Consider the following 55,992-nt stretch of genomic DNA (forward strand, 5'->3'; position numbering starts at 1 on the left):
GAACCCGGAAGCTAAGACTGACAGCGCCGATGGTACTGCAGGGGGGACCCTGTGGGAGAGTAGGACACCGCCGGACACCCATTCACGAAAGGCCACCCCGAACCCCGGGGTGGCCTTTCGGCATTTAAGCTGGCTGCATGGCGAAGCGACTGCAGGGCGCCGTGAGCCCCTATCTCCGCGGTCATGCCGACAACCCGGTCGACTGGTACCCGTGGGGGCCCGAGGCCTTCGCGGCGGCGCGGGAGCGCGACGTGCCGGTCATCGTCTCGATCGGCTACGCCACGTGTCATTGGTGCCACGTGATGGCCAGGCAGAGCTTCTCCGATCCGGCGATCGCCGCGTTGATGAACCGCGACTTCGTCGCCATCAAGGTCGACCGCGAGGAGCATCCCGGCGTCGACGGGAGCTATCTCGCCGCGGCGTCCGCGTTCACGCGTGAACTCGGGTGGCCGCTGACGGTGTTCACGACGCCGGAAGGCCGGGCCTTCTACGCGGGAACCTACTTTCCGCCGGAGGCGGTCGGCGCCACGCCGGCGTTCGGTGAGGTGCTCGCGGCGGTGGCCGAGGCGTGGCGCAGCCGTCGCGGCGAGCTCGTCGCGATGGGAGACGAGGTGGCCAGGGCGCTCCAGGCGGCGGCGTCCGCGACGACCTCCGGCGCGCTGCCCTCCGCGGCCGAGCTCGAGGCGGCGGCCCACTCGCTCGAAGCCGAGGAGGATCGGGAGTACGGCGGCTTCGGGCCCGCGCCGAAGTTCCCGGTGCCGACGGTGCTCGGGTTCCTCGGCGAACTGCCCGGCGCACCGCGCGCCCTCGCGGCCCGCACGCTGCAGCGGATGGCGGCTTCACCGCTGTTCGACCCGGTCGACGGCGGCTTCTTCCGCTACGCCACGCGGCGTGACTGGAGCGAGCCGCACTACGAGCGGATGCTTCCGGACAACGCGCAACTGCTCGCTCTCGCGGTCGAGGCGAGCCGCTGGGACGGTGCGCTCGGCTGGGCGTCGCCGCTCGCGGTCGATCTCGCCCGGTTCCTCACGACGACGATGGCGCTGCCGGGCGGGGGCTTCGCGAGCGCGCAGGACTCCGAGAGCGTGCTCGACGGCCGCCGCGACGAGGGCGGCTACTACCGCCTCGACGCCGACGGCCGGGCGGGCGTCAGCCCGCCGGCGCTCGACGAGAAGCTGCTGAGCGGATGGAACGGCCTCGCGATCGGCGCACTGGCGGCGTTCGCCGACCGCGGCCTCGAGGAGTCGGCCGCCGCGGCGGCGCTCACGGCGGCGCGCGAGGCGGCGGCGGTCGTGATCGATCGGCACCTGGTCGGCGGGGTGCTCCGGCGTGCCTCGCTCGACGGGGTGGGGTCGGCGGCGCCGGCGACGCTCGAGGACGTCGGGATGCTCGCGGGCGGGCTGCTCCGGCTCGCGCTCGCCTCGGGCGAGGTCGTCTGGGCGGTGCGGGCGCGTGAGCTCGTCGATCGGGCGCTCGCCGACGCTGAGGCGAGTGGCGAGGCGGGTCGAGGCATCCCCTTCTCCCCGCCGACGCAGGACGAGACCCTCGACGGCCTCGGACTCGTGCTGCCGGACGACCCGGCCGAGGGTGCGGCGCCCTCGGGACTCACGAGCTGCGCCGACGCGGCCCTGCTGCTCGCGCAGCTCGGCGCCGGCGAGCGGTACCGCGAGGCCGCTGAGCGCGCCATGGCCTCGGTCTCGGCGATCGCGACGGACCGTCCCATCGCCTTCGGTGCAGCGCTCGGGGTGATGGCGCGCCTGCGCGCACCGGAGGTGCAGCTCGTCGTGGTGGCGCCGGACGCACCGGGGCAGCCGGACCGCGGCGAGTCCGCGGCGCTCCTCGAGGAGGCGCGGCGACAGCGGGCGGCGGTCAGGGCGGTGGTGTCGCCCGCGCAGGCGGAGGAGTTCGCGGCGGCGGGGTTCGCGCTCTTCGCCGCCCGTGAGGCGCTCGCGGGGCGGGCGACGGCGTACCGGTGTGAGCGCTTCGTCTGCGCGCTGCCGGTGCACGACGCCGGCGCGCTGGCCGCCCTCGCGAGCCCTACGATTGAGGGATGAATCGCCAGTCGGCCGTGTGGGCCGCCGTCGCCGACACGCTGCTCGTCGCGCTCTTCGTCGTCATCGGGCGGCGCAGCCACGCCGAAGGACTGGACCTCGGCGGCCTCTGGCAGACGGCCTGGCCGTTCCTGGCGGCGCTCCTGATCGGCTGGCTCGTCAGCCTCGCCTGGCGCCGCCCGCTCGCCGTCTGGCCGAGCGGGGTCGTGATCTGGGCGATGACGCTCGTCGGCGGCATGCTCCTGCGCACCGTGAGCGGGCAGGGCACGCAGCTCGCCTTCGTGCTCGTGGCCGCCGGCACGCTCGCGCTCTTCCTCCTCGGCTGGCGTGCGGCCGTCGCGCTCGTCGCCCGGTGGCGGTCGCCGCGGGCGGCCTCGTGACCGCCGGCCGAGCCGTCTGATGGCGCACGGTTCATGAACCCCATCGAGTGGCTGTTCGACGCGCAGCTCGTCATCGGCGACCAGGTGATCCTCTGGCGCGAGATCGTCGGCAACCTGTTCGGTCTCGTGAGCGCCCTCGGCGGCATGCGGCGCAAGGTCTGGGCCTGGCCCGTCGGCATCATCGGCAACGCGCTGCTGTTCACCGTCTTCCTCGGTGCGGTGTTCCACACGCCGAACCCGGTCAACCTGCTCGGCCAGGCCGGTCGGCAGGTGATGTTCATCGCGGTGTCGATCTACGGCTGGGTGCGCTGGTCGCAGCATCGGAAGTCGGCGGTCGCCGCGGTGGAGCCGCGCTGGGCCGGCTGGCGCGTGCGCGTGCTCCTCGTCGTCGGGCTGCTCGGCGGCACTCTCGTGCTCACGCCGATCTTCCGGGCGCTGGGTTCTTTCGAGCCGGTGTGGGCGGACGCCTGGATCTTCGTCGGCTCGCTGCTCGCGACGTGGGGGATGGCCCGCGGCTGGACGGAGTTCTGGCTGATCTGGGTCGCGGTCGACGCCGTCGGGGTGCCGCTGCTCGTGAGCGCCGGCTACTACGCCTCGGCGCTGCTGTACCTGTTCTACGGCGCATTCACGATCGTCGGCTTCTTCACCTGGGCGGCCGTGCAGCGTCGCGCGAAGCTCGCCGCGGGCTGAGTGCGCCGCGGAGGCGCTACCAGGCGCTCGGCACCCGGTCGAGCATCGACCACGCCGCCTGGCTCAGCTCGGGGTGCTCGAGCGCGATACCGCGGAGGAGCTCGTACTCGAAGCGCTCGACGTCGCCGGGGCGCGCGGTCGGGTGATAGGCACGGGCCCGCTGCACCGCCCATCCGCCGTCCTGCAGCCGGTCTTCGCGCAGCGTCGCCACCACCTGCTCGTCGACCGAGGGCAGCTCGGGCAGGAACACCCAGGGATCTTCGCCCAGCCGGCACCGCAGCTCGATGAGCGCGGCGAGCTCGTCGCGTGCGTCTTGCCGCAGGCGGTCGAGCGAGATCGGCTCGGTCAAGACGACCCTCCCCTCACAGTGTCGATGTCGGCCAGCAGTGTCGGCCAGCAGTCTCGGCCAGCAGTGTCGATGCCGGCCAGCAGGTCGATGTAAGCCAAGGGTACGCCGCCCGTGTGACGGCGCGGTTACACGGCGACGCGCGAGGTGACGGGAAGATGTCGGCGGTGTGACGATCGCCGCCCGCGCGCCAGGCGTGGGTCGGCCAGGCCTGGATGCGGCCAGGCCTGGCACGCGGCCGGGCCTGGATGCGGCCGGGCCTGCTTGAATGGATCCCGCGCGCCGCGCGCAGGAGCAGGAGGCCCAGGATGCCGGAAACGAACGAGCCCCAGCCGTCGACGCGCCTCGGCGGCGGTCGGGCCGCCGAGTTCGTCCGGCGGTTCGGTGCGGAGCTCGACGCCGACACCCGCGGGCTCGTGGCGGCGCTCCGCGCGGATCTCGATGCCGCCGAGTTCCGGGTGGCGCGGATCGAGGGGCTCTGGGAGCGCAGCGCCGTCGACGGTCGCACCCACCCCGGCCACGCCTTGCAGCGCGGCCACCGCACGCCGGCGCTGCTCGCACTCGACCACGTGCTGGCGGAGCTCGGCGCCCCGTCCGGCGGCGGCCCGTCCCGCGGCCCGACCGAGCCGCCGAACCCCACGCGCGCCCTCGTCGCGCTCGTGCGGCTCTTCGTGCTCGGCGCACCGGTGGAGCCCGCGGCGCTCGAGCTCGCGCTGCCCACGCTCGGGCTCGACGGCGCCCGGGCGCTCGGCCTGCTCGGCGATCCGTCGTCCGGGTCCGTGCGCGCGCTCGTCGACCTGCGGCCCTACAGCTTCGCGGACGCCGCGGGTGACGGCGAGTGGTGGGTGGCCTCCGACCTCGGCGAGCTCGCCCTCGTCGGTGACGCCGGCACCGGGCCCGCGCTCGCCGAGGACCACGTGCTCGGCATCGGCGGGGCGACGACCACATTGAGCGGGCTGCTGCTCCAGCGCCCGGCGCGCACCGCACTCGACCTCGGCACGGGCAGCGGCGTCCAGGCCCTGCACGCGGCGCGCTTCAGCGCGCGGGTGGTGGCGACCGACGTCTCGGTGCGAGCCCTGGCGTTCGCGCGCTTCGCCGCCGAGCTGAACGGGGTGGCGGGCATCGAGTTCCGCCTCGGCAGCCTGTACGAGCCGGTCGCGGGGGAGCGCTTCGACCGGATCGTGTCGAATCCGCCGTTCGTCATCACCCCGCGCCGCCCCGAGGTGCCGAGCTACGAGTACCGCGACGGCGGCCTCGTCGGCGACGCACTCGTCGAGGGCGTGATCCGCGGCGCGGCCGAGCACCTGGCGCCCGGCGGCGTCGCCCAGCTCCTCGCCAACTGGGAGTACCGGATCACCTCGGATCCCGAGGCGGGCGAGGGCATCGCCGACGGGCTCGAGCGCGTCGCCGCCTGGCTCGACGGCACCGGCCTCGAGTACTGGATCGTCGAACGCGAGCGGCAGGACCCGAGCGAGTACGCCGAGACCTGGATCCGCGACGGCGGCACCCGGCCGGGCACGGCGGAGTTCGAGCAGCTGCACGCGGCCTGGCTCGAGGACTTCGCCGAGCGCGGGGTCGAGTCGGTCGGCTTCGGATACGTGCTGCTGCGCCGCCCCGCCGGCGACGCAGCCCCCGGGCTCGCGCGCGCCGAGCGCCTGCACGGGCCCCTCGGTGCCGAGTCCGGCGGGCTCGGCGCACATCTCGAGCGCGCGCTCGCCGCGATGGACGTGCTCGCGCCGCTCGACGACGAGGCGCTGCGAGGCATCCGCCTGGAGGTCGCGCCCGACGTCACCGAAGAGCGCCACCACTGGCCGGGCGCCGAGCAGCCGACCGTCATCCTGCTGCGCCAGGGCGGCGGTTTCGGCCGCGTCGTCGACGCCGGCACCGCGCTCGCCGCGTTCGTCGGTGCCGCCGACGGCGAGCTGCCCGCGGGCGTCATGTCCGATGCGATCGCGCAGCTGCTCGACGCCGACGCCGCCGAGCTCTGGGCCGAGCTCGCGCCGACGCTCCGCGAGCTCGTCGCGGGCGGGCTGCTCCAGCCGGTCGGCCCTGCTCCCGCCTGATCCGGCACCCGAACGCCCCGGCACCCGACCGACCCGGCACCCGCCTGACCCGGCACCCGAACGGCCCGGCACCCGAACGCCCTCCGCCGCCATCCAGGCCTGCGGCGGTATCCTCGACCTCGCACACGAAAGCGAGCACATGCCCGAGAGCCCACTGTCCGCATCGCCGTACGAGCTGCTCGGCGTCCCGGCCGATGCCGACGACGCCGCGCTGCGCGTCGCCTATCGTCGCGCCCTCCGGGAGGCGCATCCGGACACCGGCGGCGATGCCGCCCGCTTCCACGCCGTGCAGCTGGCCTGGACCCTCGTCGGCACCCCCGAGGCGCGGGCCCGCTTCGACCGGGGCGCCGGGACGACCGCGCCCTCGCGCGAGACCTGGGCGCCCGCCGCCCCGCGTCCGCGCCGCGACTCCCGCCCCCAGGCGCGCTCGCACGGGCATCCGGGCGGCTACGATCGCGAGCGCTATCTCGCGCTCATCCGGGAGTGGGTGGGCCGCGGCCAGGAGCTCGACGATCCCTACGACCCGGCGCTCGTGCGCGCCGCACCCCGCGACATCCGGCACGTGCTCGCCGACGCGCTCGCCGAGGAGGCGACCGCTCGATCGCTCGCGACCCTCGGCATCGCCTACACGGTCTGGCACGACGTCGCGACGGACGCCGCGGGGCCGGGGCTGCCGCCGAAGCTCGATCATCTCGTGCTCGGGCCGACCGGGCTCTTCGCCATCCAGTCGGAGGACTGGGGCGGCGAGGTGCGCTTCCGCCGCAACGAGCTCATCGGTGAGGGCCTCGACGGCGAACGGCCGTTCCGAGCGCTGGCGGCCCGCGCGAAGGCGGTCACCCGGCCGGCGAAGGTGAAGCCGACGGCGCTCGTCGTCGTCGTGCCCGACGAGCACGCCGCCGAGCCGCTCGAGCTCGGCGGCTCGATCCGCGGCGCCGCGACCGCGCTCGTGCGCCGGTCGCGCCTCGTGAGCGCGATCCGCGAAGGGATCCCCGGCTCGCCGAGCCTCGGCGGGACCGACGTGATGGAGGTCCGGTCGCGGCTGCAAGCGGTGATCCGCTTCGCGTAGGGTCGAAGGCATGCCCGCGATCGATCCCACCGCCTACCTCGCCGACTTCGCCGCCTTCGTGCAGGCCTCGCCCTCCTCGTACCACGCGGCGGCCGAGGTGGCCCGGCGGCTCGAGGCGGCCGGCTTCGAGCGGCTCGAGGAGCACGACGCCTGGCCCTCCGGCCCCGGGCGGCGGGTCGTCGTCCGCGACGGCGCCGTCGTCGCCTGGGTCGAGCCGGACGGCGCCTCGCCGACCGCGCCGGTGCGCATCCTCGGGGCGCACACCGACTCGCCGTCGTTCAAGCTGAAGCCGAGCGCTTCGACGGCCGCCGCGGGCCTGCTCCAGGCCGGTGTCGAGATCTACGGCGGCCCGCTGCTGAACTCCTGGCTCGACCGGGAGCTCGAGCTCGCCGGCCGCCTCGTCACCCGCGACGGGGTCGAGTACCTCGCGCGCACCGGGCCGATGCTGCGCATCCCGCAGCTCGCGATCCACCTCGACCGCGAGCAGAACAAGGCGCTCACCCTCGACAAGCAGCGGCACGTGCAGCCGGTGTGGGGCGCGGGCGAGGAGGGCGACGTGCTCGCCGAGCTCGCCGCCGACGCCGGGGTGGCCGCCGAAGACGTCGTCGGCTACGACGTGCTGCTGGCCGACACCGCCGCGCCGCAGCGCTTCGGTCGCGACGGCGTGTTCTTCGCCTCCGGCCGCATGGACAACCTGAGCTCGGTGTACGCGGGGCTCGTGGCCCTGCTCGCCGCGCCCGACGACGCCGAGCACCTCAGCGTGCTCGCCGCCTTCGATCACGAGGAGCTCGGCTCGGAGTCCCGCTCGGGCGCGGCCGGTCCGTTCCTCGAGGACGTGCTCGCGCGCATCGGCGACGGCCTCGCCGCCACCGCCGAGGACCGGCGCCGCGCGGCGGCCGCCTCCTGGCTGCTCTCCTCCGACGCCGGGCACGGCGTGCACCCCAACCACCCCGAGCGGCACGATCCGGTCAACCGGCCGGTGCTCGGCGGCGGCCCGCTGCTGAAGCTCAACGCGAACCAGCGCTACGCGAGCGACGCGGTCGGTTCCGCGATGTGGTTCGCCGCCTGCGAGCGCGCCGGAGTGGCGACTCAGCCCTTCGTCTCGAACAACACGGTGCCGTGTGGTTCCACGATCGGCCCGATCTCGGCGACGCGGCTCGGCATCCGCACCGTCGACGTCGGGGTGCCGCTGCTCTCGATGCACTCCGCCCGCGAGCTCGCCCACGTCGACGACCTCGTCGCGCTCGGCGCGGCCGTCACCGCCTTCTTCGCCGGCTGAGCGTTCTCGCCGGCCGAGCCGGGGCGTCCCGGCGCATCTGGCGGGATTTCGCGGCACGTCGGCGGAATCTGACGGGGTCGCCGAGCTCGCATCCTGCGAGGCTCGAGGCATGACCGATGCCGCCACGAGCTCCGCCCTCACCGCCACGGGCCCCGCGCTCTTCGCGCACGTCGCCGAGCCGGGAGATGCCGCCCGGCACTTTGCCGCCCGGCTTGCCTTCGAGACCGACGTCTCCGACGTGGCGGTCGCGCTCCGCGAGGAGCCCGACGGCTTCGTGCTCGTCGACACGCGGAGCGAGGCATCCTGGCGGCAGGGTCGGGTGCCGGGCGCCGTGCACCTGCCGACGCGGCGGATCGCCGCGGAAGCGGCGGAGCTCGTGCCCGCGGGCACGCCCGTGGTCGTCTACTGCTGGGGTCCCGGCTGCAACGGCGCGCAGCGCGCCGCCCTCGAGTTCGCACGGCTCGGCCACCCGGTCAAGGAGATGATCGGCGGGTTCGAGTACTGGGTGCGCGAGGGCTTCTCATTCGAGACGGACGAGGGCCGCCGCGCGCGTGCGGCCGACCCGCTCACGAACGTCACCGTCGGGCGCGGACTCGACGGCGACCCGGCCACGCCGGGCGCGATCGCCTGCGCCTGCTGACGGCCCGACGGGTGGGCGCCCCCGGCCGGGACACCGAGGGGCGTCCGCCCGATCCCCGTGCGCTCAGCACTCGATGACGTTCACCGCGAGGCCGCCCTCGCTCGTCTCCTTGTACTTCGTCATCATGTCGAGGCCGGTCTGCCGCATCGTCTCGATGACGGTGTCGAGGGAGACGAGGTGCGTGCCGTCGCCGTGCAGCGCGAGCCGCGCCGCCGAGACGGCGGTCGAGGCGGCGATCGCGTTGCGCTCGATGCAGGGCACCTGTACGAGGCCGGCGACCGGGTCGCAGGTGAGGCCGAGGTGGTGCTCCATCGCGATCTCGGCGGCGTTCTCGATCTGCCGCGGCGTGCCGCCGAGCACGGCGCAGAGCGCCCCGGCGGCCATCGCGCACGCGGAGCCGACCTCGGCCTGACAGCCGCCCTCGGCGCCCGAGATCGACGCGTTCTTCTTCACGAGGCTCGCGATCGCCGAGGCGGTGAGCAGGAAGCGGCGGATGCCGGCTTGGTCGGCGCCGGGGACGAAGCGCAGGTAGTAGTGCCCGACGGCGGGCAGGATGCCGGCCGCGCCGTTCGTCGGCGCGGTCACGACGCGCCCGCCCGAGGCGTTCTCCTCGTTCACGGCGAGGGCGAAGGCGTGCAGCCACTCCGTGGAGGTGTCGCGGTGCGCGGCGGCCTCGAGCTCTTCACGGTCGTAGGCCTCGAGCTGACGGCGTACCTGCGAGGCGCGGCGCTTCACGCGGAGCCCGCCCGGCAGCTCGCCCTCGGTCGCGAGCCCGTGCGAGACGCACTCGGCCATCGCCGCCCAGATGGCGTCGAGTCCCTCGTCGATGCCGGCCTCGCCGTGCACGGCGATCTCGTTGTGCCGGGCGACGTCGCAGAGCGAGACGCCGTGCTCGTCGCAGAGTTCGAGCAGCTCGGCCGCGGTCGAGTAGGGGAGCGGATGCCGCAGCGCCTCGGCCTCGGTGGCGGGGTCGCCGTCGCGGCGGATGAAGCCGCCGCCGACCGAGTAGTAGGTCTCCTCCGCGATCGGCAGGGCGCCGTCGGCGTCCCACGCCTGCAGGGTGAGGGCGTTCGGGTGCCCGGGCAGCCGGGTGCGGGGCTCGAGGGTGATGTCGCCCGGCCGCAGCCGGATCGGGTGACGGCCGTTCAGCCGGAGCTCCGAGCCCTCGGGGTCGAGTCGCTGCCAGGCGCCGCGCACCTCGTCGGGGTCGCAGTCGTGCGGGTGCAGGCCGGCGAGGCCGGCGACCACGGCGTCGGGCGTGCCATGGCCGAGGCCGGTGGCCCCGAGCGATCCGTAGAGGGAGCAGCTGACCCGGGCGACCCGTTCGGTGAGCCCGGCCTCGTCGAGGCGGTCGACGAACGCCGTCGCGGCCCGCATCGGCCCGACGGTGTGGGAGCTCGAGGGCCCGATGCCGATCGAGAAGAGATCGAGGGCGGAGACGAACGCTGTCACCACACCAGGGTACGCGCGTTCTCGCGCATCGATGCCGCGAGAAATCGAAGAATCCTGCGTCGCGACGGCATCGCACGCCGCCGGCGCCGCACGACCGGCCCATGACAGCGCCGCGGCAGCGCCGTGCAAGCGGCCGGCGGGAGCCTTGGGACATGAACCTCACCGATTCCACCTGGGCGATCGAGGCCGACGGTCTCGTGAAGACCTTCGGCGCCAACCGCGCCGTCGACGGCGTCGACCTGCGCGTCGCGAGCGGCACGGTCTACGGCGTCCTCGGCCCGAACGGGGCGGGCAAGACCACCACCATCTCCATGCTCGCGACCCTCCTGCGCCCCGACGCCGGCACCGGGCGCATCTTCGGGCACGACGTCGTGAAGGAGCCGCAGATCGTGCGGCAGCTCATCGGCGTCACCGGCCAGTACGCCTCGGTCGACGAGACCCTCTCGGCGACGGAGAACCTCGTGCTGTTCTCGCGGCTGCTCGGACTCGGCCGCGCCGAGGCCAAGCGGAAGGCGGCGGAGCTCCTCGAGGAGTTCGGCCTGACCGAGGCCGCGAAGCGGCCCCTGAAGCAGTTCTCGGGTGGCATGCGGCGTCGGCTCGACCTCGCCGCGAGCCTCATCGCGCAGCCGCCCCTCATCTTCCTCGACGAGCCGACCACCGGCCTCGACCCGCGCACCCGCGCGCAGATGTGGGACACCATCCGGCGTCTCGTGTCGAGCGGCTCGACCGTGCTGCTCACCACCCAGTACCTCGACGAGGCCGACCAGCTCGCCGACCGCATCGCGGTGATCGACCGTGGGCGGGTCGCCGCCGAGGGCACGGCCGACGAGCTGAAGGCCTCGGTCGGCTCCTCGAGCCTGCAACTGCGGCTCGCCGAGCCGCGCGACCTCGGCGACGCGCAGGCGGCCATCGAACGCGTGCTCGGCGTGCGGGCCACGACGAGCCCCGAGGCCGGCCGGCTCACGGCGCCCATGCAGGACGCCGACCGCGTCACGGAGCTGCTCGTCACGCTCCGGGAGGCCGGCATCCACCTCACGGAGCTCAGCGTGCAGAAGCCGACGCTCGACGAGGTCTTCCTCACCCTCACCGGCCACGGCGTCGAGACGGACGACTCCGTCGACGACGACTCGACCGAACCGCAGCTCGAAGGGAGCCGCGCATGACCACCGCGACCATCGTCCCCGGCGCCGAGCGCGCCCTGAAGAACCACGTCAGCCTCGGTCAGACCGTGCGCAACTCGCTCAGCATGGCCTACCGCGGGCTGCTGAAGATCAAGCGCACGCCCGAGCAGCTCGTCGACGTGACGTTGCAGCCGATCCTGTTCACCCTGATGTTCACGTACATCTTCGGCGGGGCGATCGCGGGCGACGCGCTCAGCTACCTGCCGTTCTTCCTGCCCGGCATCCTCGTGCAGACCGTCATCACGACCTCGGTCGTCACGGGAGTGCAGCTCCGCGAGGACATGGACAAGGGCGTGTTCGACCGGTTCCGCTCGCTGCCGATCGCGCGGGTCGCCCCGCTCGCCGGCGCGCTGCTGGCCGACACGGTGCGCTACGGCATCGCGACGACGCTCACCTTCGTGACCGGCTACCTCATGGGCTTCCGCCCCGAGGCCGGGTTCGGCGGCGTCCTCGCGGCGAGCGTCGTCGTCATCGTGGCGGCGTGGGCGCTCAGCTGGATCTTCGCGTTCTTCGGCGTGATCGCCCGTTCGGCGGGTTCCGTGCAGGGCATCTCGTTCCTCGTGCTGTTCCCGCTGACGTTCCTGTCGAACGCGTACGTCCCGGCGGACACGATGCCCGACTGGCTGCAGTGGTTCGTCGGCATCAACCCCGTCTCGCACCTCGTGACCGCGGCCCGCGGCCTCACCATGGGCACCGACGTCACCGGCGACCTGCTCGCGACGCTGCTCGGTGCCGCGGTCGTGGTCGCGGTGTTCGCGCCGCTGACCGTGCGCGCGTACATGCGGAAGGCGTAGCCGCCCCGCTCAGACCCCGGGGCCCGCGGACGGCAACGGTTGCGCGAGAAGCGCTCGCGCCCGTGCCATCCGGGCCTCGGGATCGAGTGCGGCCGCCGCGGATCGGGCGCGCTCGAGCGCAGCCCGGCCGACGAGGCCCTCGGCGTCACCGAGGTGCGTCGCGAGCCGGAGGCCGGGCAGGTCCTGCCTGGCCCGGAGCCGCTCGGCGAGGGCGAGGAGCTCGAGCCCGCGCTCGCGGAGGCCCGGCTGACGGATGGCCCACGCCGACCAGCCGAGGGCGGCGGTGCCGAGCACCGGCTTGTCGGTGAAGCTGCCCCAGGCGCGTTGCATCCCGAGCGTGCGGTAGCGGAGCCTCGCGGCCCAGAACGAGGCATCCGCGGCGTCGCGCCCGTCGTGGACGGCCGCCGAGATCAGATCGGCGAGCACCATGAGGTACCACGGCGAGGAGCGCTCGGCGACGCGGAAGGACTCGGCCGCGGTGCGGGCGTGGTGCGCGGCATCCGTCATCCGCCCCTCGGCCCTGGCGAGCTCGGAGAGCCCGAGCTCGCCGACCGTCGCGAGCCCCAGTCCGTCGGCCGTCCGCCGCTCGCTCGACGCGAACTCCGCGATAAGCGGGCGGGCCTCGTCGAGGCGACCGGCCGAGAGGAGATTGCCCGCGCGCATCCACTCGAGCTGCACGAGCCCCGGCTCGGAATCGAGGAGGCGCAGCTCGGCCTCGGCGGCCCCGGCCCAGCGCAGGGCGTCCTCGGCCTGACCGGTCTGGCTGGCGAGCTGCGCGAGCATCATCGAGGACATCGACTCCGCCCAGATGTCGCCGACGCGGCGGGCGAGCCCGTGGGCGCGTCTGGCGTGCTCGGCGGCGGCTTCCGGGTCGCCCGCGTTCTCCTCGAACTGGGTGCGCAGCAGCGAGCCGACGAGGGCGGTCGCCCCGTCGTCGGACTCGCTCATGGCGACGAGCTGCTCGACCGCGCGCTCCAGGTCGGGGGCCTCGAGGAAGCCGGCGACACCGCGCAACCAGCGGGGGACGGGCCAGTCGTCGCGCGCGTGCGCCTTCAGCCGGGCGAGCGGGCGAGCGCCGGTGGAGGCGTCGTACGCCATCGCCGTGGATGCCGCGAAGACCGCCGTGAGCAGCGCAGGCACCGCGAGCTCCGGCCCGCGCGCGCCGTGCCGAGTGGCCGCGAGGGCCGCCTGGCCGAAGACCATGACCTCGGCGTGGGCGCTCCGCACGCTCCAGAAGTAGCCGAGGGCGGCGTACACCCTGAGCACCGTGGGCACGCGTTCCTCGGCGATGGCCCGGCGGAGCACCTCGACGAGGTTCTCCTCCTCGATCCGGAGGCGGCGGAGTGCCCGGAGCTGCGTCTCGCCGCCGCCGACGAAGGGCAGGTCCGAGACCTCCTCCGCCCAGCGCGCCATGGCGTCGCGCGCCTCCTCCGTCGCGCCGTCGCGTTCGAGGCGGAGCTGGCCGAACTCGCGCACCGTCTCGAGCATGCGGTACCGGGCGGTGCCGTCGTCGGTCTCGCGCACGGTGAGGAGCGACTGGGCGACGAGCCCGTCGAGCACGCGGAGCGCGTCGGCGCCGAGCACGGCCTCCGCCGCATCGACCCCGAAGCCGTCGGCGAACCAGGAGAGCCGCGCGAGCCCGCGTCGCTCGTCACCGTCGAGCAGCGCCCAGCTCCAGTCGATGACCGCCTCCAGCGTGCGCTGACGCTCGGGCGCACTGCGGTCGCCGCTGGAGAGCAGCGCGAAGCGGTTGTCGAGGCGGGCCTCGATCTCGGCCACGGAGATCGAACGGACCCGAGCGGCGGCGAGCTCGATCGCGAGCGGCAGCCCGTCGAGCCGCTCGCACAGACGATCGACGATCTCGTCCGGCAGCGCGGCGTCGGGGCGGACGGCGAGCGCACGATCCCGGAACAGGCGCCCGGCCGGGCCGATCTCAGCGCCCTCGCGGACCGCGAGCGGGGCGAGCGGCACGACGCGCTCGGCGCCGATCGCGAGCGGGCTGCGGCTCGTCGCGAGGATCGTCAGCCCGGGCAGCGCGCCGAGAAGCTCCGCCGCCCACCGGGCCGCGCCGTCGATGATCTGCTCGCAGTTGTCGAGGACGAGCAGCGCCGGCGTCTCGCCGAGCCGCGCCTCGATGCGCTGACGGAGCTCCGGACGGCTCGCCGCGTCGGCCAGCCGCGCCGAGCGCGCCTCGCGCAGGCCCAGCGCCGAGCCGAGGGCGAGCTCGATGTCCGCGTCGTCGCGGACGCCCGCGAGCTCGACCACGACGACCGACGGCGCAGGGAACTCGGCCGCGACCGCCTGGGCGAGCCTGGTCTTGCCGAGCCCGCCCGCGCCGAGGACGGTCACGAGCCGGTGATCGTGCAGGAGCCGGGCGACCTCGCGGACATCGTCGTCGCGGCCGAGCAGCGGGTTCGGGGCGGCGCGGAGGCCGAGGCGGACGCCGGCCGCGGGCGTGCGCGCGCTCGCCGCGGCCACGGTCGCCGCCGCTCCGATCGGGGGCGCCTCACGCAGGAGGCGCGCGTGCACGGCGACGAGCGCCGGCGACGGGTCGACGCCGAGCTCCTCGGCGAGCCGCCCGCGGAAGGCGGCGTACTCGGCCAACGCCTCCGCCCGGCGTCCGGCGGCGGCGAGCGCCTCCAGCCGGCCGGCGACGGCCGCCTCATCGAGCGGATGCCGCTGCGAGAGCGTCGCGTAGGCCTCGGCGGTCTCGTCGTGAGCGGTGCCGCCCGCGGCGAGGAGCTCGGCCCGGCGGCGCAGCAGGCGTTCCCGTGCCGTCGCGGCCCGTGCGGCGAGCGCGCCGGCGACGGGCGCCCCACCGAGGTCCTCTCCGGGTTCGCCGCGCCAGCGGGCGAGGGCGGCGTCGACGGTCTCGAGCCCGCCGCTGCCCGGCTCGGCGGCGTGCTCGGCGTCGAAGAGGTCGACGGCGTTCGGATCGAGCGCGAGGGCGTAGCCGCCGGGAGTGGAGCGGACGAGACCCGGGGCGAGCCGGCGGAGCCGGCTGACGAGCGTCTGCAGGGCGGCGCGCGGATGCTGCGGGGCGGCCTCACCCCAGAGCTCGTCGACGATCGTGTCGATGCCGACGGCGTCACCCGGACGTCGCGGGACCGCCACGAGGGCAGCGATGAGCGCCTTCGAGAGCGTGCCCGGCGGTTCGACGAGGCATCCGCTCGCGTCCGCGACCGCCACCGGGCCGAGCACGCCGACTCGCGGCTCGCTTCCGTTCGCTCGCTCGGCGTTCAGCACGCGGTCGAGCCTAGCGCCGCGCCCGTGGTTCCCCGAGCTCGTCGAGGGGTGGCTTGGTTCCCCGAGCTCGTCGAGGGGGCGCTTCGACGGGCTCAGCGAACCAGGGGGCGCTTCGACGGGCTCAGCGAACCAGTCTCAGCGCGCCGTCTTGCGCGCGCTGATCTGCCCGGTGTCGAAGCCGAGCAGGTGCAGTCCGCCGTGGAACCGGGCGTGCTCGACCTTGATGCAGCGGTCCATGACGACGGTCAGGCCCTGCTCCTCGCCGGAGTAGGCGGCCTCTTCGTTCCAGATGCCGAGCTGCACCCAGATCGTCTTCGCGCCGACGGCGAGCACCTCCTCGATCACCTGCGGGATGTCGCTGCCGCGGCGGAACGCGACGACCACGTCGGGCACCTCGGGCAGGGCGGCGAGGCTCGGGTAGGCCGGTTCACCGAGGATCTCGGTCTCGTTCGGGTTCACGAAGTACAGCCGGTAGTCGCTCGACTGCTGCAGGTAGGTGCCGACGAAGTAGCTCGAGCGCTGCGGCTTCGGCGAGGCGCCGACGATCGCGACGGACTTCGCCGCGTTCAGGATGCGCAGGCGGGCCTTCGCGTCGGGACCGGTCCAGGTGCGCTGCGAGCGCAGCAGCTTCGCGAGGGGCGAGTCGGCGGGCAGCTCGCAGCTCAAGCCGTTCACGAGCCGCACGGTCTCGAGCGCTTCGGTCTCGAGCGCTTCGGTCTCGAGCTCGTCGGCGGCGGGCGCCGTCGTCGTGTCGGTCATCGGGTGCCTCCTGTCGCGGCCGCGAGCGCCTGGTCGAGATCGTAGATGAGGTCGTCGACATCCTCGATGCCCACGGAGAGGCGGACGATGCCGGGCGCGACGCCCGCGTCGAGCAGCTGCTGCTCGGTGAGCTGCGCGTGCGTCGTCGAGGCCGGGTGGATGATGAGCGTCTTCGCGTCGCCGATGTTCGCGAGGTGGCTCGCGAGGTCCACCGACTCGATGAGCTGCTGGCCGACCTGCCGACCGCCCTTCACCTCGAAGCTGAACACGGAGCCGGGGCCGAGCGGGAGGTACTTCTTCGCGCGCTCGTGGTGCGGGTGGTCCTCGAGGCCGGCCCAGAAGACGCGCTCGATGCGCGGGTCCTCGGCGAGCCACTGCGCGATGGTGCGTGCGTTGTCGACGTGCGCCTGGATCCGGTACGGCAGCGTCTCGACGCCCTGGGCGAGGAGGAACGCCGAATGCGGGGCGAGCGACGGGCCGATGTCGCGAAGCTGTTCGGCGCGGAGCCGGGTGAGGAAGGCGTACTCGCCGAAATTGCCGCTCCACTCGAGGCCGCCGTAGCTCGGCACCGGCTGACCGAACAACGGGAACTTCTCGGAGTGCCAGTCGAACCGCCCGGACTCGACGACGACGCCGCCGAGGGTGGTGCCGTGCCCGCCGAGGAACTTCGTCGCCGAGTGCGTCACGATGTCGGCGCCCCACTCGATGGGGCGGTTGAGGTACGGCGTCGCGATCGTCGAGTCGACGATGAGCGGGATGCCGTGGGCGTGCGCGACGTCGGCGAGGGCCTCGAGGTCGGCGATCTCGCCCGAGGGGTTCGCGATGGTCTCGACGAAGATCGCCTTGGTGGAGTCGCGGATCTCCGCGGCGTAGGCCTCGGCATCCGGGCTCGCGACGAACGTCGTCTCGACGCCGAAGCGGCGGAGGGTGACATCGAGCTGGGTGATGGAGCCGCCGTAGAGGTTCGCGGAGGCGACGAGGTGGTCACCGGCACCGACGAGGCTCGCGAAGGTGATGTACTGCGCGCTCAGGCCGCTCGCGGTGGCCACCGCGCCGAGGCCGCCCTCGAGGCTCGCCACCCGCTCCTCGAAGCTCGCCACGGTCGGGTTCCCGAGGCGCGAGTAGATGTTGCCGTACTTCTGCAGGGCGAAGCGGGCGGCGGCGTCGGCCGTGTCGTCGAAGACGAAGGCGCTGGTCTGATAAATCGGCAGGGCCCGCGAGCCCGTCACCTGGTCGGGGATGTTGCCCGCGTGGATGGCGCGGGTCTTGAAGCCGTATTCGCGGTCTGCCATGCCGCAACGCTAGCCGGGGCGTCCGCGCGGCCCGAGCGCCGTCGTAACGCGGGGCAATGCGCGCCGGTCGTCCGTGCGCGCCGCACGGCGGCTACGCTGGCGCGATGATCCTCGAGCACGCGATCCTGCCCGTCGTCCCCGGTCGAGAGGCGGAGTTCGAGTCGGCCTTCCTCGAGGCGAAGGGGATCATCCGGGCGATGCCCGGCTTCGTCGAGCTCGAGCTGTCGCGCTCGATCGAGACGCCGAACGAGTACCTGCTGCTCGTGCGCTGGGAGTCGGTCGAGGCGCACGACCCCGGATTCCGCGGATCGGCGCAGTACGGCCGGTGGCGGGAGCTCCTGCACGGCTTCTACGAGCCGTTCCCCGTCGTCGAGCACTTCGCCCGGGTGGCACTGGCGTAGCGCGCGACGGCAGCGCACGCCGCGTTGCGCCATCTCTGGTCGGCGTCGGCGTTGCGCCACCTCTGGTCAGCGGTGCGATCAGCGTTGCACAGGCCGTGATCAGCGTGGATTGCTACGCTGAAGTCCGGGTCGCCCACTCCGGCGGCCACCGGACGAGGGCACCCAGTACCCGGACACGACGACTGGCGCACGGCATCCGTACGATCGATGCCGAACGAGTCAGGAGTGAACAGTCATGGCGTGGGTCATCCTCATCGCATCCGGTGTCCTCGAGGCCGTCTGGGCGACGGCGCTCGGCAAGTCCGAGGGCTTCACGAAGCTCTGGCCCTCGGTCATCTTCTTCGGCGCGCTCGCGCTGTCGATGGGCGGGCTCGCCTGGGCCATGCGCGACATCTCCACGGGCACGGCGTATGCCGTGTGGGTGGGCATCGGCGCGGCGCTCACCGTCGTCTGGGCGATGATCACGGGCGACACCGAGGTGTCGTGGATCAAGATCGCGCTGCTCGTCGGCCTCGTCGGCTGCGTCGTGGGGCTGAAGTTCGTCGACGGCGGCTCGGGCCACTAGCCGGCACGGCTCGCCGGCGGCCGGTCACCCGGTCGGTCACCCGGCCGGCCGCCAGGCGAGCGCCTGCCAGACGAGCACGCCGTTGACGGCGAAGCTCACGACGAGGAGCACGTTGTCGTAGAGGCCCGGGTAGGGCATCCCGACGAGATTGAAGACGACGAGCGCCGCCGAGACGACGATCGTGATCCAGCGCAGCGGTTCGGCCGGGGTGAGGAGCGACACGAGGATCATCGCGATCGGCACGAGCATGATGAGCGCGGCCGTGAGCCACATACCGCTCGTGGCCACCGTGCCGTCGATGCGGCCCGGCGTGGCGTCGCCCGAGAAGAGGCGCAGCACGTCGCCGAGCAGGTAGATCAGCATGAGCGACACCCAGGCGCCCGCGAGCACGATGCGCACGGGGTCCATGCCGGCGGTGCCGGCCGCGGTGCCGACGGCCTGGGCCGTCTCGGCGGTCACGACGGCCTCCGCTCGGGCGCCTGCCGCGCGGACCGCCGACGCGTGCTCGCCGGGTGCGGATGCACCACGAGGTTCCCGACCTTGCGCCCGCTGTCGACGAGCGCGTAGGCCTCCGCGATGCGGTCGAGCGGCAGCGCGGGTTCGTGCACGACCCGGAGCCGCCCCGCTGCGACGAGCTCGAGCAGCGCGACGAAGCTCTCCGCCCGCTCGGGGGCGGGACCCGTCTTCACCGGGCCGCGGGCGGTGAGCGTCTCGCCGAGGCTCGCGACGACGAGGAGCAGCCGGCCGTTCTCGGCGAGCAGGGGCCGGCCCGTGGCCGGGGAGAGCGCGCCGACCGTGTCGAGCACGAGGTCGAAGCGCTCCTCGAGCGCCTCGGGTGGCGTCGCCCGGTAGTCGACGACGCGGTCGGCGCCGAGCTCGGTCGCGAGCGCGGCGTTGCGGCCGCTCGTGACCGCCGTGACGTGGGCGCCGAAGTGTTTCGCGAGCTGCACCGCGTTCGTGCCCACCGCGCCGGAGGCGCCGACCACGAGCACGCGGTGGCCCGCACGGATGCCGCCCTTGTCGGTCAGGTAGTGCAGCGCGGTGCTGCCGCCGAAGAGCACGCCCGCGGCATCCTCGAACGAGACCTCCGCGGGGATCCGCGCGAGCTTGCCGCGCGCGATGGCGACGAGTTCGGCGTGCGCGCCCATCGCGACCCCGGTCATGCCGCAGACCCGGTCGCCGACCGCGAGTCGGGCCGCGGGGGTGCCGGCGAGCCGTGCGGCGGCGCGTCCGCGCGGTTCGGGCCCCACCGCGACCACGACGCCGGACACCACGTTGCCGAGCACCGGGCGCCGGGGCCCCCGGAACCCGAAGGCGAGCCGCGCGACCGGCCCGAAGCCCTCGGGAAAGCGCCCGGCGCGGATGCGGGCGTCGCCCGAGTTCACCGTGCTGGCCTCGACGCGCACCAGCAGCTGCCCGGGACCGGGCACCGGGTCGGGGCGTTCGACGAGCCGCGCCACCTCGGGCGGGCCGTACCGTTCGACGACGATTGCGCGCATGCTGCTCCCTTACGCCTGTAAGTCTGTTGGCGCCTACGGTAGCCTTACACTCGTAAGGACGCAAGTGCCGAGTTGCGATCGACCCCCGGCGGGGATCCGATCCGGATCGGGCGGCGCACGCGGACGAGTCGGGAGGGCGAGTGGCCGAAGCAGCAGGGGGCCGCGGGGCGAGCCGGGCGAGCGGCGCGGGCCGGGCGAGCGGCGCGAGCCGGGCGAGCCGGAGGTCGAACGCGGCATCGACTCGTGCACGCGCACCGCTCACCCGCGAACGGATCGTCGCCGCCGCGATGACGGTCGCCGACGAGGGCGGCCTCTCGGCGGTCAGCATGCGCACCGTCGCGCGCGAGCTCGGGGTCGAGGCCATGTCGCTCTACCACCACGTCGACGGCAAGGACGCCATGCTCGACGCGATCGCCGAGGAGATCTTCTCGAGGTTCCCGCTCGCGGAGCTCGGCGCGCCGTGGCGGCAGGCGCTCACCGAGCGTGCGCAGGGGGCGCGGACCGTGCTCGCGGCGCATCCCTGGGCGCTCGTGCTGCTCGAGTCCCGGGTGAACCCCGGGCCGACCGTGCTCCGTCAGCACGACCGGGTGCTCGGCGTGCTGCGCACCAACGGCTTCGACGTGCCGCTCGCCGGTCACGCCTTCTCGGCCGTCGATGCCTATGTGTACGGCTTCGTGCTGTCCGAGTCCAATCTGCCGTTCACGCCCGAGGCGGGAGCGGAGGAGTTCGCGGCCGGACTGGCGCTGCCCGCCTACGAGTACCCCTACCTCACCGAGTTCATGGCCGTGATGCTGGCGGGACACGATTACGACTACGGCGACGAGTTCGACTTCGGGCTGGAACTCGTGCTCGACCAGCTCGAGACGCGCCTCGCCGAGCTGCAGCACGGTGCGGGATAGCGCCGGATCAGCCCCAGCTCGGCAGCCAGAAGTGCAGCTGCCGGAGCAGCGGCGGGATCGGCTGCGCCGTCCAGATCGGCAGGAAGAAGGCCGACACGAGTACCACCGCGATGAGGAAGACGGCGACGGTGAGGATGCCGCGCTCGCGCCGCCAGCTGGGATCGCCGCGGTGGCCGAGGATCAGGCCGATGACGAAGGTCAGCCCGAGCAGCAGGAACGGCTCGAACGCGATCGAGTAGAACTGGAACACCGTGCGGTCGAGGTAGGCCAGCCAGGGCAGATAGCCCGCGGCGAGGCCGACGAGGATGGCGCCGACCGCCCACTCCCGGCGCCGGATGAGCCGGTAGACGAGGTAGCCCGCGGAGATCGCGGCGGCCCACCAGATGAGCGGGTTGCCGAGTCCGATGATGGATTCGGTGCAGCCCCCGTCGCCGCAACCCGCCGAATCGGCGTAGTACATGTTGGTCGGCCGGATCATGAACAGCCAGGTCAGCGGGTTCGCCTGCCACGGATGCGGCGTGTGCACGCCGACGTGGTAGGTGTAGGCGCTCTGGTGGAAGTGCCAGAGGCTCTGCAGGGGGAGCGGGACCCAGGAGAGCCATCCCGTCGCCGCGTTGCCGGCGGTCTCGGCCCAGTGCCGGTCGTAACCGCCTGACGTGACGAACCAGCCGGTCCAGCTCGCCAGGTAGACGCCGACCGCGATGGGGACGAGCAGGAGGAACGTCGCCGGCGCCTGCTTGAGCACCGCGCCGCTCGCCCAGAGCGGCAGGCCGGCGCGGCGGCGGGCGACGGCATCGACGATGACGAGGTAGATGCCGAAGGCGGCGACGAACCACGCACCGGACCACTTCACGGCGGCGGCGGCACCGAACGCCGCGCCGGCGGCGATCACCCAGGGGCGGGCCCAGACGACCGGCCCGTAGTGCGGGTCGCGTCCGGCGGCGCGAGCGGCGCCGACCCGCTGTTCGAGTCGGCGCGCCGTCCAATCGCGGTCGAGGAGCACGAACCAGAACCCGAGCAGCGCGAAGAGCATGAGCCAGTTGTCGAGGAGCGCGACCCGGGACATCACGATCGCGTTGCCGTCGACGGCGAAGAGCAGCCCCGCGATCACGGCGAGCATCGTCGAGCCGAAGAGCCGGCGCCCGGCCAAGGTCAGCAGGAAGACGGCGACAGTGCCGGCCAGGGCGGTCGACGCGCGCCACCAGAAGGCCGAGTCGGCGCCGAATGCAGCCATGCCGAGCGCGATCATCCACTTCCCGAGCGGCGGATGGACGACGTACGAGGCGGCATCGCCGTAGACGTCGGTGTCACCGGCGGCGAAGTCGGCGTCGGCGCCGTCGGGCCAGGTGGACTCGTAGCCGTGCTGGAGGAGCGTCCACGCGTCCTTCACGTAGTAGGTCTCGTCGAAGACGAGCGCCTGCGGGTGGCCGAGGTTCCAGAACCGCAGCACCGCCGCCAGCAGGGTGACGAGGAGCGGGCCGCCCCAATACCAGAGAGCATGCCGCCGCGGGGTCGCGAGAAGTCGGGCCCACCACTCGTCGTGTCGGGAGCCGGTGGGCTCTGGGGTGGAAGTGGGCTCTGGGTCGGAAGTGGGCTCTGGGGTGGAAGTGGGCTCTGGGGCGGAAAAGGGCTCTGGGGTCGGGTCGTGCGGGCGCTCGGGCGGAAACGGGTCGGCCGTGAAGAGGTCGGAGCCCGGGAACGGCGGCGTACTCCGGCCGTCGTCGCCGCGCGCGGGCGGCTCCGGCGGCTCGGCGACACTCATGCGCCCAACCCTAAGACATCAGAACGGCGCATGATCGGGGTAGCTCCGAGCGGGGATCGGCTCGGTACGCGCGAGGTGCCCGGTCGGGCTGCGCCAGGTGATCGTGCCGTCGGCGGAGCGGGTCACGCTGAATCGGGCTCGATGTTTCAGGGTGTGGTCGGCGCGGCATGCGGGGGCGAGATTGTCGACATCGGTCGTGCCTCCGTGCGCCCAGGCGGTGAGATGGTCGAGATCGGTCGTCGTGGCCGGACTCGTGCAGCCCGGTCGCGTGCAGCCCTCGTACTGGTGCGCGAGCCACCGGCGTTGAGCGGCGGTGACCCGGTAGCGCGTGCGATCGAGTGCGAGTGGCGCAGCCGTGAACGGATCGGTGGCTAGTCGAAGGAACGTCGGCGCCTCGGCGAACAGTCGACGCGCGGTGTCGTCGTCGATCGGGCCGTGCCCCTCGAGCTCGGCGGGCAGATACGGCGGGTCGGGGTGCGTGCCCGCCGCACCGGCACCGGCCGGGTGGTCGAATCCCGTTCCGGCTGTGGTCCGTGCCCCGCTGCCCGAGCGGCCGACGAGGGTCAGCGCGGGGATCGTGACGAGAATCTCGGTGCGTACCGCGCTCGGCGTGCCGGCGCCCGTGAGGTGCGCCGTCGCGACATCGGCTCGGAGCTGATCGAGGGTGCGCGTCTCGCCGGGCTGCCCCGAGCACTCGACGGCCGTCGCGCCGATGCGAGCGCGGATGCGGGCGGCATCGATCGCCGAGACGTACAGCGTGACCCAGGCCATGCCATCATCGGCCGACTCGACCGTGAGCCGGCGTTGCGCGTGCGCTCGCGCATGACGCGCCGCCGTCTCGTCGGGCCGGTCGAGTCTCGCCCGGAGCAGACGTGTTCGGCGGCGGAAGCGCGCGAGCGGCACCGTGCCGGCGAGCTCGGTCAGTTCGTCGTCGAACGTCGCGAGCTGCTCGGCGGCGGCTCGCGCGGCCGCCCGCTGCTCGGCCGAGGCTCCGCGGAAGTCCGCTGGGAGGGGTAAGCCCGAGATCGCGTCGAGCGCGATGCGCAGCTCGGCGTAGGAGGCGAGGCCGTCTCGGAACCGGCCCCACAGCCGGGGGAGGAGGTCGTGGCAGCGCGCCGCCTCGAAGCCACGACTGCGGATCGTCGCGGCGGGCAGCAGCAGCCGCATCGACAGCTCGGCGGCCACCGAGCGGGCGGCGAGCTCCGCCACGTCGAGCCGGGGCCCGTGCGCCGGAGGCTGGCCGCTCCCGGCGCCGGCCGCCAGCGTCTCGGCCGTCAGGTACAGCTCGGGGTGCGCGTCGGCGAGGGCGAACGCGCGACGGAACGCATCGAGCTGCGCGGCGAACTGGCGGTTGCTCTGAAGCTGCGCACCCTCGGCGGCGTCGAGGTTGGCCTGCAGCTCGGCGAACGCCGCGCGAGAGCCGCCGGCCGCCGAGGCCGCACGCCAGGCATCCAGCGACTCCCAGTCTGGCGAGGCCCAGTCTGGCGAAGCCCAGTCTGGCGAGACCGAGTCTGGCGAGGCCCAGTCTGGCGAGACCGAGTCTGGCGAGGCCCAGTCTGGCGAGGCCGAGTCGGGCGAGGCCGAGTCGGGCGACTCCCAGTCTGGCGTCGCCCCGTCGGGCGAAGCCCAGTCGTGTGGCTCCGCCCCGGGCGGCACCGCCCGCTCATCGATTCGCAACATGCCTCAAGACTATCGAACACACCTTCGAAACTGGAGGTCGGATCCTGATCTGTGGAGAACTCCTCCAGCCGCGGATGCGGGAGACTTGGGCTCATGATCATCCTCGCCGCCACGCCCATCGGCAATCTCGGCGACGCCTCCCCCCGCCTGCGCACCGCGCTCGCCGAGGCGCGCGTCGTGGCGAGCGAGGACACCCGCGTCACCCAGCGACTGCTCGCCGCGCTCGGCATCGACAACCGCCCGCGGCTCATCGCCCTGCACGAGCACAACGAGCGGCAGAAGGCCGTCGAGCTCGTCGAGCTCGCGCGCGACGCGGACCTCCTGGTGCTGAGCGACGCCGGAATGCCGACGGTGTCCGATCCCGGCTTCCCGCTGGTCGCCGCCGCGGCCGCCGCGGGCGTGCTCGTCACCGTCATCCCCGGACCGAGCGCCGTGGTGACCGCGCTCGCGCTCTCCGGCCTGCCGACCGACCGCTTCGCGTTCGAGGGCTTCCTGCCGCGCAAGGCCGGAGAACGGGCGCGCCGGCTCGGCGAGCTCGCCGCCGACCGCCGAACGCTCGTGTTCTTCGAGGGGCCGAGCCGGCTCGCCGCAAGCCTCGCCGCGCTCGCCGAGGCGTTCGGACCGGATCGTCCCGCCGCGGTCTGCCGCGAGCTCACGAAGCTCCACGAGGAGGTGCGGCGAGGTCCCCTCTCCGAGCTCGCCGACTGGGCCGCCGAGGGCGTGCGCGGTGAGATCTGCATCGTCGTCGGCGGTGCGCCCGAGCCGGGACCGGCGGACGCCGCCGACGCGGTCGCACGCGTGCTGCGGCGCACCGCCGAGGGCATCCGCCTGAAGGATGCCGCGGCGGAGGTCGCCGCGGCGAGCGGGCTCGGCAAGCGGGAACTGTACGAGGCGGCACTCCGCGAGCGCGCCGGCGGGGCATCGAAGCATCCCTGACCGATTCCTGCAAGGCCCACCCGAATCGACCGGAACGCGGGACAATTGAGGTGAGCCCGGCCGCGCCGAGGCAGCGGTCCCGACGCGCCGGGGGTGGAGGTGCGACATGTCGAACGCAGTGCGATTCACCGCCTACGGCGGACCCGAGGTGCTCGAGGTCGTGGAGGTCGAGGCGCCCCTTCCTCGCCCCGCCGAGGTGCTCGTCGAGGTCTACGCGACCGGGCTGAACCCCGCCGAGAGCGCGCTGCGGCGCGGCGAGGCGAGGGCCGGCCGTACGGTCGAGCTGCCCGCGCGACAGGGGCGCGACCTCGCCGGCGTGGTCATCGCGACCGGCCCGGGCGTCGAGCGTTTCTCCCGCGGCGACGAGGTCATGGGCTGGGGCGAGGGCACCCAGGCGAGTCACGTCGTCGTTCCCGAGACCCAGCTCATGCTGAAGCCGGCGGGGATCCCGTGGGAGGTGGCGGGGTCGCTCGCCACGGCCGGCACGATGGCCTGGAACGCCGTCGAAGGGCTCGCCCTCGGTCCGAACGACACCGTCGTCATCACCGCCGCGGCCGGCGGCGTCGGCTGCCTCGCGGCGCAGTTCGCACGCCGGCACGGCGCCGCCGTCATCGGCACGAGCGCGGAGGCGCGCTTCGATTTCCTGCGCCAGTTCGGCATCCAGCCGCTCGGCTACGGACCGGGCCTCGCCGGGCGCGTCAGAGTGACGACCTCCGCGCCGGTCACCGCGTTCCTCGATTTCCTCGGCGGCGAGTCGGCCGAGGCGGTCGCGCTCGGCGTGCCCGCCGGGCGCGTGCTCACCGTGCTCGACGAGGAGGCCATCGACGAGCACGGCGTGGCCAGGGTCGAGGCGGGCGATCTCGTCGCGCTCGGCCGGGTGTCCGCCGCGATCGCCGCAAAGCAGGTGCGCCTGCCGATCGCCGACGTGTTCCCGATGGCCGATGTCGCGGCCGCCTACCGGGCGCTCGACCGACGGGATGCCGCGGGCAAGATCGTGCTCGGCCTGCGCACCGTCGACTACCCGGGGCAGCGGGTGAAGGAGCCGGCGATCAAGGAGCAGGACGTCACCCTCGGCGTGCCGACCCCGCACGAGCGGCTCGAGGCCGTCGAGGCGGTGCCCGCCGCGATCGGCGACGGCAGCGTGCGGCGCAGGCACCGAGCGGCGCGCGAACAGGCGGATGCCGCGGCGAATCCGGTCGGCGGCGAGACGACTCCGGCGGAGGAGCGGCCGCAGCCGTAACCGGCGCTCGGGGCATCCGCCGCGCCCGTAGGATTGAGCGCATGGCCGACGGCTCCTCGTTCTACATCACCACGCCCATCTTCTACGTCAACGACGTGCCCCACATCGGGCACGCCTACACGGAGGTGGCGGCGGACGTGGCCGCCCGCTGGCACCGCCAGGCGGGCGAGGACACCTGGTCGCTCACGGGCACCGACGAGCACGGCCAGAAGATCCTGCGCACGGCGACCGCGAACGGCGTTACGCCGCAGCAGTGGGCCGACAAGCTCGTCGCCGAGGCGTGGAAGCCGCTGCTCGAGACGATCGACATCGCGAACGACGACTTCATCCGCACGACCGACGAGCGGCACGAGCGCAACGTGCAGCGGTTCCTGCAGAAGCTCTACGACGAGGGCCACATCTACACCGGCGAGTACGAGGGCTACTACTGCGTCGGCTGCGAGGAGTACAAGCAGCAGTCCGAGCTCGTCGACGGCACCGGCGAGTACGCGGGCCAGCCCGTGTGCGCCATCCACTCCAAGCCGGTCGAGCTGCTGCACGAGAAGAACTACTTCTTCCGCATGTCGGCCTTCGCCGAGCGGCTGCTCGCGCTCTACGAGGAGCGCCCCGACTTCGTGCAGCCCGAGTCGGCCCGCAACGAGGTCGTGAGCTTCGTACGCCAGGGCCTCGCCGACCTCTCCATCTCGCGCTCGACGTTCGACTGGGGCGTGAAGGTCCCGTGGGACGAGACGCACGTCGTCTACGTGTGGTTCGACGCCCTGCTGAACTACATCACCGCCGTCGGCTACGGCGACGACGAGGCCGAGTTCGCCCGCCGGTGGCCCGCCCAGCACATCGTCGGCAAGGACATCCTGCGCTTCCACGCCGTCATCTGGCCGGCGATGCTGATGGCCGCGGGCCTCGACGTGCCCCGCGGGGTCTTCGGGCACGGCTGGCTGCTCGTCGGCGGCGAGAAGATGTCCAAGTCGAAGCTCACCGGCATCGCCCCCGAGCAGATCACCGACGTGTTCGGCTCCGACGCGTTCCGCTTCTACTTCATGTCCGCGATCTCCTTCGGCCAGGACGGCTCGTTCTCCTGGGAGGACCTGGCCGCCAGGTACCAGGCGGAGCTCGCGAACGGCTTCGGCAACCTCGCCTCGCGCGTGGTCGCGATGATCACCCGCTACTGCGACGGCGTCGTGCCGACCGCCGGCGTGCTGAGCCCCGCCGACGCCGAGATCGGCACGATCGCCCGCCGCGCCACCGAGCGCTCGTGGGACGCCATCGGCCGCCTCGCGATCCACGAGGCGATCGCCGAGGTCTGGCAGCTCGTCGACGCCCTGAACGGCTACCTCACGAACGAGGAGCCGTGGGCGCTCGCGAAGGACCCGGAGCAGCGCGACCGGCTCGAGGCCGTGCTCGCGACCGCCTACCGAGGGCTCGGCACGCTCGCCGTGCTGCTCTCGCCGGTGGTGCCGAAGGCGAGCGCCAAGCTCTGGACGGCGCTCGGCGCCCCCGGCGAGGTCACGGCGCAGCGCATCGACCGTGCCGACGACGCCGAGCTCGGCGAGCGCGTGCAGCCGCTCGAAGCGCTGTTCCCGCGCGTCGAGGTCGCGGAGTAGGCGCGGACGTGAGCGAGCACCTGCGGCGGAGGTCGGACGGCGGCCGCGCGGCCGAGTACCCGCCGGCGCCCGAGCCGCTGCCGGTGCCGGTCTACGACAACCACACCCACCTCGAGATCGCCGACGGCGCGCTGCCGCTGTCGCCGGCCGAGCACCTCGAGCGGGCCGCCGCGGTCGGCATCGCGGGCGCGGTGCAGGTCGGCACGGATGTCGCGACGAGCCGCTGGTCGGCCGAGATCGCCGCGCGCGAGCCGCGCCTCGTCGCCGCCGTCGCGCTGCACCCCAACGAGGCGCCCGAGCTCGAGGCCAGGGGCGAGCTCGACGCCGCCCTCGCCGTCATCGACGAGCTCGCCGCGCAGCCGAGGGTCCGAGCGATCGGCGAGACCGGGCTCGACTACTTCCGCACCGGCGAGGAGGGCCGCGACGCCCAGCACCGTGCCTTCGAGGCGCACCTCGACCTCGCCAAGCGGCACGGCATCGCGCTGCAGATCCACGATCGCGACGCGCACGACGACGTGGTCGAGACGCTGCGCCGGGTCGGCGCGCCGGAGCGCACCGTGTTCCACTGCTTCTCGGGCGGCGAGGAGCTCGCCCGCACCGCGGCCGACGCCGGCTGGTACTGCTCCTTCGCCGGCAACGTCACGTTCAAGAACGCCGAGAACCTGCGCGAGGCGCTGCGGGTGCTGCCGCGGGAGCTCGTCCTCGTCGAGACGGATGCCCCGTACCTGACGCCGGCGCCGCTCCGCGGCCGACCGAACGCGCCGTACCTCGTGCCGCTCACGGTTCGGTTCATGGCGGAGCTGCTCGAGGTGCCGCTCGACGAGCTCTGCGCACAGCTCGCCGAGAACACCGAGCGTGTCTACGGCTCCTGGCAGGAGGGGCTCGCATGACCGCACCGCGCCAGGGGCTGCTCGGTCCCGCCGAGATCCGCGACCTCGCCGAACTCCTCGGCGTGACCCCCACGAAGAAGCTCGGCCAGAACTTCGTGCACGACGCCAACACGGTGCGCCGCATCGTGCAGCTCGCGGGCGTCCAGGCCGGTGAGACCGTGCTCGAGATCGGTCCGGGCCTCGGCTCGCTCACCCTCGGCCTCACCGAGGCGGGCGCCGACGTCGTCGCCGTCGAGATCGACGGCCGGCTCGCCGAGCAGCTCCCGAAGACCGCCGAGCTGCTGCAGCCGGGCGCCTCGCTCCGGGTCGTGCACCAGGACGCGCTGCGGGTCACCGAGCTGCCGGGCGACCCGGTGCGGCTCGTCGCGAACCTGCCGTACAACGTCTCGGTGCCGGTGCTGCTGCACCTGCTCGAGCATTTCCCCTCGCTCCGCGCCGGCATCGTCATGGTGCAGGCCGAGGTGGGCCACCGGCTCGCCGCGGGACCCGGTTCGAAGGTCTACGGGGCGCCGAGCGTCAAGGCCGCCTGGTACGGCGACTGGCGCATCGCCGGGCAGGTCTCGCGGCAGGTGTTCTGGCCGGTGCCGAACGTCGACTCCGTGCTCGTCGGCTTCGAGCGCGACACGGAGCCGGGCACCGAGGCCGAACGCCGGGCGACGTTCGCGCTCGTCGACGCCGCCTTCCAGCAGCGCCGCAAGATGCTGCGGCAGGCGCTCTCCGGCGTGCTCGGCGGCAGTGCCGCCTCCGCATCCGCCGTGCTCGAGCAGGCCGGGGTCGACCCGCAGGCCCGCGGTGAGCAGCTCGGCATGCCGGAATTCCTCGCGATCGCCCGGGCGCACGCCGCGGCGGGTGCGGCCACGGGCGGGGCAGAGCTCGACTAGCGTGGGGGCATGACGATCGCCGCAGCCCAGCCGTCGGTGCATGTGCGGGCGCCCGGCAAGATCAACCTCTTCATGCGCGTCGCCGAACCGGGCGACGACGGCTACCATGACGTCGCCACGGCGTATCAGGCCGTCTCGCTCTACGAGGATGTCGTCGCGACGCCCGCGGCGGGCATCGAAGTCTCGTTCTCGGGCAGCGTCGACGTGTCGGGGCTGCCTGTCGACGACTCGAACCTCGCAGTCCGCGCCGCGCGCCTGCTCGCCGAGGCGACGGGGGTCACCGAGGGTGTGCACCTCGCGATCGACAAGCACGTTCCGATCGCCGGCGGCATGGGTGGGGGATCGGCGGATGCCGCGGCCGCCCTCGTCGCCTGCGACGCCCTCTGGGGCACCGGGCTCACGAAAGACGAGCTCCACGGCCTCGCCGCGCAGCTCGGCGCGGACGTCCCCTTCGCGCTCGCCGGCGGCACCGCCATCGGCACCGGGCGAGGCGACCGGCTGAGCCCCGTGCTCGCGACCGGCTCCTTCCACTGGGTGCTCGTCTTCGCCGAGTTCGGCCTCTCGACCCCCGCGGTGTACGGCGAGCTCGACCGGCTGCGGCACGAGGGCCGGGTGCCGCCGGAGTCCGTCGCGCCCGCGGGCGTGCCGGCCGTCGACCCTGCGGTGCTGCAGGCGCTCCGGGCCGGCGACCCGGCGCTCCTCGCCGACGCCCTGCACAACGATCTCGCTGTCGCGGCGGTCGGTTCGGCTCCCGAACTCGACGACGTCCTCCGGCTCGGTGCCTCGGCCGGTGCGCTCGCCGGGCTCGTCTCGGGCTCCGGTCCGACGCTGGCCTTCCTCGCCGACGGGGCCGACGACGCGATCTCGCTCGCCGTCACGCTCTCCTCGGCCGGGCACCTGGCGACGCACGTGCACGGCCCCGTGCACGGCGCCCGCGTCGTGCGCTGAGCCTCGGCACGAGCGGGCCGGGGCTTGCGGGGATCGCCGGGCTGCCGGGATTGTCGGGCTGCCGGGATCGCCGGATCGCCGGATCGCCGGATCGCCGGGGCTGCCGGGGCTGCCGGGCTCGCGCTCGCGGCTCGCGCCCGGGAACAGCAACTAGGCTCGACGGGACATGGCACACCTCCTCGGCGCCGAGCGCCTGCATCTCGAGTTCCCGACGCGCACGGTCTTCGACGAGGTCACCCTCGGCCTCGACGAGGGCGACCGGATCGGCATCGTCGGCCGCAACGGCGACGGCAAGTCGACCCTGCTGAAGCTTCTCGCCGGCCGCCTCGAACCGGATGCCGGGCGGGTCACGGTGCGCCGGGGCATCCGCATCGGCATGCTCGACCAGACCGACACCCTCGCCCCGGAGACGACGGTCGCCGAGGCCGTCGTCGGCGGCATCGACGAGCATGTCTGGGCGGGCGACCCGAAGGTGCGCGACGTCATCGCCGGGCTCCTCGGTGACGTCCCCTGGGACGGCCGGGCCGGCGACCTCTCGGGCGGCCAACGACGCAGGGTCGGCCTCGCAGCCCTGCTCGTCGGCGACTGGGACGTGCTCTTCCTCGACGAGCCGACGAACCACCTCGACGTCGAGGGCATCGCCTGGCTCGCCCGGCACCTGCGGGAGCGCTGGAGCCGCACCGAGGGCGCGCTCGTCGTCGTCACGCACGACCGCTGGTTCCTCGACGAGGTCTGCACCGGCACCTGGGAGGTGCACGACGGCATCGTCGAGCCCTTCGAGGGCGGCTACGCGGCCTACGTGCTGCAGCGGGTCGAGCGCGACCGGATGGCCGCCGCGAGCGAGGCGAAGCGGCAGAACCTGATGCGCAAGGAACTCGCCTGGCTGCGCCGGGGGGCGCCTGCGCGCACCTCGAAGCCGAAGTTCCGCATCGACGCCGCGAACCAGCTCATCGAGGACGTGCCGCCCGTGCGCGACCGGGTCGAGCTCAGCCGGCTCGCCGTCGCCCGGCTCGGCAAGGACGTCGTCGACCTGCTCGACGCGGGCGTCGACTACCCGGCGCCGGGCGGCGGCATCCGCACCGTGCTCCGCGACGTCGAGTGGCGCATCGCGCCTGGGGAGCGCACCGGCATCCTGGGCGTGAACGGCGCCGGCAAGTCGACCCTGCTCGGCCTCGTCACCGGAGCGGTCAGCCCCACCCACGGCCGGGTGAAGCGCGGCACGACCGTGCGCATCGCGACCCTCAGCCAGGAGCTCGCCGAACTCGCCGAGTGGGCCGACGAGCGCGTCAGCGCGGTGGTCGCCGCGCAGCGCACGAGCTACACGATCGGCAACGGCTCGAAGGCCGTGGAGCTCACGCCGGGCCAGCTGCTCGAGCGACTCGGCTTCACGAACCAGCAGCTCGCGACGCCCGTGCGCGATCTCTCCGGCGGCCAGAAGCGGCGGCTGCAGCTGCTGCTCATCCTCCTGACCGAGCCGAACGTGCTGATCCTCGACGAGCCGACGAACGATCTCGACACCGACATGCTCGCCGCGATCGAGGACCTGCTCGACTCCTGGCCGGGCACCCTCCTCGTCGTCAGCCACGACCGGTACCTGCTCGAGCGGGTCACCGACCAGCAGTTCGCCATCGTCGACGCGAAGCTGCGGCACCTGCCGGGCGGGGTCGACCAGTACCTGGAGCTCCGCGCGCAGCAGCAGCGCGGGGCGAGCACGGGCGCGGCGAACGGGGCGGCCCGGGTCGCCTCGAGCGGGGCGGATGCCTCGGCCGCCGCCGCGTCGGCGACGGCGCTGTCCGGGGCCGAGCGGCGCACCGCCGAGAAGGAGCTCTCCGCCGTCGAGCGGCGGATCGAGAAGCTGCAGCAGCAGATCGCCGCCGCGCGCGACGGCTTCGCCGAGCTCGACCAGAGCGACTACGAGCGGCTGAACGCCGAGATGGCGAAGGTCACGGCCGCCGAGCAGGAGGTCGCCGAGCTCGAGGAGCGCTGGTTCGCGCTCACCGAACAGCTGGGCTGAGCGCGCCGCGCCGCTCGGCGGCGTGGTGCTCGGTCTCCCGGTTCAGGCGGATGCCTCGCGCGCGGCGCGCTCGGTGAACCAATCGAGCGCGTGCCGGCCGGAGGAGAGTCCGTAGTCGAGCGTGGCCCGCTGGTAGGCGAGCACCTCGCGGAACTCCTCTGGCACCTCGAGCGTCGCGAGCTGACGTTCGACCGCCTCGAGCTCGGCGACGTTGGCCGCGGCCCGTTCGCGGATGCGCCCGAGCACCGTCGCCCGCTCGGCGGGGTCGAGGAGGCCGAGGAAGAACAGCCGGGAGAGCGCCGCGGTCTCGAGGTCGGGCCCCTCGATCGGGCCGTCGATCCAGTGCCGGAACTCTGCGCGGCCGGCCTCCGTCGTGCGGTAGACCTTGCGGCCCCGGCCGCCGGGCTGCACGCTCTCGACCTCGATCAGCCCGCTCGCGAGCAGGCCGTCGAGCGCCCGCTTGATGCTGCCCGAGCTGGCGCTGTAGACGAGCCCGACGCCCGCCTCGAAGCTCTTCACGAGGTCGTAGAGGCTCTGCGGGGCGAGCATGAGCAGCCCCAGGATCACGTGTGCCACGTGCCGAGCCTAGCCGGTTGACGCCGCAGGACATATCTACTAGATATATCTACTAGACATATCTACGAGAGAGATTGAGGATTGTCATGAGCCACGCCACTGCCGCGCCCGCGGCATCCGTCCCGGAGGAGCTCGACCTCGGGCTCACCGCCCTCGTCGACCGCCTCGCCGCCCGTCGCCGCCTGCACCACGTGAGCCTCGCCCTCGCCGACGACCGCGGGCGGAGCTGGTCGGGCGCCGCCGGGCCCGGCGCGAGCCCCGACGCCCCGTTCTTCATCGCCTCCATCACGAAGCGCTTCATTGTGGCCCTGGTGCTGCAGGCCCACGAGCGCGGCGAGCTCGACCTCGACACCGCGATCCCGGCGTACCTCCCCGCCGAGGTCACGACGCGGCTGCACGTCTGGAAGGGCGTCGACCGCACGCCGGAGATCACGGTGCGCCACCTCGCGAGCCACACCTCGGGACTGCCCGACTTCTACGAGCGGCGGAGCGGCGGGCCGAGCCTCTACCGGCAGCTTCGCGCCGGGCACGACCTCGACTGGGGCTTCGAGGACGCCATCGCGATCGCGCGCGACGAGCAGCGCCCGCACTTCCCGCCGCAGGACCTGTCCGCCCCGAGGCAGCGGGCCTCCTACTCCGATACGGGCTTCCTCCTGCTCATCCGCATCCTCGAGCTCGTCACCGGGCGGAGCTTCGCGCAGCTCGTCGCCGATCGCATCGCCGCGCCGCTCGGGCTGGGCCGCACCTGGCACCCCGGCGGCGCCCCCGCCGATCCGGCGACGCCGGCGCCCCTCCCGCTGCACGTGCGGCGGCGGCCGGTGCAGCTCGACGGCGTGTACGCGGCGAGCCACGACCTGTTCAGCACGACGGCTGACCTCATCGCGTTCGAGCGAGCGCTCGTCCGGGGCGAGCTGTTCGAGGACCCCGCGACGAGCGCGCTGCTGACCGAGCGGCGCAACCGGCTGCGCAACGCCCCGAGCCTGCACTACGGCCTCGGCACGATGATCTTCGGCGTCAGCCGACTGAATCTGCCCCGCAGCGGCCCTGCGACGCTCGTCGGCCACTCCGGCTCGACCGGCACCTGGCTGTTCAGCTGCCCGAAGCTCGGCGTGATGCTCGCCGGCACCGTGGACCAGACGCAGGCGCGGGTGCTGCCGTTCCAGATCATGGTGCGCTGCCTGCAGCGCTGGACGCGCTGAATGATTGAATTACTGGATGCTCGAAGCATCCATCGTCATATGTGACGACGCTCGCAGGAGCTGTGACACTGTGTGACCACGTGGTCAACACGGCGAAGAACCTTCGCCTACCGTAAGAGGGCACCCGCGTTCGCGGCATCGAAGCCCCCACCGACATCCTCCGTGGCGGAGCCATGCCGGCCCACAGCCCAACGGCCTCAGAACGCGTGCGCCCACCAAGAGAGGACCCACCATGTCACGACGTTCCCGCATCACCTCCGTCATCGCCGCGCTCGCCGCGGTGCCCCTCGTCGCCTCGCTCGCGGCGTGCGCCTCGACCGGCTCGGACGCCTCGGGCGACGCCGCCGGCGGCGAGACCGTGAAGATCGGCGTCGTCGGCAAGTCCGACCCGCAGTGGGCGCCGTTCGTCGAGGCGGCCGCCGAGGAGGGCATCACGGTCGAGCTCGTCGACTTCGGCGACTACAACCAGCCGAACCCGGCCCTCACCGAGGGCGAGCTGGACCTCAACCAGTTCCAGCACATCGTCTACCTCGCGGACTACAACGTGAACGCCGACGCCGACCTCACCCCGATCGGCTCGACGCAGATCTACCCGCTCGGCCTCTACTCCACGAAGTACGACGACGTGAAGTCGATCCCGGCCGGCGAGACCGTCGCCGTGCCCGACGACCCCTCGAACCTCGCCCGCGCGCTGCTCGTGCTGCAGTCGTCGGGCCTCATCGAGCTGAAGGACGGCGGTTCGATCTTCTCGACCATCGCCGACATCGACGAGGCGAAGTCGAAGGTCAAGGTCACCCCGCTCGAGGCCGCCATCACCGCGACCTCACTGCCCGACGTCGCCGCCGCGATCATCAACAACGACTTCGTCGAGGACGCCGGCCTCACGTTCGCCGACGCCATCGCGCAGGACGACCCGGCCGACCCGAACGCGCTGCCGTACGTGAACATCTTCGCCGCGCGCGCCGAGGACAAGGACAACGCCACCTACGCGAAGCTCGTCGAGATCTTCCAGACGAACGCGAAGGTCCAGGCCGGCCTCGACGAGGCATCCGGCGGCACCGGAGTCTCCCTGCAGGTCCCGGTCGCCGACCTCGAGAAGTCCCTCGCCGACGTCGAGGCCGACACGGCCGCCCAGCAGGGCTGATCGACGTCCCACCATCCGGCTCCCGGGCGGCGCGCACCCCGCGTCGCCCGGGAGCCGTCGGCGCGTTCCGCGCCGCACCCGAGGAGGAATCCCGCATGGCCATCGTGAGCCTCGCGAACGTCAGCAAGTCGTACCCGTCGCCCGAGCGGGGCGCGCCCCGCATCGTCGCCGTCGACGACGTCAGTCTCGAGATCGAGGCCGGTGAGGTCACCGGCATCATCGGCTACTCGGGCGCGGGCAAGTCCACGCTCGTGCGCCTGATCAACGCGCTCGAACCCGCCACCGCGGGCACCGTCACGATCGACGGGCGGGCGATCACCGGGCTGCCGGAGCGGGAGCTGCGGGCCGTGCGGCTCGGCATCGGCATGATCTTCCAGCAGTTCAACCTGTTCGAGGCGAAGACCGTGGCGCAGAACGTCGCGTATCCGCTCAAGGTCGCCGGCTGGGGCAAAACGGAGATCACGGCGCGCGTCGCCGAACTGCTCGACTTCGTCGGGCTCGCCGACAAGGCCCGGGCCTACCCCGACCAGCTCTCCGGCGGGCAGAAGCAGCGCGTCGGCATCGCCCGGGCGCTCGCCACCCGCCCGCGGATCCTGCTCGCCGACGAGGCGACGAGCGCGCTCGACCCCGAGACGACGCAGGAGGTGCTCGCGCTCCTGAAGCGCGTGAACGAGGAGTACGGCGTCACGATGGTCGTGATCACCCACGAGATGGACGTCATCCAGTCGATCGCGACCAAGGTCGCCGTGATGGACGGCGGCCGCGTCATCGAGCAGGGCGACGTCTTCGACGTCTTCTCCGACCCGCAGCACGCCTCCTCCCGCAAGTTCGTCTCGACCGTCGTGCAGGGCGTGCCGTCACCGGCGGAGCTCGCGGTGCTGCGCGAGCGGCACCCGGGGCGGATCGCGACCCTCTCGTTCCGCGACGGGGATGCCTCGCAAGCCCGCGTCTTCGTGGAGCTCGCGCAGGCCGGGCTCGAGTTCGAGCTCGTGTACGGCGGCATCAACGACATCCGGGGCCGCGCCTTCGGGCATCTCACGCTCGCGATCCGCGGCGAGCAGGCCGCGGTCGACGGGGCGCTCGCCCGGATCGGCGAGCTCGTCCAGGTGACCGAGCCGCCCGCGGATCCGCCTGCCGGGCCGTCCGCCGGGGACGGCGCCGAGACGGGGGAGACCCGCTGATGGACAAGCTCATCGATCTCGGACCCGAGTTCTGGACGGCCGCCGGCGAGACGCTCTACATGGTGTTCTTCACCATGCTGTTCGGCGGACTCGCCGGCCTCGTGCTCGGCGTCGGACTCTACGTCACCCGGGCCGGCGGCCTGCTGCCGAACGTCGTCGTGAACAACGTGCTGAACGTGCTGATCAACTTCTTCCGGCCGATCCCGTTCATCATCTTCATCGCCGCGGTGCAGCCGCTCACCCGCGCCGTCATCGGCATCGGCATCGGCACGAACGCCGCCGTCTTCGCGCTGTCGCTCGCGGCGTCCTTCGCGATCGGGCGCATCGTCGAGCAGAACCTGCTCACCGTGAAGCCGGGCGTCATCGAGGCGGCGCGCTCCATGGGCGCCGGGCCCTGGCGCATCCTGACCACGGTCGTGATCGGCGAGGCGCTCGGGCCGCTCATCCTCGGCTACACCTTCATCATCGTCGCCGTCATCGACATGTCGGCGATGGCCGGCTTCCTCGGTGGCGGCGGCCTCGGCTACTTCGCGCAGCTCTACGGCTACCGCCAGTTCGAGCCGATCGTGACCTGGGCCGCAGTGCTGCTCATCATCGTGTTCGTGCAGATCGTGCAGTACCTCGGCAACTGGCTGGCCCGGAAGGTGCTGCGCCGGTAGGTGCTGCGCCGGTAGGTGTACTCGATCAGCTGGCCGCACACAGCGCCGCCCGCGCCGGGGCGGGGCGGGCGGTCGGGTCCGGTCGGGTCGGGTCGGGTCCGGTCGGGTCGGCACTCACCCGAGTTGCCCGACTTCCATGAAAGTCGGGCAACTCGTGGGTGAGTGCCCGGGGCGTCGCGGTCAGTGCGCGGCGGCGACCGTCGAGAGCTCGATCGGCGCGGCTGGCAGCTGCACGCTCTCGACGAGCTCACCGGCGTCGAGGTCCACGAGGTGGATGGTCGAGGCGGCCGGATCGGTCACGTACACGCGATGCCCGTCGACCCGGAGCGCGGGGCGGGCCTGCTGCCACTCGACGGGCTCCGTCCACGCCTCGATCACCGGGATCGTCGCGGTGACCGTGCCGGCGGCCGGGTCGATCACGTGGATGGCGCCGTCGGTGCCGAGCATGAGCGCCTCGCCGTGCGGCCCGCGGGCGAGCGAACGGAAGGTGTAGCTCGTGCCGAGCTCCACGAGCCGCATCGTGCCCGCCTCGGCGTCGACGAGGCTCACGCGGGTGGGGCGCTCGAGCTCCGCCGCGGCATCCGTTTGGTAGTCGCCGAGCGCGACCGGCGACGCCGGCGAGCCGGCCAGGGTGCCGATGCGTCCGGAGGCGTCGGGGGAGGCGACCTTCGTGAAGGCGCCGTCGCGGTACACGAGGGCGCCGTCCTGGCAGCCGACCACGATGGTGCCGCCGGCGGCGACGGTCTCGCCGTGCACCCCGGGGCAGCGCTCGTCGCGCACGAGCTCGGCGCCCGCGGCGTCGAAGACCGCGACGCCCGTGCGCGCCTCCTCGGTGCCGAGGGTCGAGAGCAGCTCGCCGCCGGGCAGCGCGACGGCGACGCCGTGGTGCGCCGCCGCGCTCGCGTGCCGGCGGACCTCGAGCGCGTCGAGCGCGCCTGCGGGGACCGCGTCGGCGAGAGCGGATGCCTCGAAGCGCTGCACCTCGCCGGTGCCGTCGGCGAAGAGGGCCGTGACGCCCGCGTTCGTGGTGACGTGGCCCGGGTGGTCGGCCGCGAAGACGAGCTCCGTGAGTCGCGGGGTCTCGCCGGAGTAGTGCGCGTGGTCGCCGTGCTGCTCGGCCTCGAGGCCGGTGTCGAGCACGCGGAAGCCGACGTCCGTCGAGACCAGCACGTGCCGGCCGTCGCCGGCGGGGTTCACCCGGAGGAATCCGGGCAGCTCGAGCTCGGCGGCGACCTCGAGCGTGTCGCCCTCGAGCACGAGCAGACCGCCGTCGTAGCTCGCGACGAGGCGCGGGGCGGCGAGCTCGCGCGCGGCCGGTGCGGGCTCGGCGTCGGGTCGCTCGGCGGGCGCCTGGCCGCCCGGGGAAGCGCAGGCGGCGAGGGCGAGGAGGAGGGCGGGGGCTGCGGCGGCGCCGGCCAGGCGGATGCCTCGGCGGCGAGGCGGGGGACTGCTGCGTGTGATCATGGCCGCCACGCTATCGTTAACGATAATCATTCTCAAAACGCCGCAGTAACCCACCGAGTTGCCCGACTTTCATGAAAGTCGGGCAAGTCAGAAACCACCCGAGTTGCCCGACTTTCATGAAAGTCGGGCAAGTCGGTGGGGTGGTCGGAGGCTAGGCGGGGTCCTCGAAGCTCACGATCAGCTTGCGCAGCAGCCCGGCGAGGCGCTTCTGCTCGGCCGGCGGCAGGCTGCCGAGGAGCTCCGCCTCGGCGTCGACGAGTCGGGTGATCGCGGCATCCACCCGGGTGAGACCCGCCGGGCTCATCTCGACGAGGATGCCTCGACCGTCGTGCGGATCGGTCTGCCGGCTCACGAGGCCGCGGGCGACGAGCCGGTCGATGCGGTTCGTCATCGCGCCACTCGAGACGAGCGTCTGCTGCAGCAGCGCCTTGGGCGAGAGCCGATACGGCGCGCCCGCGCGGCGGAGCGCGGAGAGCACGTCGAACTCCCACGACTCGAGCTCCGAGCGGGCGAAGGCCTGCTTGCGCTCCCGGTCGAGGTGCTTCGACAGCCGGGCCACCCGGGAGAGCACCTGCAGCGGCGAGAAGTCGAGATCCGGGCGCTCCCGCTCCCAGTCGGCGACGATCCGATCCACCTCGTCCGCGTGCGTCATCCGGCCATTATCGCCCGAGGCGCGGGCGCGCTCATGCCGCAGCGCCACTGGCCGTCATGCGGCGGCGCGCGCCGTGGCAGACTTGATGGCGCGCACGGCACGCCGCGGCGCGGTCCGCCATGGTGTAACGGCAGCACGACAGCCTTTGGAGCTGTGAGGCCCAGGTTCGAATCCTGGTGGCGGAGCATGAGCGATCAGAACCTCGCGATCATCGTCCTCGCGGCAGGACAGGGCACCCGCATGAAGTCGGCGACCCCGAAGCTGCTGCACCCGCTCGCGGGCTCGCCGGTCGTCGGGCACGTGCTGAACACCGCGCGGGCGCTCGACGCCGCGCACGTGCTCGCCGTCGTGCGGCACGAGCGCGACCGCGTCGCCGAGACCATCGAGGCCGAGCTGCCGGGCACCACGATCGTCGACCAGGACGAGATCCCCGGCACCGGTCGCGCGGTCGAGCAGGCCGTCGCCGCACTGCCCGCCGACTTCGCCGGCGAGGTGCTCGTGCTGAACGGCGACGTGCCGCTGCTCGACGCCGACACGCTCGCCGCGTTCCTCGCGCAGCACCGCGACACCGGCTCGGCCGCCTCGGTGCTCTCCGCGATCTCCGACGACCCGTACGGCTACGGCCGGATCGTCCGCAGCGAGGCCGGCGCCTTCGACCGCATCGTCGAGCAGAAGGACGCGAGCGAGGCCGAACGGGCCATCCCCGAGATCAACGCCGGCATCTACGCCTTCGGCGCCGCCGCGCTCCGCGACCAGCTCGCGAACCTCACGACCGAGAACGCGCAGGGCGAGAAGTACCTCACCGACGTGATCGAGCTGCTCCGGGAGGCCGGCAGCGAGGTCGAGGCCGTGCCCGTCGCCGAGCCGTGGCTCGTCGCCGGCATCAACGACCGCGCGCAGCTCTCCGAGACGGCGGCCCGGCTGAACGCGCTCATCGTGCGCGGCTGGCAGCTGAACGGCGTCACGATCGAGGACCCGGCGACGACCTGGATCGACCTCGCGGTCACGATCGAGCCCGACACGACCATCCGCCCCGGCACCCAGCTGAAGGGGGCGACGACGATCGCCACGGGCGCCGTCGTCGGCCCCGACACCACCCTCGTCGACTGCGAGATCGGCGCCGGCGCGCACGTGAAGCGCACCGACGGCACCCTCGCCGTCATCGGCGCGGGCGCCGAGGTCGGGCCGTTCGCCTACCTCCGCCCCGGCACGGTCCTCGGCGACGACGGCAAGATCGGCACCTTCGTCGAGACGAAGAACGCCGAGATCGGCCGCGGCAGCAAGGTGCCGCACCTGAGCTACATCGGCGACACCCGGGTCGGCGAGCAGTCGAACGTGGGCGCCGGCTCGATCACCGCGAACTACGACGGGGTGAACAAGCACCGCACTGAGATCGGCTCGCACGTGCGCACCGGGTCGCACGGGGTGTTCGTCGCGCCCGTTACGATTGGAGACGGCGTCTACACGGGCGCCGGAACGGTCGTCCGTAAAGACGTCCCGGCCGGAGCGCTCGCCGTGAACGTCGCACCGCAACGCAATATCGAGGGGTGGGTCACCACGCATCGTGCCGGGACCTCGGCCGCCCAGGCGGCCGAGGCCGCGAGCACGGCCGCCGCGACCGACGCCGACTGACACGAGGCCGGACCGGCTGAGAGGACCAACACATGTCGGGTATCGAGACCACTGGATCCAAGCGCCTCGTGCTGGTGTCGGGGCGCGCGCATCCGGAGCTCGCCGAGCAGATCGCCCGCGAGCTCGGCGCCGACCTGGTGCCGACCGATGCCCGCACCTTCGCGAACGGCGAGATCTACGCCCGCTATGACGAGAGCGTGCGCGGCTCCGACGCCTTCGTGATCCAGTCGCACACCTCCCCGATCAACGAGTGGCTCATGGAGCAGCTCATCATGGTCGACGCGCTGAAGCGCGCCTCGGCCAAGCGCATCACGGTGGTCGCCCCGTTCTACCCCTACGCCCGCCAGGACAAGAAGGGCCGCGGCCGCGAGCCGATCTCCGCCCGTCTCGTGGCCGACCTGTTCAAGACCGCCGGCGCCGACCGCATCATGTCGATCGACCTGCACGCCGCGCAGATCCAGGGCTTCTTCGACGGCCCCGTCGACCACCTCTTCGCGATGCCGGTGCTGCTCGAGGAGTTCAAGAACTCGCTCGACCCCGCCACCCTCACCGTCGTCTCGCCCGACATGGGCCGCGTGCGCGTCGCCGACATCTGGAGCGACAAGCTCGGCGCCCCGCTCGCCATCATCCACAAGCGACGCGACCCGCTCGTGCCGAACCAGGTCTCCGTGCACGAGATCGTGGGCGATGTGAAGGGCCGCGTCTGCCTCCTGGTCGACGACCTCATCGACACCGGCCGCACGATCGTGAAGGCCGCCGAAGCGCTCAAGGCCAACGGTGCGATCGGCGTCGTCGTCGCGGCGACGCACGCCGTGTTCTCGAACCCGGCGGTCGAGATCCTGCAGTCCGACTTCATCGACCGCGTCGTCGTCACCGACACGCTGCCGGTGCCGGCCGAGAAGCACTGGGACCGGCTCACGATCCTGCCGATCGCGCCGCTCCTGGCGCGGGCGATCCACGAGGTCTTCGAGGACGGCTCGGTCACAAGCATGTTCGACGGCGCGGCCTGATGACCGGGCCCGGCGCGCAGGCCCCGTCCGGCCGGCCCGCACTGCCCGGCCGCCCGTGGGTCGCGAGCTACGCGGAGGGCGTCCCCGACGACCTGCCGGCCGCCGAGGGCTCGCTCTACGACCTCATCCGACACTCCGTCGAGACCTACCCGGAGCATGTCGCCCTCGAGTTCTTCGGTCGGGAGACGACGTACGCGGAGCTCGGCGCGGAGATCGAGCGGGCGGCCGAGGGGCTGCGCCTGCTCGGCGTGCAGAAGGGCGACCCCGTCGCGATCGTGCTGCCGAACTGCCCGCAGCACATCGTCGCGTTCTACGCCGTGCTCCGGCTCGGTGGCATCGTGGTCGAGCACAATCCGCTGTACACGCCGCGGGAGCTCCGCCACCAGTTCGAGGACCACGGCGCGCGCGTCGTCATCGCCTGGAACAAGGTCGTCGACACCCTGCAGGCGTTCCCCGCCGACCTGAAGCTCGCGCACGTCGTCTCGGTCGACCCGACCCGGGCGATGCCGTTCGGCACCCGCCTCGCGCTCCGGCTCCCGGTCGCGAAGGCGCGCGAGTCCCGGGCCGCACTGACGACGAAGGTGCGCGGCACCGTGCCGTGGCCCGAGCTCGTCTCCGCCGAGCCGATCGACCCGCACATCATCGCCCCCGGCGTCGACGACGTCGCGCTCATCCAGTACACGAGCGGCACCACCGGCAGCCCGAAGGGGGCGACGCTCAGCCACGCCAACCTCATCTCGAACGCCGCCCAATCGCGCAGCTGGGTGCCGGAGATCCCACGCGGCAGCGCCGTCGTCTACGCCGTGCTGCCCATGTTCCACGCCTACGGGCTGACCCTCTGCCTCACCTTCGCGATGAGCATGGGCGCCCGCCTCGTGCTCTTCCCGAAGTTCGACCCGGACCTCGTGCTGAAGGTCGTGAAGCGCCGGCCGCCGACGTTCCTGCCGGCCGTGCCGCCGATCTACGAGCGGCTCACGGCCGCTGCGGCGGCCGAGGGCGTGCCGCTCGCCGGCATCCGCATCGCCATCTCCGGCGCGATGCCGCTCTCCCCGGCCGTCGTCGAACCGTGGGAGGCCGCCACCGGCGGCTACCTGGTCGAGGGCTACGGGCTCTCGGAGTGCTCGCCGGTGCTCATGGCGAACCCGGTCGCCCCGAACCGCAAGGCCGGCACCGTCGGGCTGCCGTTGCCGGGCACCGAGTGCCGCGTCGTCGACCCGGAGGAGCCGACGCGCGACGTCGAGGCCGGCGCCGAGGGCGAGCTCGTCGTGCGCGGCCCGCAGGTCTTCTCCGGCTACTGGAAGAAGCCCGACGAGACCGCCGCGGTCTTCGCCGACGACCCGGAGGGCGGCGCGCCGTGGTTCCGCACGGGCGACATCGTCTCGATCGACGACGAGGGCTTCGTGCGGATCGTCGACCGCATCAAGGAGCTCATCATCACGGGCGGCTTCAACGTGGCCCCGAGCGAGGTGGAGGAGGCGGTGCGCGCGCACCCCTCGGTCGTCGACGTCGCGGTCGTCGGGATGCCGGACGCCCACTCGGGCGAGCAGGTCGTCGCCGTCGTCGTGCTGAAGCCGGGTCAGCAGCTCGACGAGGCCGGCATCCGCCAGGCAGCTCGCGACCAGCTGACCCCGTACAAGGTGCCCAAGCGCGTCGTCGCCGTCGACGAGCTGCCGCGCTCCCTCATCGGCAAGGTGGTCCGGCGCGAGGTGCGCACCCGCCTCATCAACGCCGAGGCCGGCCAGGGCTGACGCGGGCGAGCGCGCCGGGGGTGAGCTGATGGGGTTCCTGAACGGGGAGACCAGGGCGGCCCTCGACGCGCTCGCCGCGCTCGACGGTGGGACCGCGCAGAGCGGACGAACGGATGCCTCGCCGCCCCTCGAACGGGTGCGCGCCGTTCGGCGGGCGCTCCGTGCGCTCGAGGCCGAGCCGGCCCTGCTGGCGGCAGTGCGGGAGGCCCGCGACGACGGCGTCGACTGGTCGCAGCTCGCCGAGGCCGCCGGGCTCAGCGAGGGAGCGGCGAAGCAGCGCTGGGCGGGCGACGACGCCGAGATCGCCGATCGACGCGAGGCGAGCCGCAGACGCAAGCGCGCCCGGCCGTCGAGCCGGCCGACCGAACTGCCGGGACTCTCCGTGGCCGAGGCGGCGGCGAAGCTCGGCGTGACGCCGCAGGCGATCTACCTCCGCGTCAGCCGCGGGCAGCTCGAGGCGCGGACGGTGGAGCTGCCGGACGGGCGGAAGTACAAACGCGTGTTCCCCGACGGCGACGCGCCGGAGGTCTGAGGGCACCGGCGCCCTCGCTCAGGCGGGCACCTCGTCCGGGCCGAGCACGCGGGGCGGCGCGCCCGGCAGGAGACCGAGGTTCGCGACCGCGCGCGGTTCGCCCGAGGCATCCGCGTAGCAGATCCAGCCCGGCCCACCCGGGCCGAAGAGCTCGAGCGCGACGTGCGATCCGACGGCATCCCGATCGAAGCCCGAGACGATGACCGCGCAGCTGCGCGCCGCGCTGGACTGCGCCACGGAGACGGTCGACAGCACCACGGGGGCGAGCATCGCGACGAGCGCGACGATGACGGTGACGCGGATGACCCGGCGGCGGCGATCCCAGCGGGTGGGGCCCTCGGGCGGGGGACCGTCGTCGGCGAAGGCGAGTTCGGCCGGCACCTCGTCCCAATCGCGCGGGCCGCGGGGACCGGGCTCGCCCGGCTCGGCCGGGTGGCGTGGTTCGAGGTCGCGCGGTGCCATGGGGTCCAGTCTCGCATCCGCGGCTGGGAGCCGGGCCCGGCGGAGCAAAGCCGGACGCGGCGGCCGGTGGTTCGGCGGCCGGTGGTTCAGTGTCGGTGGCTCAGCGGCCGGTGGTTCGGCGGCTGGTGGCTCGGCGGCTGGTGGTTCGTCGGCCGGTGGCTCGGCGGCCGGTGGCTCAGCGGCCGGTGGCTCAGCGGCCGGCGAACACCGAGGCGATGCCCACCCCCGCCGCGGCGAGCGTCGCCGCCGAGACCGCGAGCATGAGCCACGGAGCCGGCGCGTAGCGGCCCGTGCTGAGCTCCCGACGGCGGATGCCGCCGACCGCGCCGACCGCGCCCGCGACGAAGAACAGCACCGCGCCGGTCACGACGAGCCACGGCTCGCCCTCGACGAGTCCGGTGCGGAGCGCGAGGAGTGCGTTCACCGCCACCACGAGCGCGGTCCGCGTCCACGACAGCGCGGTGCGCTCCGGCTGCAGCCCGGGGTCGCGGATGACGGTGCTCACGGCAGGATCAGGAACACCGTGAGCACGACGGAGGTGACCAGGCAGACCCCCGCGAGCACCGGCAGCGACCAGCTGAACCGCAGCGGGCGATCGTGTCGCATCGCGATCTCGTTGCTGCGCCAGCGGACGTAGGAGAGCAGGCCGAGCCCGGCCGCGGCGACGCCGAGGCCGACCGAGAGCACCGTGACGACGGCCCGCGGCCCGATGCCCGCGGCGAACTCGTGCAGCAGCACGCCGCCGGCGATGAGGGCGAGCGCGGTGCGGATCCAGGCGAGGAAGGTGCGCTCGTTCGCGAGGGAGAAGCGGTAGTCGGGGTCCTGCCCCTCCTGCTTCCAGCGGGGTTCCGGCATGGCGGCCTCCTCGGCGGTGTCTGCGGTGTGCGTCGCGGGTCGTCGCGAGCCTAACGGCCGCGAGCCCGGCCCGCGTGCAGCGGGGCCGGGCTCGGCGGGTGAGCGGCCGATCGGGCGAGCGGCGCTCGGGTGATCAGTGCTCGGGCGAGCGGCGCTCGGGCGAGCAGTGCTCGGGCGATCGGCGCTCGTACGATCAGTGGGACGAGGGGGTCGTCTCGATCTCGCTGCGGTCGCCCGACCAGAGGGTGTGGAAGACGCCCGGCTTGTCGACGCGCTGGTAGGTGTGCGCGCCGAAGAAGTCGCGCTGGCCCTGCACGAGGGCGGCCGGGAGGCGCTCGGCCCGGAGTCCGTCGTAGTACGCGAGCGAGGAGGAGAACGCCGGAGCCGGGATGCCCGCCTCGGCCGCCGCGACGACGACGCGTCGCCACGCCTGCTGGGCGCCCGCGACCGCGTCGCGGAAGTAGGGGGCGACGACGAGGGCGAGCAGTTCGGGATCCTCGGCGTAGGCGTCGGCGATGCGGTTCAGGAAGCGGGCGCGGATGATGCAGCCGGCGCGCCAGATGCGGGCGATGTCGCCCTTCTTCACGTCCCAGCCGAACTGGGCGGCGCCCGCGATGATCTCGTCGAAGCCCTGCGAGTAGGCGATGATCTTCGACGCGTAGAGGGCCTGCCGCACGTCCTCGATGAAGGCGTCGGCGTCGGCGACGGCCCAGTCGCCGTCGGGGCCGGCCAGGGTCGCGGCCGCTTCGCGCTGCGCGCGCTGGGAGGAGAGGCTGCGGGCGAAGACGGCCTCGGCGATGCCGGAGACGGGGACGCCGAGGTCGAGCGCGTTCTGCACCGTCCAGGCGCCGGTGCCCTTCGCCCCCGCCGAGTCGAGGATGACGTCGACGAGCGGCGCGCCGGTGTCGGCGTCGACCTGGCGCAGCACCTCGGCGGTGATCTCGATGAGGTAGCTCTCGAGCTCGCCCGTGTTCCACTCGGCGAAGATGTCGGCGATCTCCGCCGGCGACTTGCCGGTGCCCTGACGGATGAGGTCGTACGCCTCGGCGATGAGCTGCATGTCGGCGTACTCGATGCCGTTGTGCACCATCTTCACGAAGTGGCCCGCGCCGTCGGTGCCGACGTGGGTGACGCAGGGGGCGCCGTCCTCCGGGGCGCGGGCGGCGATCGTCTCGAGGATCGGGCCGAGCGTCTCGTACGACTCGGCGGTGCCGCCGGGCATGATCGAGGGGCCGTTCAGCGCGCCCTCCTCGCCGCCGGAGATGCCGGTGCCGACGAAGTGGATGCCGCTCGGGCTGATCTCGGCCTCACGGCGGATGGTGTCGTGGAAGTTGGCGTTGCCGCCGTCGACGATGATGTCGCCCGGCTCGAAGCGGCTCACGAGCTCGGAGATGACGGCGTCGGTGCCGCGGCCGGCCTGCACCATGATGATCGCGGTGCGCGGCGTCGCGAGCGAGGCGACGAATTCGTCGTAGCTCTCGGCGGCGACGAACCCCGCCTCCGGGTGCTCGGTCACGAGGGTGCGCGTGCGCTCGGGGGAGCGGTTGAACACCGCGACGGTGTTGCCCTCCCTGCTGGCCAGGTTGCGAGCCAGGTTCGAACCCATGACGGCGAGTCCGACGACTCCGATGTTCGCGACGGCTTCAGGCAAGGCATTCTCCTCGGAACGGGAACGTGGGGTCTTCTCAGCGTAGTGCGCGGCGGAGCGCGGGTGCGCGCGCGGTCTCCCGCCGCCGCTGTGGTACCGTATCGGAAATAAATCTGATTTGTTGCGCTTACACGCGTGTTGAATCAGATGTAATGGGGCGTCTGAGGAGTGCGCATGACCGCGAAGCTGCGAACCCCGCTCATCGTGATGGGCGTGTCCGGGTCGGGTAAGTCGACCATCGGCGAGGCGCTCTCCCGCGCCTTCGGCGTCCCGTTCGTCGACGGCGACGACCTGCACCCGAGCGCCAACAAGCGCAAGATGGCGGCGGGTCAGCCGCTCGACGACGAAGACCGTGCGCCCTGGCTCGAGATCATCGCCTTCCGCATCGGTGCAGAACTGGCCGGGGGGACGCCGATCGTCGTCGCCTGCTCCGCCCTGCGCCGCCGCTACCGCGACCAGCTCGTCGCCCACGCACCCGAGACGGTCTTCGTGCACCTCGTCGGCGGCGCCGAGCTCATCACCGAACGTCAGCACGGCCGCGTGCACGAGTACATGCCGGTGAGCCTGCTCGCCTCGCAGTTCGAGGCGCTCGAACCCCTCGGCGACGGTGAGCGCGGCATCGAGATCGACGTGCGGCGCTCCCCGGCGCAGATCGTCGACGACGTCCGCGCCGCGCTCGACGCGCTCCCGCAGGCCTGACGCCCCGCAGGCCCGACGCCCCGCAGGCCCGACGCCCCGCAGGCCCGACGCCCCGCAGACCCGACGCCCCGCAGCCGACCGCCCGATCCCCGCACCCACCCACCCACCCACCGATCCGAATCGAAGGACGACGATGACCGATCTCGAACTCAACTGGACGCTCGGCACCCCCGGGCTCCTCGGCATCGCGGTCGCGGCGATCGCGGTGCTGCTCCTCCTGATCATGAAGTTCCGCATCCACGCGTTCATCGCGCTCGTGCTCGTGAGCGTGCTGACCGCGATCGCGACGGGCGTGCCCGCCGGGCAGCTCGTGCCGACGCTGCTGTCGGGCTTCGGCGGCACGCTCGCGAGCGTCGCCCTGCTCGTCGGCCTCGGCGCCATGCTCGGCCGCATGCTGGAGGTCTCCGGCGGCGCCGACGTGCTCACGAACGCGCTCATCCGGCGCTTCGGCGAGAAGCGCGCGCCGCTCGCGCTCTCGGTGGCGTCGCTCATGTTCGGCTTCCCGATCTTCTTCGACGCGGGACTCGTCGTGATGCTGCCGATCATCTTCACGGTGGCCCGGCGCCTCGGTGGGTCGCTCCTCTTCTACGCCTTCCCCGCCGCGATCGCGTTCTCGGTCATGCACATCTTCGTGCCGCCGCACCCCGGGCCGGTCGCGGCGACGGGACTCCTCGGCGCCGACGTGGGCTTGGTGCTCGTGCTGGGCCTCGTGATCGCGATCCCCACCTGGTACGTCGTCGGCGCCCTCTTCGGCCGCGTGCTCGGGCGCCGCTTCGATCTGCCCGTGCCCGAGCTCCTCGACGCCGTGCAGGGGTCCAGCGAGACCGAGTTCCGTTCGGCGCCGAAGCTGCGCACCATCGTCTTCCTGCTGCTCCTGCCGCTCGTACTCATCTTCCTGAACACGGGCCTCAACATGGCGGCCACCGCCGGGCTCGTCTCCCTCGAGGACGGCTGGGTGCAGGCGCTCCGCCTCCTCGGCGAGACGCCCATCGCGCTGCTCATCACCGTGTTCTTCGCGATGTGGCTGCTCGGGTGGCGCCAGCGCAAGCCCGCGAGCCTCGTCGAGACCGTCGTCGACTCGGCGCTCGGCCCGGTGTGCTCGATCATCCTCATCACCGGCGCCGGCGGGATGTTCGGCGGCGTGCTCCGGGCGAGCGGCATCGGCGACGCCATCGCCGACTCGCTCGACGCCATCGGCCTGCCGGTCATCGTCGCCGGCTTCGTGATCGCCGCCGTGGTGCGCCTCGCCCAGGGCTCGGCGACCGTGGCGCTCACGACCGCGGCGGCCCTCGTGCAGCCGGTCGTGCTCGGCAATCCCGACTTCAACCCGGTCGAGCTCGCCGCGATCGTGCTGAGCCTCGCCGCGGGCTCGGTGTTCGCGGGCCACGTGAACGACTCCGGCTTCTGGCTCGTGAGCCGGTTCTTCGGCATGGACACGAAGACGACGCTGAAGACCTGGACGGTCGGCCAGGCGCTCGTGGGCACCATGGGCTTCGTGCTGGCCCTCGGCATCTTCCTCCTCGCCGGGGCGTTCTGACGCCCGCGGCCGGCGGGCAGGCGAGGGGCCGCTCAGCCGGGGAAGGCGCGCGGCTCGTCGCGCCAGACCGGCTCGACCTCGGCGACGGTGCGACGCATGATGCGGTCCATCGCGTCTCTGGCCGCCTCGGGGCGGCGGCCGAGCACGGCGTCGGCCACGTCGAGGTGGAGCTGCAGGGCCTCCTCGTGCGGCTGCGCCGGCATGAGTCCGTAGTGGGTGCGCCCGCGCAGCACCTCGGCGATGACGCCCTGGAGACGGGCGAACATCTCGTTGCCCGAGGCGGCGAGCACCAGGGCGTGGAAGCGGATGTCGAGCTCGAGGAACTCCTCGAGGCGCCCCGCCCGGCCGACCGCCCGCATCCGGCCGGCGATCGCGATCAGTTCGGCGGCGGCGTCGTCGCTGCCGTGCACCGCGGCGAGCTCGGCGGCCGCCGGCTCGACCGCCGAGCGCAGCTCGGTGAGCGAGCGCAGCTGGGCGCCCTTCCCGGACGACGCGAGGCGCCAGCGGATGACCGAGGCGTCGAACACGTTCCAGGAGGAGGCGGGAAGCACCCGGATGCCGAGCCGCTTCACGCTCTCGACGAGCCCGAGCGAGGCCAGCACGCGCACCGCCTCCCGCACGACGGAGCGCGAGACGCCGAGCTCGGTCTCGAGCGAGGCGGCGAGCAGCGTGGCGCCGGCCGGCAGCTTGCCGTCGACGATCCGCCGGCCGAGCGTGTCGACGGCGAGGTCGTGCAGGCGGGAGCTCATGGGTCGAGGATAGCGAGCCGCCGCCCGGGGATGGCGCCCCGATCACGCCGGAATTCCGCCCGGTCGGCGGCGGCCGCGCGATCGGGTAGACTGGGCCACTGAACTTCGGCGAGGGAGGCCGCGGGCGGGCGCGAGTCGGCTCGAGGCATCCGTGATCGACGCGGTCGAATGCGACTCACGGCGATTCCTCACGCGCACCCCTCCGGTGCCGCGCGTTCGAGTTGAAGAGAACAGACACCAGATCTGGGCCGGCAGAGTGCACCACCCCGGAGCGCAGCAGCGTGGGCCCCGCAAGGAGAACCATCATGGACGAAGACAACAAGGTCGAAGCCCTCGAGCGCGACTCGTTCGGCAAGGGTGCGGCGCGCAAGCTCCGCGCCACCGGCCGCATCCCCGCCGTCGTGTACGGTCACGGCACCGAGCCGGTGCACGTGAGCCTGCCGGCCCACCAGATCGGCCTCATCGTGCGCAAGGCGAACGCCGTGCTCGACCTGCAGATCTCGGGCAAGAGCCAGCTCACCCTGGTCAAGGACGTGCAGAAGGACCCGGTGCGCCAGATCATCGAGCACCTCGACCTCATCGTCGTGAAGAAGGGCGAGAAGGTCCAGGTCGAGGTGCCGGTGCACCTCGAGGGCGAGTCGGCCGCGGGCACCGTCGCCGACCTCGACTCGCACACCCTGACCCTCGAGGTCGAGGCCACCCACATCCCCGAGAACGTCGTCGTGTCGGTCGAGGGCCTCGAGGAGGGCACCCAGCTCCACGCGAAGGACGTCACCCTGCCGAAGGGCGCTGCACTCATCAGCGACGCCGACGCGCTCGTCGTGAACGTGCACGTGCCGCAGAAGGCGGCCGACGTCGACGAGACCGCCGAGGGCGAGGAGGCCGCCGAGGCCCCCGCCGAGGAGGCGGCCGCGGAGTAAGCTCCGCGCCTCCGCGCACGAGGGCCCGCCCCGATCCCCGGATCGAGGCGGGCCCTCGTCGTCGGGCCGCGTCGACCCGCCTCGACCCGCCTCGCGTCGCGGGCGGGCGGCCCGCCGTCCGGTACGCTCGGACCTCGGGCCGATCGGCCCGAAGGACTGATCGGAGCCCGGCATGGCATGGTTCCGGCGGCGCGGACGAGAGGATCCCGAGGTGGCGCAGAACACCTGGCTGGTGGTCGGCCTCGGCAACCCCGGCGCGCAGTACGCGGGCAACCGGCACAACGTCGGCCAGATGGTGCTCGACGAGCTGGCCGCCCGGCTCGGCGCGGCCTTCAAGAGCCACAAGACCCCGTCCCGCGTGGCCGAGGGGTTCCTCCGCCCCGGCGGGCCGAAGCTCGTGCTCGCGAAGCCGAACAGCTACATGAACACCTCGGGCGGCCCGGTCTCGGCGCTCGCGAAGTTCTACGACGTCCCCGTCGAGCGGCTCGTCGTCGTGCACGACGAGCTCGACCTGCCGTTCGACACGGTTCGGCTGAAGCAGGGCGGCGGACACGGCGGCCACAACGGGCTGCGCGACATCTCGAAGGCGCTCGGCGCCGACTACCTGCGGGTCCGGGTCGGCGTCGGCCGGCCGCCGGGGCGCCAGGACCCCGCCGACTTCGTGCTCAAGGACTTCTCCGGCACCGAACGGGCATCGCTGCCGAACCTGCTCGCCGACGCCGCCGACGCAGTCGAGGCCATCGCCGACGACGGGCTGCTCGCCGCCCAGCAGCGCTTCCACTCGCCCAGCTGAACTGGGCTGAGCTGAGCTGGCTGGGCTGGGCTGGCGCGGCGCGGTGCGGCGCGCCTCGGACTAGATCAGCCCGCGCAGGAACTCCTCCGGGCTGGTGCCCGCGGCACGCGCGCGCTCGACGAGCCGTGCGTGCTCGTCGCTCGTGAGCTCGAGCGACATCGACCGCCAGTCGGCCGCCGGGTCGTCGAAGTCGAAGAGGGTGGCGTCGGCGGGGGAGCGGTCGTCGTGCAGCACGGGCTCGAACGGCGCCGGCTCGAACGGCGCGGGCTCGAACGGCGCGGATGCCCCGGCCGGGGCCGGTGCCGGTGCCGGGACCGCTGCGGCATCCGCCTCGCACGTGCCCGACCAGCCCGGGCCGGTGGGGATCGCCGAGCCGCGCCGGTAGGCCTCCGCCACCGCGCGGGCCCGCTCGTCGGCGGCCTCGTTCATCGGGTGCCCGACGTGCCCCTTCACCCACTCGAAGCGGTAGCGCCGCCCGGCGATGGCCTCGTCGAGCTGCTTCAGGAGCTCGACGTTCAGCACGGGCTTGCCGTCGGACTTGCGCCAGCCCTTGCGCTTCCAGTTCGGCATCCACTTCGTCACCGAGTTGATCACGTACTGGCTGTCGCACTGCACGAGCAGCTCCTCGTCGAGGTGCGCCGTCGCGCGGAACAGCTCGAGGACCGCGGTGAGCTCGCCCTGGTTGTTGGTGGCGTGCTTCCAGCCGCCCGCCGCCCAGCAATCGTCGGCGACGTACCAGGCCCAGCCTGCCGGGCCGGGGTTGCCGAGGGCCGATCCGTCTGCGGCGGCGATGATCATGCGTGGTCCTTCCGTTCGGCCGTCGGGCCGCGCCAATCGTATCCGGCACCACCGCGGGGCGCCGCGGGGGACGCCTCGACCGGGAGCCGTGTCGGTGGGGAGACGTAGACTTCTCCGGTGAGTCTGCAGGGTCTGAACACGGCGCTCTCGCGCGCCTCCACGATCGAACGCGCCCTTGGCGAAGCGCTGCGCAGCGCGGACTTCTCGGCTCCGGCCGGGCTCGACGCCCCGCTGCTCGCCGGCCTGCTGGAGCGGCGCCGTGCCGCCGGGCTCGCCCCGGTGCTGCTCGTGGTGACCGCCACGAGCCGTGAGGGCGAGGCACTGCGCGCCTCCCTCGCGCCCTACCTGCCGGCCGACGCCGAGCTGCTCGAGTTCCCGGCGTGGGAGACCCTGCCGCACGAGCGGCTCTCGCCGAGCGCCGAGACGGTCGGCCGGCGCCTGCACGCCATCCGGCGCCTGCACGAGTGGGGCGCCGGGGAGCGGCATCCGCTCGTCGTCGTCGCCTCCGTGCGGGCCGCCCTCCAGCCGATCGCCGACAACCTCGCCGACCTCGCGCCGATCGAGCTCGTCGCCGGCGCGCGCGGCCACGACCTCTCCGAGCTCGCGCTGCGGCTCGTCGATCTCGCCTACGCCCGCGTCGACATGGTGTCCCGACGCGGCGAGTTCGCCGTGCGCGGCGGCATCCTCGACGTCTTCCCGCCGACGGCCGACCACCCGGTGCGCGTCGAGTTCTTCGGCGACGAGGTCGAAGAGCTGCGCGCCTTCTCGGTCGCCGACCAGCGCTCGCTGCCCGAGCCCGTCGAGCGCGTGCACCTCGCCCCGAGCCGCGAGCTGCTGCTCACGCCGACGGTGCGCCAGCGGGCCCGTGAGATGGTGCACGAGTTCCCGAGCCTCTCGCAGATGCTCGAGAAGATCGCCGAGGGCATCCCGGTCGAGGGCATGGAGTCGCTCGCTCCCGCCCTCACCGAGCGGCTCGTGCCGCTCAGCCACTATCTGCCCGACCAGGCCGCGATCGCCGTCGTCGCGCCCGAGCGGGTGGCCGGCCGCGCCGCGAGCCTCGCCGAGACGAACCGGGAGTTCCTGGCCGCCGCCTGGAGCGCCGCCACCGTCGGCGCCGGCGCGCCCATCGACCTCGATGCGGGCGACTTCCTGAGCCTGCGCGAACTGCGGGATGCCGCGATGTTGAGCGCGCCCGGCGAGCCGGATCCGAAGCGGGCGTGGTGGACGCTGTCGCACTTCGACGCCGGCGAGGCCGCCGAAGACCTCGAGCTCGACACGAGCTACGTCCGGATCGCGGCGAACGCGGTGCCGAGCTTCCAGGGCAACGTCTCGGGGGCGGTCGAGCACGTCGCCGAGCGGATGCGCGAGGGCTGGGCGCTCGTCGTCGCCGCCGCCGGGCAGGGCCTCGTGGAGCGCGCGCGCGACGTGCTCGCCGAAGCCGGCCTCGCCGCCCGCCTCGTCGAGGAAGTGCCCGCCGATCCGGAGCCGGGCGTCGTGTTCCTCGTGCAGGCCGAGGCGGCGCGCGGTTTCGAGGTGCCGGAGGCGAAGCTCGGCCTGCTCGCCGAGGCCGAGTTCTACGGACGCTCCGCCGCCTACGACCCGCGCGCCGGCAAGAAGCTCGCCACGCGCCGGCGCAACGTCGTCGACCCGATCCAGCTGAAGCCGGGCGACCACGTCGTGCACGCCACCCACGGCATCGGCCGCTTCGTCGAGCTCGTCCAGCGCGAGGTGGCGACCGGCACCCGGCCGAAGGGCCCGAGCCGCACCGCCGGCATCGCCCAGCAGCCGACGACGGTGCGCGAGTACCTCGTGCTGGAGTACGCGCCGTCCAAGCGCGGCCAGGCCGGCGACCGGCTGTTCGTGCCGATGGACCAGCTCGATCTCCTGAGCCGCTACGTGGGCGGCGAGGCGCCTTCGCTCTCCAAGATGGGCGGCAGCGACTGGGCGCAGGCGAAGGGCCGCGCCCGCAGGGCGGTGCGCGACATCGCGGTCGAGCTCGTGAAGCTCTACTCGGCGCGGATGGCGGCCAAGGGGCACGCCTTCGGCCCCGACACGCCCTGGCAGCACGAGCTCGAAGAGGCGTTCCCCTTCACCGAGACGAACGATCAGCTCCAGACCATCGACGAGGTGAAGGCCGACATGGAGCGGCCCATCCCGATGGACCGGCTGCTCGCGGGTGACGTCGGCTTCGGCAAGACCGAGGTCGCGGTACGCGCCGCCTTCAAGGCGATCCAGGACGGCAAGCAGGCCGCCATGCTGGTGCCGACGACGCTCCTCGTGAAGCAGCACTTCGAGACCTTCACCGAGCGCTTCGCGGGCTTCCCCGTGCACGTGCGGGCGCTCAGCCGCTTCCAGACCGACAAGGAGGCGCGCGAGACGATCGCCGGTCTCGCCGACGGCACCGTCGACCTCGTGATCGGCACCCACCGCATCCTCACCGAGAAGGTGCGGTTCAAAGACCTCGGGCTGATGATCATCGACGAGGAGCAGCGCTTCGGCGTCGAGCACAAGGACGCGCTGAAGAAGCTCAAGACGAACGTCGACATCCTCGCGATGAGCGCCACGCCGATCCCGCGTTCCCTCGAGATGGCCGTCACCGGCATCCGCGAGATGTCGACGCTCGTGACCCCGCCGGAGGACCGGCATCCGATCCTCACCTTCGTCGGACCGTACTCCGAGCAGCAGGTGGGCGCCGCCATCCGTCGCGAGATGCTCCGCGAGGGCCAGGTGTTCTTCGTGCACAACCGGGTGTCCTCGATCAACCGCGTCGCGGCGCAGCTCGCCGAGCTCGTACCCGAAGCGCGCATCGCGGTCGCGCACGGCCAGCTCCCCGAGCATGCGCTCGACCAGATCGTGAGCGATTTCTGGGAGCGCAAGTTCGACGTGCTCGTCTCGACGACCATCATCGAGACCGGCCTCGACATCTCGAACGCGAACACGATCATCATCGACCGCGCCGACAAGTACGGGCTCTCGCAGCTGCACCAGCTGCGCGGGCGGGTCGGCCGCGGGCGCGAGCGCGCCTACGCCTACTTCCTCTACGACCCGGCGAAGCCGCTCAGCGAGACCGCGCACGACCGGCTCTCGACGATCGCGGCGAACAACGAGCTCGGCGGCGGCATGCAGATCGCGCTGAAAGACCTCGAGATCCGCGGGGCCGGCAACCTGCTCGGGGCCGA

At 73.1% G+C, this 55,992-nt stretch carries 50 protein-coding genes, 1 tRNA gene and 1 rRNA gene (1 of these 52 only partly in view); 34 read left to right on the forward strand and 18 right to left on the reverse strand.

Features of this window, described 5'->3' with window-relative positions:
* The 4 genes from rrf to pnuC all read left to right on the forward strand — a co-directional run.
* A 5S ribosomal RNA gene (gene rrf, locus M3147_RS03810) occupies positions 1-76 on the forward strand; the annotation flags it as partial.
* Positions 77-137: 61 nt separating this feature from the next.
* Positions 138-2,054 (forward strand): thioredoxin domain-containing protein, encoded by a 1,917-nt coding sequence (locus M3147_RS03815; protein ID WP_251202157.1) that lies wholly within the window; start codon positions 138-140, stop codon positions 2,052-2,054.
* Positions 2,051-2,431 (forward strand): DUF3054 domain-containing protein, encoded by a 381-nt coding sequence (locus M3147_RS03820; protein WP_251202158.1) that lies wholly within the window; start codon positions 2,051-2,053, stop codon positions 2,429-2,431. The genes M3147_RS03815 and M3147_RS03820 overlap by 4 nt, the downstream gene beginning before the upstream one ends.
* A gap of 33 nt (positions 2,432-2,464) precedes the next feature.
* Positions 2,465-3,121, forward strand: coding sequence for a nicotinamide riboside transporter PnuC (gene pnuC, locus M3147_RS03825; RefSeq protein ID WP_251202159.1), 657 nt, complete (start codon positions 2,465-2,467; stop codon positions 3,119-3,121).
* A 16-nt stretch (positions 3,122-3,137) separates the two neighbouring features.
* Here the strand turns inward: pnuC and M3147_RS03830 are convergent, their stop codons facing one another.
* The gene (locus M3147_RS03830) at positions 3,138-3,470 is read right to left on the reverse strand and encodes a hypothetical protein (protein ID WP_251202160.1); all 333 of its coding nucleotides are present in this window, start codon (positions 3,468-3,470) and stop codon (positions 3,138-3,140) included.
* 305 nt (positions 3,471-3,775) lie between these two features.
* Between M3147_RS03830 and M3147_RS03835 the strand changes: the two genes are divergently transcribed.
* The 4 genes from M3147_RS03835 (at position 3,776) to M3147_RS03850 (ending at position 8,515) form a co-directional block, all read left to right on the forward strand.
* On the forward strand, positions 3,776-5,530 hold the full coding sequence (locus tag M3147_RS03835; RefSeq protein WP_251202161.1) for a methyltransferase: 1,755 nt from the start codon (positions 3,776-3,778) through the stop codon (positions 5,528-5,530).
* A 139-nt stretch (positions 5,531-5,669) separates the two neighbouring features.
* On the forward strand, positions 5,670-6,596 hold the full coding sequence (locus M3147_RS03840; protein WP_251202162.1) for a DnaJ domain-containing protein: 927 nt from the start codon (positions 5,670-5,672) through the stop codon (positions 6,594-6,596).
* Positions 6,597-6,606: 10 nt separating this feature from the next.
* Complete coding sequence (locus M3147_RS03845) at positions 6,607-7,875, forward strand: M18 family aminopeptidase (RefSeq protein ID WP_251202163.1); 1,269 nt, start codon at positions 6,607-6,609, stop codon at positions 7,873-7,875.
* Positions 7,876-7,984: 109 nt separating this feature from the next.
* A complete protein-coding gene (locus M3147_RS03850) occupies positions 7,985-8,515 on the forward strand; it encodes a rhodanese-like domain-containing protein (RefSeq protein ID WP_251202164.1) in 531 nt (176 codons plus the stop codon).
* A 63-nt stretch (positions 8,516-8,578) separates the two neighbouring features.
* On the opposite strand, the gene M3147_RS03855 is transcribed toward M3147_RS03850, so the two are convergent.
* On the reverse strand, positions 8,579-9,967 hold the full coding sequence (locus M3147_RS03855) for an L-serine ammonia-lyase (RefSeq protein WP_251202165.1): 1,389 nt from the start codon (positions 9,965-9,967) through the stop codon (positions 8,579-8,581).
* Positions 9,968-10,119: 152 nt separating this feature from the next.
* On the opposite strand from M3147_RS03855, the gene M3147_RS03860 reads away from it, so the two are divergent.
* Positions 10,120-11,130 carry an ATP-binding cassette domain-containing protein gene (locus M3147_RS03860; RefSeq protein ID WP_251202166.1) on the forward strand — a complete coding sequence of 337 codons (1,011 nt, stop codon included), beginning with the start codon at positions 10,120-10,122 and terminating at the stop codon, positions 11,128-11,130.
* The gene (locus M3147_RS03865) at positions 11,127-11,942 is read left to right on the forward strand and encodes an ABC transporter permease (protein WP_251202167.1); all 816 of its coding nucleotides are present in this window, start codon (positions 11,127-11,129) and stop codon (positions 11,940-11,942) included. Before M3147_RS03860 ends, M3147_RS03865 begins: the two co-directional genes overlap by 4 nt.
* Before the next feature lie 9 nt (positions 11,943-11,951).
* Here M3147_RS03865 and M3147_RS03870 read toward each other — a convergent pair whose 3' ends face one another.
* The 3 genes from M3147_RS03870 to M3147_RS03880 all read right to left on the reverse strand — a co-directional run bounded on the left by M3147_RS03870 (position 11,952) and on the right by M3147_RS03880 (position 17,239).
* Complete coding sequence (locus M3147_RS03870; protein ID WP_251202168.1) at positions 11,952-15,188, reverse strand: BTAD domain-containing putative transcriptional regulator; 3,237 nt, start codon at positions 15,186-15,188, stop codon at positions 11,952-11,954.
* Positions 15,189-15,323: 135 nt separating this feature from the next.
* Entirely contained in the window at positions 15,324-15,947 is a 624-nt protein-coding gene (locus M3147_RS03875) for a CoA-binding protein (RefSeq protein WP_251202169.1), read from the reverse strand.
* Positions 15,944-17,239, reverse strand: coding sequence for an O-acetylhomoserine aminocarboxypropyltransferase/cysteine synthase family protein (locus M3147_RS03880; RefSeq protein WP_251202170.1), 1,296 nt, complete (start codon positions 17,237-17,239; stop codon positions 15,944-15,946). The genes M3147_RS03875 and M3147_RS03880 overlap by 4 nt, the downstream gene beginning before the upstream one ends.
* Positions 17,240-17,343: 104 nt before the next feature.
* On the opposite strand from M3147_RS03880, the gene M3147_RS03885 reads away from it, so the two are divergent.
* Together M3147_RS03885 and M3147_RS03890 are read left to right on the forward strand one after the other, a co-directional pair.
* Entirely contained in the window at positions 17,344-17,640 is a 297-nt protein-coding gene (locus tag M3147_RS03885) for an antibiotic biosynthesis monooxygenase family protein (RefSeq protein ID WP_251202171.1), read from the forward strand.
* Positions 17,641-17,875: 235 nt separating this feature from the next.
* Complete coding sequence (locus M3147_RS03890; RefSeq protein ID WP_251202172.1) at positions 17,876-18,205, forward strand: DMT family transporter; 330 nt, start codon at positions 17,876-17,878, stop codon at positions 18,203-18,205.
* Positions 18,206-18,241: 36 nt separating this feature from the next.
* On the opposite strand, the gene M3147_RS03895 is transcribed toward M3147_RS03890, so the two are convergent.
* Positions 18,242-18,664 (reverse strand): hypothetical protein, encoded by a 423-nt coding sequence (locus M3147_RS03895; RefSeq protein WP_251202173.1) that lies wholly within the window; start codon positions 18,662-18,664, stop codon positions 18,242-18,244.
* Positions 18,661-19,704, reverse strand: a complete 1,044-nt coding sequence (locus M3147_RS03900; protein WP_251202174.1) for an NAD(P)-dependent alcohol dehydrogenase — start codon at positions 19,702-19,704, stop codon at positions 18,661-18,663. Before M3147_RS03900 ends, M3147_RS03895 begins: the two co-directional genes overlap by 4 nt.
* A gap of 140 nt (positions 19,705-19,844) precedes the next feature.
* Between M3147_RS03900 and M3147_RS03905 the strand changes: the two genes are divergently transcribed.
* A complete protein-coding gene (locus tag M3147_RS03905; RefSeq protein ID WP_251202175.1) occupies positions 19,845-20,603 on the forward strand; it encodes a TetR/AcrR family transcriptional regulator C-terminal domain-containing protein in 759 nt (252 codons plus the stop codon).
* Between the two features lie 7 nt (positions 20,604-20,610).
* Here the strand turns inward: M3147_RS03905 and M3147_RS03910 are convergent, their stop codons facing one another.
* Positions 20,611-22,365 (reverse strand): phospholipid carrier-dependent glycosyltransferase, encoded by a 1,755-nt coding sequence (locus M3147_RS03910; RefSeq protein ID WP_251202176.1) that lies wholly within the window; start codon positions 22,363-22,365, stop codon positions 20,611-20,613.
* An 18-nt stretch (positions 22,366-22,383) separates the two neighbouring features.
* Positions 22,384-24,045 carry an HNH endonuclease signature motif containing protein gene (locus tag M3147_RS03915; RefSeq protein ID WP_251202177.1) on the reverse strand — a complete coding sequence of 554 codons (1,662 nt, stop codon included), beginning with the start codon at positions 24,043-24,045 and terminating at the stop codon, positions 22,384-22,386.
* 93 nt (positions 24,046-24,138) lie between these two features.
* On the opposite strand from M3147_RS03915, the gene rsmI reads away from it, so the two are divergent.
* From rsmI to M3147_RS03950, 7 genes are all read left to right on the forward strand, one after another.
* Positions 24,139-24,981 (forward strand): 16S rRNA (cytidine(1402)-2'-O)-methyltransferase, encoded by an 843-nt coding sequence (rsmI, locus tag M3147_RS03920; protein ID WP_251202178.1) that lies wholly within the window; start codon positions 24,139-24,141, stop codon positions 24,979-24,981.
* 106 nt (positions 24,982-25,087) lie between these two features.
* Complete coding sequence (locus tag M3147_RS03925) at positions 25,088-26,221, forward strand: NADP-dependent oxidoreductase (protein WP_251202179.1); 1,134 nt, start codon at positions 25,088-25,090, stop codon at positions 26,219-26,221.
* A 41-nt stretch (positions 26,222-26,262) separates the two neighbouring features.
* Complete coding sequence (metG, locus tag M3147_RS03930; protein WP_251202180.1) at positions 26,263-27,822, forward strand: methionine--tRNA ligase; 1,560 nt, start codon at positions 26,263-26,265, stop codon at positions 27,820-27,822.
* Between the two features lie 8 nt (positions 27,823-27,830).
* Positions 27,831-28,712, forward strand: a complete 882-nt coding sequence (locus M3147_RS03935; RefSeq protein ID WP_251202181.1) for a TatD family hydrolase — start codon at positions 27,831-27,833, stop codon at positions 28,710-28,712.
* On the forward strand, positions 28,709-29,593 hold the full coding sequence (gene rsmA / locus M3147_RS03940; RefSeq protein WP_251202182.1) for a 16S rRNA (adenine(1518)-N(6)/adenine(1519)-N(6))-dimethyltransferase RsmA: 885 nt from the start codon (positions 28,709-28,711) through the stop codon (positions 29,591-29,593). The genes M3147_RS03935 and rsmA overlap by 4 nt, the downstream gene beginning before the upstream one ends.
* Positions 29,594-29,602: 9 nt before the next feature.
* Positions 29,603-30,541: a 4-(cytidine 5'-diphospho)-2-C-methyl-D-erythritol kinase gene (locus M3147_RS03945; RefSeq protein WP_251202183.1), complete on the forward strand. Its 939-nt coding sequence runs from the start codon at positions 29,603-29,605 to the stop codon at positions 30,539-30,541.
* A 166-nt stretch (positions 30,542-30,707) separates the two neighbouring features.
* Positions 30,708-32,555 (forward strand): ABC-F family ATP-binding cassette domain-containing protein, encoded by a 1,848-nt coding sequence (locus M3147_RS03950; protein WP_251202184.1) that lies wholly within the window; start codon positions 30,708-30,710, stop codon positions 32,553-32,555.
* A gap of 42 nt (positions 32,556-32,597) precedes the next feature.
* Here M3147_RS03950 and M3147_RS03955 read toward each other — a convergent pair whose 3' ends face one another.
* Positions 32,598-33,131 (reverse strand): PadR family transcriptional regulator, encoded by a 534-nt coding sequence (locus M3147_RS03955; protein ID WP_251202185.1) that lies wholly within the window; start codon positions 33,129-33,131, stop codon positions 32,598-32,600.
* An 86-nt stretch (positions 33,132-33,217) separates the two neighbouring features.
* On the opposite strand from M3147_RS03955, the gene M3147_RS03960 reads away from it, so the two are divergent.
* The 4 genes from M3147_RS03960 to M3147_RS03975 all read left to right on the forward strand — a co-directional run bounded on the left by M3147_RS03960 (position 33,218) and on the right by M3147_RS03975 (position 37,314).
* Complete coding sequence (locus M3147_RS03960; RefSeq protein WP_251202186.1) at positions 33,218-34,330, forward strand: serine hydrolase domain-containing protein; 1,113 nt, start codon at positions 33,218-33,220, stop codon at positions 34,328-34,330.
* A gap of 232 nt (positions 34,331-34,562) precedes the next feature.
* Entirely contained in the window at positions 34,563-35,474 is a 912-nt protein-coding gene (locus M3147_RS03965) for a MetQ/NlpA family ABC transporter substrate-binding protein (protein ID WP_251202187.1), read from the forward strand.
* 95 nt (positions 35,475-35,569) lie between these two features.
* Positions 35,570-36,655, forward strand: a complete 1,086-nt coding sequence (locus M3147_RS03970; RefSeq protein WP_251202188.1) for a methionine ABC transporter ATP-binding protein — start codon at positions 35,570-35,572, stop codon at positions 36,653-36,655.
* Complete coding sequence (locus M3147_RS03975; RefSeq protein ID WP_251202189.1) at positions 36,655-37,314, forward strand: methionine ABC transporter permease; 660 nt, start codon at positions 36,655-36,657, stop codon at positions 37,312-37,314. The genes M3147_RS03970 and M3147_RS03975 overlap by 1 nt, the downstream gene beginning before the upstream one ends.
* Positions 37,315-37,494: 180 nt before the next feature.
* Here the strand turns inward: M3147_RS03975 and aztD are convergent, their stop codons facing one another.
* Both aztD and M3147_RS03985 read right to left on the reverse strand, forming a co-directional pair.
* Positions 37,495-38,778 carry a zinc metallochaperone AztD gene (aztD, locus tag M3147_RS03980; protein ID WP_285873311.1) on the reverse strand — a complete coding sequence of 428 codons (1,284 nt, stop codon included), beginning with the start codon at positions 38,776-38,778 and terminating at the stop codon, positions 37,495-37,497.
* Between the two features lie 151 nt (positions 38,779-38,929).
* Positions 38,930-39,430: a MarR family winged helix-turn-helix transcriptional regulator gene (locus M3147_RS03985; RefSeq protein WP_251202191.1), complete on the reverse strand. Its 501-nt coding sequence runs from the start codon at positions 39,428-39,430 to the stop codon at positions 38,930-38,932.
* A 113-nt stretch (positions 39,431-39,543) separates the two neighbouring features.
* Here M3147_RS03985 and M3147_RS03990 point away from each other — a divergent pair.
* From M3147_RS03990 to M3147_RS04010, 5 genes are all read left to right on the forward strand, one after another.
* Positions 39,544-39,615: transfer RNA gene (locus tag M3147_RS03990), tRNA-Gln, on the forward strand.
* 1 nt (position 39,616) lies between these two features.
* Entirely contained in the window at positions 39,617-41,062 is a 1,446-nt protein-coding gene (gene glmU / locus M3147_RS03995; protein WP_251202192.1) for a bifunctional UDP-N-acetylglucosamine diphosphorylase/glucosamine-1-phosphate N-acetyltransferase GlmU, read from the forward strand.
* 32 nt (positions 41,063-41,094) lie between these two features.
* Positions 41,095-42,072 carry a ribose-phosphate diphosphokinase gene (locus M3147_RS04000; RefSeq protein WP_251202193.1) on the forward strand — a complete coding sequence of 326 codons (978 nt, stop codon included), beginning with the start codon at positions 41,095-41,097 and terminating at the stop codon, positions 42,070-42,072.
* Entirely contained in the window at positions 42,072-43,820 is a 1,749-nt protein-coding gene (locus M3147_RS04005; RefSeq protein ID WP_251202194.1) for a long-chain-fatty-acid--CoA ligase, read from the forward strand. Before M3147_RS04000 ends, M3147_RS04005 begins: the two co-directional genes overlap by 1 nt.
* Positions 43,821-43,848: 28 nt before the next feature.
* On the forward strand, positions 43,849-44,352 hold the full coding sequence (locus M3147_RS04010) for a hypothetical protein (protein WP_251202195.1): 504 nt from the start codon (positions 43,849-43,851) through the stop codon (positions 44,350-44,352).
* A gap of 18 nt (positions 44,353-44,370) precedes the next feature.
* Here M3147_RS04010 and M3147_RS04015 read toward each other — a convergent pair whose 3' ends face one another.
* The 4 genes from M3147_RS04015 to gndA form a co-directional block, all read right to left on the reverse strand.
* Complete coding sequence (locus M3147_RS04015) at positions 44,371-44,814, reverse strand: hypothetical protein (RefSeq protein WP_251202196.1); 444 nt, start codon at positions 44,812-44,814, stop codon at positions 44,371-44,373.
* A 190-nt stretch (positions 44,815-45,004) separates the two neighbouring features.
* Positions 45,005-45,319 (reverse strand): DUF202 domain-containing protein, encoded by a 315-nt coding sequence (locus M3147_RS04020; RefSeq protein ID WP_251202197.1) that lies wholly within the window; start codon positions 45,317-45,319, stop codon positions 45,005-45,007.
* Positions 45,316-45,669, reverse strand: a complete 354-nt coding sequence (locus tag M3147_RS04025) for a YidH family protein (protein ID WP_251202198.1) — start codon at positions 45,667-45,669, stop codon at positions 45,316-45,318. The genes M3147_RS04020 and M3147_RS04025 overlap by 4 nt, the downstream gene beginning before the upstream one ends.
* A gap of 193 nt (positions 45,670-45,862) precedes the next feature.
* Positions 45,863-47,320, reverse strand: coding sequence for an NADP-dependent phosphogluconate dehydrogenase (gndA, locus tag M3147_RS04030; protein WP_285873315.1), 1,458 nt, complete (start codon positions 47,318-47,320; stop codon positions 45,863-45,865).
* A gap of 171 nt (positions 47,321-47,491) precedes the next feature.
* Here gndA and M3147_RS04035 point away from each other — a divergent pair, with 171 nt between their 5' ends.
* Positions 47,492-48,016, forward strand: coding sequence for a gluconokinase (locus M3147_RS04035; RefSeq protein WP_251202199.1), 525 nt, complete (start codon positions 47,492-47,494; stop codon positions 48,014-48,016).
* 133 nt (positions 48,017-48,149) lie between these two features.
* Positions 48,150-49,553, forward strand: a complete 1,404-nt coding sequence (locus M3147_RS04040; RefSeq protein ID WP_251202200.1) for a GntP family permease — start codon at positions 48,150-48,152, stop codon at positions 49,551-49,553.
* 32 nt (positions 49,554-49,585) lie between these two features.
* On the opposite strand, the gene M3147_RS04045 is transcribed toward M3147_RS04040, so the two are convergent.
* The gene (locus M3147_RS04045) at positions 49,586-50,302 is read right to left on the reverse strand and encodes a FadR/GntR family transcriptional regulator (RefSeq protein WP_251202201.1); all 717 of its coding nucleotides are present in this window, start codon (positions 50,300-50,302) and stop codon (positions 49,586-49,588) included.
* Positions 50,303-50,607: 305 nt separating this feature from the next.
* Between M3147_RS04045 and M3147_RS04050 the strand changes: the two genes are divergently transcribed.
* On the forward strand, positions 50,608-51,222 hold the full coding sequence (locus tag M3147_RS04050) for a 50S ribosomal protein L25/general stress protein Ctc (protein WP_251202202.1): 615 nt from the start codon (positions 50,608-50,610) through the stop codon (positions 51,220-51,222).
* A gap of 172 nt (positions 51,223-51,394) precedes the next feature.
* On the forward strand, positions 51,395-52,015 hold the full coding sequence (pth, locus tag M3147_RS04055; protein ID WP_251202203.1) for an aminoacyl-tRNA hydrolase: 621 nt from the start codon (positions 51,395-51,397) through the stop codon (positions 52,013-52,015).
* Between the two features lie 60 nt (positions 52,016-52,075).
* Here pth and M3147_RS04060 read toward each other — a convergent pair whose 3' ends face one another.
* Positions 52,076-52,813, reverse strand: coding sequence for a ribonuclease H family protein (locus M3147_RS04060; protein WP_251202204.1), 738 nt, complete (start codon positions 52,811-52,813; stop codon positions 52,076-52,078).
* Between the two features lie 117 nt (positions 52,814-52,930).
* Here M3147_RS04060 and mfd point away from each other — a divergent pair, with 117 nt between their 5' ends.
* Positions 52,931-55,992, forward strand: the 5' portion of a protein-coding gene (mfd, locus tag M3147_RS04065) for a transcription-repair coupling factor (RefSeq protein WP_251202205.1). It continues 580 nt past the right edge of the window; the window shows 3,062 of its 3,642 coding nt (coding positions 1-3,062); it begins with the start codon at positions 52,931-52,933; its stop codon lies beyond the right edge, outside the window.

The organism is Agromyces mediolanus, assembly GCF_023715325.1.
Taxonomy (GTDB): domain Bacteria; phylum Actinomycetota; class Actinomycetes; order Actinomycetales; family Microbacteriaceae; genus Agromyces; species Agromyces mediolanus_A.

Excerpts from the sequence above, each read along its gene's own strand:
- aztD (WP_285873311.1), bottom strand. The coding sequence starts at position 38,778 with ATGATCACACGCAGCAGTCCCCCGCCTCGCCGCCGAGGCATCCGCCTG.
- M3147_RS03835 (WP_251202161.1), top strand. The coding sequence starts at position 3,776 with ATGCCGGAAACGAACGAGCCCCAGCCGTCGACGCGCCTCGGCGGCGGT.
- M3147_RS03840 (WP_251202162.1), top strand. The coding sequence starts at position 5,670 with ATGCCCGAGAGCCCACTGTCCGCATCGCCGTACGAGCTGCTCGGCGTC.
- M3147_RS03850 (WP_251202164.1), top strand. The coding sequence starts at position 7,985 with ATGACCGATGCCGCCACGAGCTCCGCCCTCACCGCCACGGGCCCCGCG.
- M3147_RS03860 (WP_251202166.1), top strand. The coding sequence starts at position 10,120 with ATGAACCTCACCGATTCCACCTGGGCGATCGAGGCCGACGGTCTCGTG.
- pnuC (WP_251202159.1), top strand. The coding sequence starts at position 2,465 with ATGAACCCCATCGAGTGGCTGTTCGACGCGCAGCTCGTCATCGGCGAC.
- M3147_RS03925 (WP_251202179.1), top strand. The coding sequence starts at position 25,088 with ATGTCGAACGCAGTGCGATTCACCGCCTACGGCGGACCCGAGGTGCTC.
- M3147_RS04010 (WP_251202195.1), top strand. The coding sequence starts at position 43,849 with ATGGGGTTCCTGAACGGGGAGACCAGGGCGGCCCTCGACGCGCTCGCC.
- M3147_RS03985 (WP_251202191.1), bottom strand. The coding sequence starts at position 39,430 with ATGACGCACGCGGACGAGGTGGATCGGATCGTCGCCGACTGGGAGCGG.
- M3147_RS03890 (WP_251202172.1), top strand. The coding sequence starts at position 17,876 with ATGGCGTGGGTCATCCTCATCGCATCCGGTGTCCTCGAGGCCGTCTGG.
- pth (WP_251202203.1), top strand. The coding sequence starts at position 51,395 with ATGGCATGGTTCCGGCGGCGCGGACGAGAGGATCCCGAGGTGGCGCAG.
- M3147_RS04045 (WP_251202201.1), bottom strand. The coding sequence starts at position 50,302 with ATGAGCTCCCGCCTGCACGACCTCGCCGTCGACACGCTCGGCCGGCGG.
- M3147_RS03960 (WP_251202186.1), top strand. The coding sequence starts at position 33,218 with ATGAGCCACGCCACTGCCGCGCCCGCGGCATCCGTCCCGGAGGAGCTC.
- metG (WP_251202180.1), top strand. The coding sequence starts at position 26,263 with ATGGCCGACGGCTCCTCGTTCTACATCACCACGCCCATCTTCTACGTC.
- M3147_RS03945 (WP_251202183.1), top strand. The coding sequence starts at position 29,603 with ATGACGATCGCCGCAGCCCAGCCGTCGGTGCATGTGCGGGCGCCCGGC.
- M3147_RS03970 (WP_251202188.1), top strand. The coding sequence starts at position 35,570 with ATGGCCATCGTGAGCCTCGCGAACGTCAGCAAGTCGTACCCGTCGCCC.
- M3147_RS03910 (WP_251202176.1), bottom strand. The coding sequence starts at position 22,365 with ATGAGTGTCGCCGAGCCGCCGGAGCCGCCCGCGCGCGGCGACGACGGC.
- M3147_RS03880 (WP_251202170.1), bottom strand. The coding sequence starts at position 17,239 with ATGGCAGACCGCGAATACGGCTTCAAGACCCGCGCCATCCACGCGGGC.
- M3147_RS03975 (WP_251202189.1), top strand. The coding sequence starts at position 36,655 with ATGGACAAGCTCATCGATCTCGGACCCGAGTTCTGGACGGCCGCCGGC.
- M3147_RS04025 (WP_251202198.1), bottom strand. The coding sequence starts at position 45,669 with ATGCCGGAACCCCGCTGGAAGCAGGAGGGGCAGGACCCCGACTACCGC.
- M3147_RS03815 (WP_251202157.1), top strand. The coding sequence starts at position 138 with ATGGCGAAGCGACTGCAGGGCGCCGTGAGCCCCTATCTCCGCGGTCAT.
- M3147_RS03965 (WP_251202187.1), top strand. The coding sequence starts at position 34,563 with ATGTCACGACGTTCCCGCATCACCTCCGTCATCGCCGCGCTCGCCGCG.
- M3147_RS04060 (WP_251202204.1), bottom strand. The coding sequence starts at position 52,813 with ATGATCATCGCCGCCGCAGACGGATCGGCCCTCGGCAACCCCGGCCCG.
- rsmA (WP_251202182.1), top strand. The coding sequence starts at position 28,709 with ATGACCGCACCGCGCCAGGGGCTGCTCGGTCCCGCCGAGATCCGCGAC.
- M3147_RS04005 (WP_251202194.1), top strand. The coding sequence starts at position 42,072 with ATGACCGGGCCCGGCGCGCAGGCCCCGTCCGGCCGGCCCGCACTGCCC.
- rsmI (WP_251202178.1), top strand. The coding sequence starts at position 24,139 with ATGATCATCCTCGCCGCCACGCCCATCGGCAATCTCGGCGACGCCTCC.
- M3147_RS04035 (WP_251202199.1), top strand. The coding sequence starts at position 47,492 with ATGACCGCGAAGCTGCGAACCCCGCTCATCGTGATGGGCGTGTCCGGG.
- M3147_RS03900 (WP_251202174.1), bottom strand. The coding sequence starts at position 19,704 with ATGCGCGCAATCGTCGTCGAACGGTACGGCCCGCCCGAGGTGGCGCGG.
- M3147_RS04015 (WP_251202196.1), bottom strand. The coding sequence starts at position 44,814 with ATGGCACCGCGCGACCTCGAACCACGCCACCCGGCCGAGCCGGGCGAG.
- M3147_RS03845 (WP_251202163.1), top strand. The coding sequence starts at position 6,607 with ATGCCCGCGATCGATCCCACCGCCTACCTCGCCGACTTCGCCGCCTTC.
- M3147_RS03915 (WP_251202177.1), bottom strand. The coding sequence starts at position 24,045 with ATGTTGCGAATCGATGAGCGGGCGGTGCCGCCCGGGGCGGAGCCACAC.
- M3147_RS03885 (WP_251202171.1), top strand. The coding sequence starts at position 17,344 with ATGATCCTCGAGCACGCGATCCTGCCCGTCGTCCCCGGTCGAGAGGCG.
- M3147_RS04040 (WP_251202200.1), top strand. The coding sequence starts at position 48,150 with ATGACCGATCTCGAACTCAACTGGACGCTCGGCACCCCCGGGCTCCTC.
- M3147_RS03865 (WP_251202167.1), top strand. The coding sequence starts at position 11,127 with ATGACCACCGCGACCATCGTCCCCGGCGCCGAGCGCGCCCTGAAGAAC.
- M3147_RS03820 (WP_251202158.1), top strand. The coding sequence starts at position 2,051 with ATGAATCGCCAGTCGGCCGTGTGGGCCGCCGTCGCCGACACGCTGCTC.
- M3147_RS03950 (WP_251202184.1), top strand. The coding sequence starts at position 30,708 with ATGGCACACCTCCTCGGCGCCGAGCGCCTGCATCTCGAGTTCCCGACG.
- M3147_RS03875 (WP_251202169.1), bottom strand. The coding sequence starts at position 15,947 with ATGACCGACACGACGACGGCGCCCGCCGCCGACGAGCTCGAGACCGAA.
- M3147_RS04050 (WP_251202202.1), top strand. The coding sequence starts at position 50,608 with ATGGACGAAGACAACAAGGTCGAAGCCCTCGAGCGCGACTCGTTCGGC.
- glmU (WP_251202192.1), top strand. The coding sequence starts at position 39,617 with ATGAGCGATCAGAACCTCGCGATCATCGTCCTCGCGGCAGGACAGGGC.
- M3147_RS04000 (WP_251202193.1), top strand. The coding sequence starts at position 41,095 with ATGTCGGGTATCGAGACCACTGGATCCAAGCGCCTCGTGCTGGTGTCG.